At 70.0% G+C, this 45,088-nt stretch carries 37 protein-coding genes and 1 tRNA gene; 27 read left to right on the forward strand and 11 right to left on the reverse strand.

From position 1 onward, the window contains the following. Positions 1–150: 150 nt before the first annotated feature. Both AB0D12_RS07310 and AB0D12_RS07315 read left to right on the forward strand, forming a co-directional pair. Positions 151–990 carry an MBL fold metallo-hydrolase gene (locus AB0D12_RS07310; RefSeq protein WP_362677945.1) on the forward strand — a complete coding sequence of 280 codons (840 nt, stop codon included), beginning with the start codon at positions 151–153 and terminating at the stop codon, positions 988–990. A gap of 161 nt (positions 991–1,151) precedes the next feature. Beyond that, positions 1,152–2,036: a prohibitin family protein gene (locus tag AB0D12_RS07315; RefSeq protein WP_362677947.1), complete on the forward strand. Its 885-nt coding sequence runs from the start codon at positions 1,152–1,154 to the stop codon at positions 2,034–2,036. 117 nt (positions 2,037–2,153) lie between these two features. Here AB0D12_RS07315 and AB0D12_RS07320 read toward each other — a convergent pair whose 3' ends face one another. Beyond that, complete coding sequence (locus tag AB0D12_RS07320) at positions 2,154–2,828, reverse strand: Crp/Fnr family transcriptional regulator (protein WP_326651593.1); 675 nt, start codon at positions 2,826–2,828, stop codon at positions 2,154–2,156. Between the two features lie 293 nt (positions 2,829–3,121). Between AB0D12_RS07320 and nth the strand changes: the two genes are divergently transcribed. The 3 genes from nth to AB0D12_RS07335 all read left to right on the forward strand — a co-directional run bounded on the left by nth (position 3,122) and on the right by AB0D12_RS07335 (position 6,087). Next, the gene (nth, locus tag AB0D12_RS07325; protein WP_362677949.1) at positions 3,122–3,940 is read left to right on the forward strand and encodes an endonuclease III; all 819 of its coding nucleotides are present in this window, start codon (positions 3,122–3,124) and stop codon (positions 3,938–3,940) included. Positions 3,941–4,019: 79 nt separating this feature from the next. Continuing rightward, complete coding sequence (locus tag AB0D12_RS07330; protein ID WP_362677951.1) at positions 4,020–4,826, forward strand: CoA pyrophosphatase; 807 nt, start codon at positions 4,020–4,022, stop codon at positions 4,824–4,826. A 61-nt stretch (positions 4,827–4,887) separates the two neighbouring features. Then, entirely contained in the window at positions 4,888–6,087 is a 1,200-nt protein-coding gene (locus tag AB0D12_RS07335; protein ID WP_362677953.1) for a MarP family serine protease, read from the forward strand. A gap of 39 nt (positions 6,088–6,126) precedes the next feature. On the opposite strand, the gene AB0D12_RS07340 is transcribed toward AB0D12_RS07335, so the two are convergent. The 6 genes from AB0D12_RS07340 to AB0D12_RS07365 all read right to left on the reverse strand — a co-directional run bounded on the left by AB0D12_RS07340 (position 6,127) and on the right by AB0D12_RS07365 (position 14,633). Beyond that, positions 6,127–6,315 carry a hypothetical protein gene (locus AB0D12_RS07340; protein ID WP_362677955.1) on the reverse strand — a complete coding sequence of 63 codons (189 nt, stop codon included), beginning with the start codon at positions 6,313–6,315 and terminating at the stop codon, positions 6,127–6,129. Positions 6,316–6,545: 230 nt separating this feature from the next. Further along, complete coding sequence (locus AB0D12_RS07345; RefSeq protein ID WP_362677957.1) at positions 6,546–7,493, reverse strand: alpha/beta hydrolase; 948 nt, start codon at positions 7,491–7,493, stop codon at positions 6,546–6,548. 125 nt (positions 7,494–7,618) lie between these two features. Next, complete coding sequence (locus AB0D12_RS07350) at positions 7,619–8,068, reverse strand: phage holin family protein (RefSeq protein ID WP_362677959.1); 450 nt, start codon at positions 8,066–8,068, stop codon at positions 7,619–7,621. A 216-nt stretch (positions 8,069–8,284) separates the two neighbouring features. Beyond that, positions 8,285–9,685, reverse strand: coding sequence for a Na+/H+ antiporter NhaA (nhaA, locus tag AB0D12_RS07355; RefSeq protein WP_362677961.1), 1,401 nt, complete (start codon positions 9,683–9,685; stop codon positions 8,285–8,287). A 329-nt stretch (positions 9,686–10,014) separates the two neighbouring features. Next, on the reverse strand, positions 10,015–11,970 hold the full coding sequence (acs, locus tag AB0D12_RS07360; protein ID WP_362677963.1) for an acetate--CoA ligase: 1,956 nt from the start codon (positions 11,968–11,970) through the stop codon (positions 10,015–10,017). Between the two features lie 266 nt (positions 11,971–12,236). Then, the gene (locus tag AB0D12_RS07365) at positions 12,237–14,633 is read right to left on the reverse strand and encodes a SulP family inorganic anion transporter (protein ID WP_362677965.1); all 2,397 of its coding nucleotides are present in this window, start codon (positions 14,631–14,633) and stop codon (positions 12,237–12,239) included. Positions 14,634–14,924: 291 nt separating this feature from the next. Between AB0D12_RS07365 and AB0D12_RS07370 the strand changes: the two genes are divergently transcribed. Continuing rightward, on the forward strand, positions 14,925–16,193 hold the full coding sequence (locus AB0D12_RS07370) for a hypothetical protein (protein ID WP_362677967.1): 1,269 nt from the start codon (positions 14,925–14,927) through the stop codon (positions 16,191–16,193). Positions 16,194–16,241: 48 nt separating this feature from the next. Here AB0D12_RS07370 and AB0D12_RS07375 read toward each other — a convergent pair whose 3' ends face one another. Next, positions 16,242–17,228, reverse strand: coding sequence for an ATP-binding protein (locus tag AB0D12_RS07375; RefSeq protein ID WP_362677968.1), 987 nt, complete (start codon positions 17,226–17,228; stop codon positions 16,242–16,244). Between the two features lie 102 nt (positions 17,229–17,330). Between AB0D12_RS07375 and AB0D12_RS07380 the strand changes: the two genes are divergently transcribed. Then, positions 17,331–18,161, forward strand: a complete 831-nt coding sequence (locus AB0D12_RS07380) for an oxidoreductase (protein ID WP_362677970.1) — start codon at positions 17,331–17,333, stop codon at positions 18,159–18,161. Positions 18,162–18,495: 334 nt separating this feature from the next. Here the strand turns inward: AB0D12_RS07380 and AB0D12_RS07385 are convergent, their stop codons facing one another. Then, positions 18,496–19,347, reverse strand: a complete 852-nt coding sequence (locus AB0D12_RS07385) for an HAD-IB family hydrolase (RefSeq protein WP_362677972.1) — start codon at positions 19,345–19,347, stop codon at positions 18,496–18,498. A gap of 480 nt (positions 19,348–19,827) precedes the next feature. On the opposite strand from AB0D12_RS07385, the gene ssd reads away from it, so the two are divergent. The 7 genes from ssd to AB0D12_RS07420 are packed head-to-tail and all read left to right on the forward strand — an operon-like array spanning position 19,828 to position 24,749. After that, positions 19,828–20,931 carry a septum site-determining protein Ssd gene (gene ssd / locus AB0D12_RS07390; protein ID WP_362677974.1) on the forward strand — a complete coding sequence of 368 codons (1,104 nt, stop codon included), beginning with the start codon at positions 19,828–19,830 and terminating at the stop codon, positions 20,929–20,931. After that, positions 20,928–22,076: a TadA family conjugal transfer-associated ATPase gene (locus AB0D12_RS07395; protein ID WP_362677976.1), complete on the forward strand. Its 1,149-nt coding sequence runs from the start codon at positions 20,928–20,930 to the stop codon at positions 22,074–22,076. The genes ssd and AB0D12_RS07395 overlap by 4 nt, the downstream gene beginning before the upstream one ends. Beyond that, positions 22,076–22,924, forward strand: a complete 849-nt coding sequence (locus AB0D12_RS07400; protein ID WP_362677977.1) for a type II secretion system F family protein — start codon at positions 22,076–22,078, stop codon at positions 22,922–22,924. The genes AB0D12_RS07395 and AB0D12_RS07400 overlap by 1 nt, the downstream gene beginning before the upstream one ends. Then, positions 22,921–23,691, forward strand: a complete 771-nt coding sequence (locus tag AB0D12_RS07405; RefSeq protein WP_362677978.1) for a type II secretion system F family protein — start codon at positions 22,921–22,923, stop codon at positions 23,689–23,691. Before AB0D12_RS07400 ends, AB0D12_RS07405 begins: the two co-directional genes overlap by 4 nt. A gap of 26 nt (positions 23,692–23,717) precedes the next feature. After that, on the forward strand, positions 23,718–23,918 hold the full coding sequence (locus AB0D12_RS07410; protein WP_362677979.1) for a DUF4244 domain-containing protein: 201 nt from the start codon (positions 23,718–23,720) through the stop codon (positions 23,916–23,918). A 46-nt stretch (positions 23,919–23,964) separates the two neighbouring features. Continuing rightward, positions 23,965–24,387 (forward strand): TadE family type IV pilus minor pilin, encoded by a 423-nt coding sequence (locus AB0D12_RS07415; protein ID WP_362678028.1) that lies wholly within the window; start codon positions 23,965–23,967, stop codon positions 24,385–24,387. Beyond that, positions 24,384–24,749, forward strand: a complete 366-nt coding sequence (locus AB0D12_RS07420; protein ID WP_362677980.1) for an Rv3654c family TadE-like protein — start codon at positions 24,384–24,386, stop codon at positions 24,747–24,749. Before AB0D12_RS07415 ends, AB0D12_RS07420 begins: the two co-directional genes overlap by 4 nt. Here AB0D12_RS07420 and AB0D12_RS07425 read toward each other — a convergent pair. Next, a complete protein-coding gene (locus tag AB0D12_RS07425) occupies positions 24,685–27,168 on the reverse strand; it encodes a DEAD/DEAH box helicase (protein ID WP_362677981.1) in 2,484 nt (827 codons plus the stop codon). The two genes, AB0D12_RS07420 and AB0D12_RS07425, sit on opposite strands and share 65 nt — an antisense overlap. A 79-nt stretch (positions 27,169–27,247) precedes the next feature. On the opposite strand from AB0D12_RS07425, the gene AB0D12_RS07430 reads away from it, so the two are divergent. The 13 genes from AB0D12_RS07430 to AB0D12_RS07490 all read left to right on the forward strand — a co-directional run bounded on the left by AB0D12_RS07430 (position 27,248) and on the right by AB0D12_RS07490 (position 44,300). Then, positions 27,248–27,601 (forward strand): STAS domain-containing protein, encoded by a 354-nt coding sequence (locus tag AB0D12_RS07430; protein WP_003967428.1) that lies wholly within the window; start codon positions 27,248–27,250, stop codon positions 27,599–27,601. A gap of 91 nt (positions 27,602–27,692) precedes the next feature. Beyond that, entirely contained in the window at positions 27,693–28,142 is a 450-nt protein-coding gene (locus AB0D12_RS07435) for an ATP-binding protein (protein WP_362677982.1), read from the forward strand. Positions 28,143–28,416: 274 nt separating this feature from the next. Then, positions 28,417–30,822 carry a sodium-translocating pyrophosphatase gene (locus AB0D12_RS07440; protein ID WP_362677983.1) on the forward strand — a complete coding sequence of 802 codons (2,406 nt, stop codon included), beginning with the start codon at positions 28,417–28,419 and terminating at the stop codon, positions 30,820–30,822. Positions 30,823–31,009: 187 nt separating this feature from the next. Next, positions 31,010–31,696 (forward strand): small secreted protein, encoded by a 687-nt coding sequence (locus AB0D12_RS07445; RefSeq protein ID WP_362677984.1) that lies wholly within the window; start codon positions 31,010–31,012, stop codon positions 31,694–31,696. A 137-nt stretch (positions 31,697–31,833) separates the two neighbouring features. After that, a complete protein-coding gene (locus tag AB0D12_RS07450; RefSeq protein ID WP_362677985.1) occupies positions 31,834–33,345 on the forward strand; it encodes a class I SAM-dependent methyltransferase in 1,512 nt (503 codons plus the stop codon). Between the two features lie 308 nt (positions 33,346–33,653). After that, positions 33,654–33,851: a hypothetical protein gene (locus AB0D12_RS07455; protein ID WP_327325194.1), complete on the forward strand. Its 198-nt coding sequence runs from the start codon at positions 33,654–33,656 to the stop codon at positions 33,849–33,851. Positions 33,852–34,063: 212 nt separating this feature from the next. Beyond that, complete coding sequence (gene topA, locus AB0D12_RS07460) at positions 34,064–36,913, forward strand: type I DNA topoisomerase (RefSeq protein WP_362677986.1); 2,850 nt, start codon at positions 34,064–34,066, stop codon at positions 36,911–36,913. Positions 36,914–37,036: 123 nt separating this feature from the next. Continuing rightward, entirely contained in the window at positions 37,037–40,159 is a 3,123-nt protein-coding gene (gene tmk / locus AB0D12_RS07465; RefSeq protein ID WP_362677987.1) for a dTMP kinase, read from the forward strand. A gap of 142 nt (positions 40,160–40,301) precedes the next feature. Then, positions 40,302–41,507: a DNA polymerase III subunit delta' gene (locus tag AB0D12_RS07470; protein WP_362677988.1), complete on the forward strand. Its 1,206-nt coding sequence runs from the start codon at positions 40,302–40,304 to the stop codon at positions 41,505–41,507. A 140-nt stretch (positions 41,508–41,647) separates the two neighbouring features. Beyond that, positions 41,648–43,198: an alpha/beta hydrolase gene (locus AB0D12_RS07475; RefSeq protein ID WP_362677989.1), complete on the forward strand. Its 1,551-nt coding sequence runs from the start codon at positions 41,648–41,650 to the stop codon at positions 43,196–43,198. Positions 43,199–43,312: 114 nt separating this feature from the next. Further along, positions 43,313–43,386 (forward strand) — tRNA-Thr (locus tag AB0D12_RS07480). 170 nt (positions 43,387–43,556) lie between these two features. Beyond that, a complete protein-coding gene (locus AB0D12_RS07485; RefSeq protein WP_362677990.1) occupies positions 43,557–43,748 on the forward strand; it encodes a hypothetical protein in 192 nt (63 codons plus the stop codon). A gap of 48 nt (positions 43,749–43,796) precedes the next feature. Continuing rightward, positions 43,797–44,300 carry a transposase gene (locus AB0D12_RS07490; RefSeq protein WP_362677991.1) on the forward strand — a complete coding sequence of 168 codons (504 nt, stop codon included), beginning with the start codon at positions 43,797–43,799 and terminating at the stop codon, positions 44,298–44,300. A 121-nt stretch (positions 44,301–44,421) separates the two neighbouring features. On the opposite strand, the gene AB0D12_RS07495 is transcribed toward AB0D12_RS07490, so the two are convergent. Then, positions 44,422–44,811, reverse strand: coding sequence for an ATP-binding protein (locus AB0D12_RS07495; RefSeq protein WP_362677992.1), 390 nt, complete (start codon positions 44,809–44,811; stop codon positions 44,422–44,424). Between the last annotated feature and the right edge of the window lie 277 nt (positions 44,812–45,088).

Consider the following 45,088-nt stretch of genomic DNA (forward strand, 5'->3'; position numbering starts at 1 on the left):
TTCGCAGTGCCACGCACCGCGCCGCCCCGCTTCGCAGTGCCACGCACCGCGCCGCCCCGCTTCGCACCGCCACGCACCGCCCCGCCCCGCTTCGCACCGCCCCGCCGCGGAGCCGCTCGCCGTAACCGCCAGCCACTCCGGAGGTGCCCGATGACCGACGCCGCTTCGCTGCCCGGGCAGCCCCGTGGTGGTGTGCTCTCCGGTCCCGCCACCGTCCGTGCCGTCAATGTCCTCGCGCCCAACGCCTCCGCGATGACACTGGACGGCACCAACACCTGGATCGTCTCCGAGCCCGACTCCGAACTCGCCGTCGTCATCGACCCCGGGCCCCTCGACGACATACACCTCCAGGCCGTCATCGCCACCGCCGAGAAAGCGGGCAAGCGGGTCGCCCTGACGCTCCTCACCCACGGCCATCCCGACCACGCCGAGGGCGCCGCGCGCTTCGCCGAGTTGACGCGTACGCACGTCCGCGCCCTCGACCCGGCGCTGCGGCTCGGTGGCGAAGGGCTCGCCGCCGGGGACGTGATCACCACCGGCGGGCTCGAGATGCGGGTCGTCCCCACGCCCGGCCACACCTCCGACTCGCTCTGCTTCCACCTCCCCGCGGACCGGGCGGTGCTGACCGGTGACACGGTCCTCGGGCGCGGCACGACTCTTGTCGCGCACCCGGACGGGAGGCTTGGCGACTACCTCGACTCCCTCCGCCGGCTGCGCTCACTCACGGTCGACGACGGCGTGCATACGGTGCTGCCGGGCCACGGCCCCGTACTCGACGACGCCCAGGGCGCGGTCGAGTTCTATCTGGCGCACCGCGCGCATCGCCTCGCCCAGGTGGAGACGGCCGTCGAGAACGGCCACCTCACCGCGGCCGAGGTGGTCGCGCATGTCTACGCGGACGTGGACAGGTCGCTCTGGCCGGCCGCCGAGCTGTCGGTGCGGGCACAGCTGGAGTATCTGCGCGAGCACGGCCTGATCGAACAGGGCTAGGAGGACGGGGCCAGGAGGACGGGGCTAGGAGAGCAGGACTAGAGCAGCCCGAGCGACCCCTCACGCTCGATGAATTGACCCATGCTTTACGCTCCGCTTACTTCTGGCATCCGCTACTTCCGGGGCCTGCGCTGCCGGGCCCCGTCCCTGGGGGGACCACCGTGTTTGTCCTGTTCATCGTGCTCACCATCGCCGCGGCCGTGATGTATTTCGTCGCCCGTGGCGGCGAGCGCCGCGGCCTCAAGCTGGCTGCCCTCGGCGCGCTGATAGCCGGCCTGTTCGCCGGCGTCTCCAGCTGCGTGCACATCGTCAGCGCCTACGAGGTCGGCGTCCCGGTCACCTTCGGCAGGGTCGGCACGCCCATGACCCCGGGGATGAACTTCACGTCGCCGTTCACCGACGTCACCACGTTCTCCACCCGCCCGGTGGACCTCAACCTCTCCGACAAGGACGTGGTCGAGGTGCGCTCCTCCCAGGGCGGTGTGATGTACGTGGAGATCACCGTGAAGTGGGCGGTGACCCCGGCCAAGGCCATCGAGCTCTACAAGCTCGCCGGCAGCGAGGGCGCCATCCAGCAGCGGCTGGTCTTCCCGGACAGCCGGGAGATCATTCGCAATGTCTTCGCCCGCCACACCAGCGAGGAGGGTTACACCTCAGCCCGCGAGAAGATCAACAGCGAGATCGGCGATCTGATCAAGGAGCGCCTCGCCCCGCGCGGTATCGACGTCACCACCGTCAACCTGCGCAATGTGAAGCCGTCCGACCGGCTGCAGGACCAGATCGACCGCAAGATCCAGCAGCAGCAGGCCACCGAGCGGGCGACCGAGGCGGCGCGCACGGCGAAGGCGGACGCCGAGCGGCGCAGGATCGAGGCCGAGGGCATCGCCAAGGCCAACAAGATCCTGAACGACTCGCTCAGCGACAAGGTCCTGACGAACCAGTGCATCGAGGCGTTCAAGGAGGCGGCCGCGAAGCACCCGGTGTACGCCGTGCCGTGCGGTGGCGGCTCGGGGAACCCGCTGATCGTGGACGGCACCAAGAACTGACATCTCACGTACGTACGAGCGCAGGTACGAGAAGGGCCGCCCCGGAGTCGACCGGGGCGGCCCTTGCCGTATGTCTGGTGACCAGCGCGTGCCTGGTGACCGGCGCGTGTTCAGTGACTAGCGCGAGCGCTTCGCGAGGCGCTCGACGTCCAGCAGGATCACCGCACGCGCCTCCAGCCGCAGCCAGCCGCGCTGCGCGAAGTCCGCGAGCGCCTTGTTCACGGTCTCGCGGGAGGCGCCGACCAGCTGGGCCAGCTCTTCCTGCGTCAGATCGTGCACGACGTGGATGCCCTCTTCCGACTGCACACCGAAGCGGCGCGACAGGTCGAGGAGCGCGCGGGCCACGCGGCCCGGGACGTCGGAGAAGACCAGGTCGGACATCTGGTCGTTGGTCTTGCGCAGTCGGCGGGCGACGGCGCGCAGCAGAGCCGTGGCCACCTCGGGCCTGACGTTCAGCCAGGGCTGCAGATCGCCGTGGCCCAGGCCGAGGAGCTTGACCTCGGTCAGCGCGGTGGCGGTCGCGGTACGCGGACCCGGGTCGAAGAGGGACAGCTCACCGATCAGCTCGCCCGGGCCGAGGACGGCGAGCATGTTCTCGCGGCCATCGGGGGACGTGCGGTGGAGCTTGACCTTGCCTTCGGTGACCACGTAGAGGCGGTCGCCGGGGTCGCCCTCGTGGAAGAGCGCATCGCTACGGGCGAGCGTCACTTCACTCATCGAGGCGCGGAGCTCCGCGGCCTGCTCGTCATCGAGCGCCGCGAAGAGCGGGGCGCGCCGCAGAACGTCGTCCACGAGTTCTCTCCTTGTCGACCTGCTCAGGGACCGTGGCCCCATGATGCCGGACCGCGCGGTGCTAGTCCGGAGGCAACCCCCGGACCCCCGGCAAGTAAATATTCGTGCGATCAATCACAACAAGTTTGACGCACTGCAGTGCCTGTTCGTGCGGCGGGGGCCCGATTGGGTCCTGATTGCTGGTGACCGCGGCGGATGTCAGTGGGGCCCCTTAGGCTGGCCGGGTGTCCAATTCGCCGGTGAGAGTGCAGGCCAAGGGGGCTGGAAGAGTGTCCGGAAAGCAGAATTCCGCTGTGGGCGAACAGTCCTCGCCCAGCCCTGAGAAACCGAACAAAACGCCCAAACCGGAATCAAGATTGGGGATGGTCCGTCGCGCACGCCGGATCAACCGGGAGCTCGCCGAGGTCTATCCGTACGCCCACCCGGAGCTGGACTTCGTCAATCCCTTTCAGCTGCTCGTCGCCACGGTCCTGTCCGCCCAGACGACCGACCTGAGGGTGAACCAGACCACGCCCGCACTCTTCGCGAAGTACCCCACGCCCGAGGACATGGCCGCCGCCGTGCCCGAGGAGCTGGAGGAGAGCATCCGCCCGACGGGCTTCTTCCGGGCCAAGGCGAAAGCTCTCATCGGCCTGTCCGCCGCCCTCCGGGACAACTTCGGCGGCGAGGTTCCGGGCCGGCTGAAGGATCTGGTGACGCTGCCCGGTGTCGGACGCAAGACGGCAAATGTGGTCCTGGGCAATGCGTTCGGTGTACCGGGTCTCACTGTCGACACACACTTCGGCCGCCTGGTGCGCCGCTGGAAGTGGACCGAGCAGGAGGACCCGGAGAAGGTCGAGGCGGAAATCGCCGCGATCTTCCCGAAGTCCGAGTGGACGATGCTCTCGCACCGGATCATCTTCCACGGCCGCCGTATCTGCCACGCCCGCAAGCCGGCCTGCGGCGCCTGTCCCATCGCGCACCTCTGCCCGTCGTACGGGGAGGGCGAGACGGACCCCGAGAAGGCGAAGAAGCTTCTCAAGTACGAGCTGGGTGGCCAGCCGGGCCAGCGGCTGAGCCCGCCCCCGGACTACCCGGGCAAGTCCGCGCCGCCCCTGGGGGCAGCCGGGTGACGCCACGGCCCGAGCCGCACGCCGGACGACTCACGGAACGATCCACGCGCCCCGAGGCGTTGTGCACGAGGGGATGCCGATGACGCGCGCGGGAGAAGAGACGTACGACAAGACGCAGGACAAGACGCAGGACAAGACGCAGAACGAGACGTACGGAAAGACCTACGACGAGAAGTCCGGCAAGACGTACGAGAAGAGCTACGACGGGCGATACGACGGCGATGTCGCCGTCACGACCGAAGGTCTGCCCGAATGGCTCGACCCCGTCGTGCGCGCCGCCCGCACCGTCGAGCCGGAACAGCTCAGCCGCTTTCTCCCGCCCGAGAGTGGCCGGGGCAGGCAGTCCGCCGTCCTGATCCTCCTGGGCGAGGGCTCCAACGGCCCCGAGCTGCTCCTCATGGAGCGCGCGGGCAGCCTCCGCTCGCACCCGGGGCAGCCCTCCTTCCCGGGCGGCGCCCTCGACCCGGAGGACGGCGACCCGGCCACCACGGGCCCGCTGCGCGCCGCGCTCCGCGAGGCCGAGGAGGAGACCGGCCTCGACCCGGCCGGTGTCCAGATCTTCGGCGTCCTGCCCAGGCTCTACATCCCGGTGAGCAGTTTCGTCGTCACGCCCGTATTGGGTTGGTGGCGCATCCCGAGTCCTGTCGGAGCTGTCGATCCCGCGGAGACCGCGAGGGTCTTCACGGTGCCCGTGGCGGATCTCACGGACCCGTCCAACCGCGCGACGGCCGTGCACCCGAGCGGTCACAGCGGGCCGGCGTTTATGGTCGAAGGGGCTCTGGTCTGGGGTTTCACCGCCGGTGTCATCGACCGGATCCTGCATTTCGCCGGATGGGAGAGACCATGGGACCGCGCCAAGCAGGTCCCCTTGGACTGGCGCTCATGAAAGTGTGACCCTCAGCCGCTCCAGCCGGACGGAGCGACGAACGACTGCGAGGCTATTGACGGTGAACGTGCTGGACATCCTGTTGCTGGTCGCCGCCGTGTGGTTCGCGATCGTCGGCTATCGCCAGGGTTTTGTCGTCGGCATCCTGTCGGTGATCGGTTTCCTCGGCGGCGGCCTCGTCGCGGTCTATCTGCTCCCCGTCATCTGGGGCCAGCTGACCAACGATTCCGATGTGTCGACGACGGCCGCGATCGTCGCCGTGGTGGTCGTGATCGTCTGTGCCTCGATAGGCCAGGCCTTCACCACCCACCTCGGCAACAGACTGCGCCGGTTCATCACGTGGTCGCCCGCCCGCGCGCTGGACGCGACCGGTGGCGCGCTGGTCAATGTGGTCGCGATGCTGCTGGTCGCCTGGCTGATCGGCTCCGCGCTGGCCGGCACGTCCCTGCCCACGCTCGGCAAGGAGGTCCGTAACTCCAAGGTGCTGCTCGGCGTCTCCAGGGTGATGCCCAGTCAGGCCAACACCTGGTTCACGGACTTCTCCTCCGTCCTCGCGCAGAACGGCTTCCCGCAGGTCTTCAGCCCGTTCGCCAACGAGCCCATCACCGAGGTCCAGGCCCCGGACCCGGCGCTCGCCGGCAGCCCGGTCGCCGCCCGCGCCCAGCGGTCCATCGTCAAGGTCGTCGGTACGGCTCCGAGCTGCGGCAAGGTCCTCGAAGGCAGCGGCTTTGTCTTCTCCGACCGCCGGGTGATGACCAACGCCCATGTCGTCGGCGGCGTCAACGAGCCGACCGTGCAGATCGGCGGCGAGGGCAAGCTGTACGACGCGAAGGTCGTCCTCTACGACTGGCAGCGCGACATTGCCGTACTGGACGTCCCCGACCTCAGGGCGCAGCCGCTCAGGTTCAGCGAGACGGACGCGCGCAGCGGCAACAGCGCGATCGTCGCGGGCTTCCCGGAGAACGGCTCGTACGACGTCCGCTCGGCCCGTGTCCGCGGCCGGATCAATGCCAACGGCCCCGACATCTACCGCCGCGGCACCGTGCGCCGCGATGTCTACTCGCTCTTCACGACGGTCCGTCAGGGCAACTCCGGCGGCCCGCTGCTCACACCGGACGGCAGGGTGTACGGCGTCATCTTCGCCAGGTCACTGGACGACGCGGACACCGGTTACGCCCTGACGGCCGACGAGATCCGCGACGACATCACACGCGGCCTGACCGCCAACCAGCAGGTCGACAGTCAGGGATGTGCGCTGTAGCGGCGTTGTGCAGCGGCGGCGTGGAGGCGGAACCGGGCGTCAGCCGCGGGTATGCCGCAATCGCGCCGAGACCCAGCGGGCCCGGCGCCTCAGGATGTGGGGAATGCCGATCCCCTGCCCCGGATGCTCATGGCCCGCACCTTGAGAGCCACCCCTCTCGTGGGTGATCGGCCCAGCGGCCGAGCGGCGGTTGCGTGCTGCGTCACCGTAGTCGTGCGTCCAGCCCATGTATCGACGTGTGCCCGTGCGCCATGGTCGGTAACCGCGTCAGGGGCGGCCAATTGGCCTATGCGCCAGGCATTTGGCTGTGCGTAGTACAAGCGTTCCATTGGGTTTATGGGATGTCCCGGTCGGGGCCCAACGGCGGGCCCATCGGCGGGTCCAGCGTTCGAGCCGGGCGTTCGGGCCACCTGCCGGGCCGGGCGTTGGGGTCCGCCGTTCGAGCCCAGGGTTCGGGTCTACCGGTCCGGCTCCGGGTCCTTCAGCCAGTTGATGAGTTCCGTCGAGAACGCCACCGGATCCTCCTCATGGGGGAAGTGGCCCAGGCCGTCGAACAGCCGCCAGCGGTACGGCGCTTCCACGTACTCGCCCGACCCCGCCGCGCTGCGCGTCCGCATCGCCGGGTCCAAGGAGCCGTGCAGATGCAGCGTCGGCACCCGCACCGGACGCTTCATCCGGCGGTTGAACTGGATACCGTCCGGCCGAGCCATCGACCGCACCATCCACCGGTACGGCTCGATCGAGCAGTGCGCCGTCGACGGGATGCTCATCGCCCGCCGGTAGACCCCGACCGCACCCTCGTCCGGCAGCTGCGGCCCGGACCAGTCCTGGATCAGCTTGCCCACCAAGGCCGCGTCGTCCGCGACGAGCTGACGCTCCGGAAGCCACGGCCGCTGGAAGCCCCAGATATACGAACCCGCGCGGCTCTGTGAGAAGTCGGAGAGCATCGCCGAGCGCCACCGCCGCGGATGCGGCATCGAGGAGACCGCGAGCCGGCGCACCAGCTTCGGCCGCATCACCGCCGCGGTCCACGCCAGATACCCACCCAGGTCATGCCCGACCAGCGCCGCGTCCGGCTCGCCCAGCGAGCGCACCACGCCCGTGATGTCGAGCGCGAGGTTCGCGGGGTCGTAGCCCCGCGGCGTACGGTCGCTGCCGCCCACGCCCCGCAGATCCATCGCCACCGCCCGGAACCCCGCGTCGGCGAGCGCGGTCAGCTGATGCCGCCACGTCCACCAGAACTGCGGAAAGCCGTGGAGCAGCAGCACCAGCGGCCCGTCGCCCATCTCGGCGATGTGGAAGCGCGCACCGTTGGCCGCCACGTCGCGGTGGGTCCAGGGACCTTCGATGCGTACGGGGCTGCCAGTGCTGCCGAAGCCGCCGGGGTTGGTATCAGGGGCCGTCATGCAGACGAGCGTGCCACACCTGGACACCCGGCGTTTGCCAGGGCGGCCCGGATACGGAACAAGCCCGGCCCCGGCCGCCGACGCCGCCGGTGCTCACCGACTCCTCGGACCCGCCGGGCGCTGGCTCAGACGGAGACCTTGTTCTGCGCCGCCCGGGGGTGCGGCTTGACGCTCTGCAGTACGGCCGCCGTCTGCTTGGCCGAAGCGATGGACTTCTCCGGCGGCTTGACCTTCTTGAACTTGGTCACGGCGAGCAGCGCCGCCAGCGCCGCCAGCACCAGGAACGCCCCGCCCACGATCAGGAACGACCAGGCGAGGCCAAGACCCAGATTGTGGATCCCGTACGCCGCGGCAAAGCTCAGCACCGGCAGCGAGAAGAGCGCGAACACTCCCGCGACGCTGATGGCCGCTCCGCCGATCGCGCCACGCCTGACGTCCTGTCGCAGTTCCGCCTTGGCCAGGGCGATCTCGTCGTGCACAAGCGCGGACATCTCGGCGGTCGCCGAGGCGACCAACTGGCCGAGACTGCGGTCGGCGCCGACGGCGTTCGCCGCGCTGTTGCCGGGGTCGCTCATCGCTGACTCCCTCTCCATCATCTACGGATCCGATGTCAGATCATGCCGGACTGCCGAGCATTGTGCCCCGCCAGGGGTCTTGTGGGGCTGCCCGCTTCGCACGTGCCGCCGGGAGGCGAACGTTGGTCGTTGCTTCGTCCGCTGATACGCATTCGGGACGCGCGGCCAATCGGGCAGGGCTCGGGCAGGGCTCCGAGGCGGCCCAGGCGAGTCAGATCACGCAGGACTGTCGACTCCGTCGCGCGACGCCCCCGCCAGCTCTGCCTTGCGACGGTGCTCCGCTGCCTTCTCCTCGTAGATCGCCGCCATCCGCAGGTGGTACTCGGGATTGTCCTGCTCGTAGATGTCGGGGATGCCGTCCTGGTCCTCGTCGCGCTCCTCGTCCTCGCACAGCGCCCGGTACTTGCGCACCCGCAGCTTGAGCAGAATCCCGGACAGTACGGCGGCGATCAGCGAGCCCATCAGGACCGCGGCCTTGACCTCGTCGGTCAGCGCCGCGTCGCCGGCGAAGGCGAGTTCGCCGATGAGGAGGGAGACGGTGAAGCCGATGCCGGCGAGTGAGGCGACGGCGAGGACGTCCGGCCAGGCGAGGTCGTCATTGAGCTCGGCCCTGGTGAAGCGTGCCGCCAGCCAGGTGCCGCCGAAGACGCCGACGGTCTTGCCCACCACCAGACCGAGGGCGACGCCAAGGGTCTCGGGTTTGGTGAAGACATCGGTGAGCGAGCTGCCGGAGACTGTGACACCCGCCGCGAAGAGCGCGAACAGCGGTACGGCGAGGCCCGCGGAAACGGGCCGTACGAGGTGCTCGATGTGCTCGCCGGGGGAGTGCTCCTCGCCGTCCCGCTTGGTGCAGCGCAGCATCAGGCCCATCGCGACACCTGCGATGGTGGAGTGGACGCCGCTGTTGTACATCAGCCCCCAGATGACCAGCGCCAGCGGCACGTATATGTACCAGCCGCGCACGCCTTTGCGCAGCAGCAGCCAGAACACGGCGAGCCCGATCACGGCCCCGCCGAGCGCGGCGAAGTTCAGGTCGTCGGTGAAGAAGACCGCGATGATCAGGATCGCGAAGAGGTCGTCGACGACGGCGAGGGTCAGCAGGAACGCGCGCAGCGCTGACGGCAGCGAGGTGCCGATGACCGCGAGTACGGCGAGCGCGAAGGCGATGTCGGTGGCGGTCGGGACGGCCCAGCCGTCGGTGGATCCGCCGCCGATGACGGCGGTGAGGGTGTAGACGAGTGCGGGCACCACCATGCCGCAGATCGCCGCGATCACGGGGAGGGCGGCCGCCTTGGGATCGCGCAGCTCACCGGCGACCAGCTCGCGCTTGAGCTCGATGCCCGCGACGAAGAAGAAGATGGCGAGCAGCCCGTCGGCGGCCCAGTGCTGGACCGAGAGGTCGAGGCCGAGGGCGGCCGGGCCCATATGGAAGCTGCGTACGGATTCGTAGCTGTCGCTCAGCGGGGTGTTCGCCCAGATCAGCGCGGCGATCGTGGCTATCAGGAGGAGTACGCCACCGACGGTCTCGGCGCGCAGCGCGTCCGCCACGTATGTCCGCTCGGGCAGCGAAAGACGTCCGAGGAACTTGCGGTTGGTGGGGGTGGGCGGCGCGGCCACGTCGTGGGACCTCCGGTCGGGTAGGCAGGGCGGAACACATGCCGACCAGACTTCCCGGCGCACCTAGTTTCTTGTCGCGCCATTGACGCGGTCATTAGTTTACCTAAGAGCGCAAGGGTGTATCCGGTGATCCTCACTTTAGGTGCATAAGGGGTGCGTGGCGCGATGCCGCCGGGCCGCCGGGTGCGTGTGCCTGCGGCGCGAACCGCCGCCTCGGGGCGCCGGGTCGAGCTCCAACCCGTGCCGCAACCCATAGGGCGCCAACCCGTCCATGGCGAAGGGGTCCGGCCGCCGCGCGGCGGCCGGACCCCTTCCCCCAACGCCGGGTCTCAGTCCTCGCTGGCCGCGCTCGGCAGCTTCGACTGGATCAGGTCCATCACCGACGAGTCCGTGAGCGTGGTGACATCGCCCAGCTGACGATTCTCGGCAACATCACGCAGCAGCCGGCGCATGATCTTGCCGGAGCGCGTCTTCGGCAGCTCCGCAACCGGCAGCACCCGCTTCGGCTTGGCGATCGGGCCGAGCGTCGCGCCCACGTGGTTGCGCAGGTCGTTCACGAGGTTCTCGTCCTCGCTCGCCGTACCGCGCAGGATCACGAAGGCAACGATCGCCTGACCGGTCGTCTCGTCCGTCGCGCCCACGACCGCCGCCTCGGCGATCTTCGGGTGCGAGACCAGGGCCGACTCCACCTCGGTGGTCGAGATGTTGTGGCCGGACACCAGCATCACGTCGTCGACCCGGCCCAGCAGCCAGATATCGCCGTCGTCGTCCTTCTTGGCGCCGTCGCCCGCGAAGTACTTGCCCTCGAAGCGCGACCAGTACGTGTCGATGAAGCGCTGGTCGTCGCCCCAGATGGTGCGCAGCATCGCCGGCCACGGCTCGGTGAGGACGAGATAGCCGCCGCCACCGTTGGGCACCTCGTTCGCCTCGTCGTCCACGACGGTCGCCGAGATCCCGGGCAGCGCGCGCTGCGCGGATCCGGGCTTGGTCTCGGTGACACCGGGCATCGGCGAGATCATCATCGCGCCGGTCTCGGTCTGCCACCAGGTGTCGACGATCGGGGTCTTGCCGGCGCCGATGTGCTCCCGGTACCACATCCACGCCTCGGGGTTGATGGGCTCACCGACCGACCCGAGGATCCGCAGACTGCTCAGGTCGAACTTGGCGGGGATGTCGTCTCCCCACTTCATGAACGTACGGATCGCGGTCGGCGCCGTGTAGAGGATCGTGACGCCGTACTTCTGAATGATCTCCCAGAAGCGGCCCTGGTGCGGGGTGTCGGGCGTGCCCTCGTACATCACCTGGGTCGCGCCGTTGGCCAGCGGGCCGTACACGATGTACGAGTGGCCGGTCACCCAGCCGATGTCGGCGGTGCACCAGAAGACGTCCGTCTCCGGCTTGAGGTCGAAGACGGCGTGGTGGGTGTAGGCCGCCTGGGTGAGATAGCCGCCGGAGGTGTGCAGGATGCCCTTCGGCTTACCCGTCGTGCCGGAGGTGTAGAGGATGAAGAGCGGGTGCTCCGCGTCGAAGGCCTCCGGGGTGTGCTCGGCGGACTGGCGGGCGACGATGTCGTGCCACCACACGTCGCGGCCCTCGGTGATCGCTGTGTCCTGGCCGGTACGCCGTACCACCAGGACATGCTCGACCTGCGGGCACTTGGCGACGGCCTCGTCGATCGCGGGCTTGAGCGCACTCGGCTTGCCGCGGCGGTAGCCGCCGTCCGCGGTGATGACCAGCTTGGCGTCGGCGTCCTGGATACGGGAGGCGACGGCCTCGGCCGAGAAGCCGCCGAAGACCACCGAGTGGGCGGCGCCGATACGGGCGCAGGCCAGCATCGCCACAACGGCTTCGGGGATCATCGGGAGGTAGACGGCGACCCGGTCGCCCTTGACGACTCCCAACTCGGTGAGGGCGTTCGCGGCGCGCGAGACCTCGTCCTTGAGCTCGGCGTAGGTGATGGCTCGGCTGTCGCCGGGCTCACCCTCGAAGTGGAGGGCGACACGGTCGCCGTTGCCCGCTTCGACATGGCGGTCCACGCAGTTGTACGCGACGTTGAGCTTGCCGTCGGCAAACCACTTCGCGAACGGCGGGTTGGTCCAGTCGAGGGTCTCGGTCGGTTCGGTGGCCCAGGTGAGCCGGCGCGCCTGCTCGGCCCAGAAGCCAAGCCTGTCCGCCTCGGCCTGCTCATACGCCTCCGCCGTCACGTTGGCGTTCGCGGCCAGCTCGGTCGGCGGCGCGAACCGCCGCTCCTCCTTGAGCAGGTTGGCCAGGCTTTCGTTGCTCACGACATCTCCCTTTCCCAGGGCGTCCTATGTGCCTATGTGTCCCAGGCCATAGCTCATCAGCCGACGGGCCGGGACACAAGAGCCTGCCGGAAATTGGTTTAGACCTATAGGTGGCCCCTCCTCCCCGGGCGGCGGGAAAGAGGGGCCATACGTTCTCACGGTCAGGAAGGGTGAGCGGTTCAGGCACGTGGTTTCAGGGCGTGTGGTTTCAGGCGCGTGGTTTCAGGGCGCGTGGCTTTGAGGGCGCCTGGTTTCCGGGAGGCGGTTCAGGCGCGCGACTTCTGGAGGACCGAGGGGGTGGGGGCGACTCGGTCGAAGACCTCGTCGATCTCATGCCCGTCGCTGCTCGCGAGCAGATACGCCTGGGCCTCGCCGACATGGAAGTACATGCCGTGCAGCTCCAGCGTGCCCTCGGCGAGCCGCCTGGCCACCGCCTCATGGGCGCGCAGATGCTCCAACTGCTGGACCACATTGGTCAGACACAGCTGCTCGACAGCGTCGGTCGGCAGTCGCCCGGAGATCCTGGCCCAGGAACGGTGTCGGCTCTTCATCCGCTCCAGACTCGGCAGCCCGTGGCGCAGCCAGCGCCGCAGCGGGGTCTGGGCGCCCCCGGGCGGAGCGTTCAGCAGGGCCTGCATCGCCCCGCACCCGGAGTGCCCGCAGATGGTGATCGAGTCCACCTCCAGCACATCGACGGCGTACTCGATCGCGGCCGCCACCGAGTCGTCGCTGCTCTCCGCGCCGGGGAGGGGCACCAGATTGCCCACATTCCGTACGGTGAACAGATCGCCCGGACCGCTGGCCGTGATCATGCTGGTGACCAGGCGGGAGTCGGCGCAGGTGAGGAAGAGCTGCGAGGGCCGCTGCCCCTCGCGGGCCAGCCGCGCCAGCTCGTCTCGCACCAGTGGAGCGGTGTTGCGCTGGAACGAGCTGAGCCCGTTGGCCAGTTGATGCGGCTTGGCGCGTGGCGGGCGCTCGTCGCAGTGGTGGTTGCGCCAGGGCGTCCAGGGGCGGCAGCAGCCGTGTGTTTCGGAGGCGGGCTCGCTGATCCGGCCCCCCGCCCGGCCGGTGAACTCCACCGTCCCGCCCTGCGCGACATGCGAGATCTGCCAGTCGTGCAGCGCTTCGTACGCGGCATGGTCCATGAACGACCCGTCCAGCTCGATGACGCAGTCGGCCTCCTGGGGGATCTGGCTCAGCATCCGGCTCAGCCGAGGCACGGCGAGGAACGTCAACTGACCGCGCGCCCGCATCCGGTGGACCCCCTCCTGCTCGGCGGAAGTGATCCGGGTCCTGGTCAGTCGGTGCAGCGCGACGGCGACCGCCACCGCGATCCCGATCGCCACGCCTTCCAGTACGCCGGTGACGACGACCGAGGCCAGCGTCACCGTGTACACCAGCATTTCGCGGTTCCGCTTCACGCTGCGCAGATGCGTGATGCTGACCATCTGGACGCCCACGACCATCACCAGCGCGGCGAGGGCCGCCAGCGGGATCAGATCGAGCACGGGCACCAGCAGCAGCGCGGCGACCGCGATCCACATGCCGTGCAGCATGGTGGCGTTACGGCTCACAGCGCCCGCGGACACATTCGCGGCGCTGCGTACGGCGACCCCGGTGACGGGCAGCCCGCCGAGTGCGCCGGAGACGACATTCGCCGCTCCCTGCCCGGCCAGCTCGCGGTCGAGATGAGCGCGCGGAATGCGAACGGCCGGCTCCTTGCGGGCGGCCACCAGCTTGTCGACGGCGACCGCCGAGAGCAGTGACTCCACGCTGCCCACCAAGGTGATGGTGAGCACGGCGGCGAGTATGCCCAGCACCGGACCCTCGGGCAGCTGGGGCAGGGCGTGGCTGCTCCAGGACGGCAGATCGACGCGCGTCAGGTTCAGCCCGGCGAGCGTGGCGAAGACGGTCGCGCCCGCCACCGCGGCGAGCGCGGCCGGGAGCTTTCGTACGATCCGGCCCGTACGCCCCGGAATCCGTGGCCACAGCAGCAGTACGGCGACGGTCAGGATGCTGGCCGAGAGTGCGGCCGGGTGGAGGCCGGCCAACTGGGCGGGAAGAGCACGGATGTTGTCGACCGCCGAGCTCTGCGGGGTGCTGCCGAGAACGATATGGAGTTGGGCGAGGGCGATCGTGACGCCGATGCCGGCCAGCATGCCGTGCACGATCGCCGGGCTGACGGCGAGGGCCGAACGGGTCACCCGCAGGGCGGACAGCCCGAGTTGGGCGAGTCCGGCGAGAACGGTTATGGCGCAGGTGGTGCGCCAGCCGTACCGCTGGATCAGATCGGCGGTGACGACGGTCAGTCCGGCCGCGGGGCCGCTGACTTGCAGCGGTGACCCGCCGAGCCGGCCGACGACGATGCCGCCGACGGCGGCGGCCACCAGCCCGGCCTGGAGTGGTGCGCCGGTGGCGAGTGCGATGCCGAGGGAGAGCGGCAGCGCGATCAGAAAGACGGAGATCGAGGCGGAGAAGTCGGCGCCCGCGATACGGAATCGACGGCCACCGCCATTGCCACCGTCGGGTGACGGCGGACTGTGCGGGCGCTGGAAGCGCGAGGCGAGAAACGTGCGCGACTTCGTACGGGACTTGGTACGGGACTTGTTGTGCTTGGTCTTGGGCGAAGGGTCGTCGGTGCGAGTGGGGACGCAGGAAGGCATGGTTCCCGTCTCCTCCGGGGCAGCGCGGTCGCGGAATGGGGGACGCGGCCGTGGGTCACGGCGTGCAGCGGCGGGATATTCAACTCTCGGTAAATGGATCGTAATGCAGAGTAAAGAGTCTGGCATTAATTTCAGGGCAAATAGGGCAGTCTTTCACCCGATCCAGTGATTAATGATTTGAACGCGGCTCGTCGCGCTTCCCTCTCACCACCGCGATGCGAGTTTGTCGGCGCCGTAAGTAGGTCGTCGTACAGGCATATAGGCATACGGCCCAGGAAAGAGGGTGGGCGGATGAAGGCCGCTACGAAGAGGATCGCTGTCGCCGCAGTCGCAACGGCGCTGGTCGCGGGGCTCGCCGGCTGTTCCGGTACGGAGGCCCCGTCCGCCCGCAAGCAGGGCGCCCCCCGGGCGAACCACGGCGCCCCCGGATCAAAGCACGGCGCTGCGGGCCCCCAGAGTGCGGTACGTCTCATCGGCGACGGCTCGACGGCGTTCACCGGAGCTCAGCCCGGTCTGATGAAGCCACAGCGTCTGAAGCCCGGTCAGGCGCCACCGCAGTTCGTGGTGTTCTCCTGGGACGGGGCCAGCGAGGACAGTCAGAAGCTCTTCTCGCACTTCCGCAAGGTCGGCAGGAAGTACGACGCGACGATGACCTACTTTCTCAGCGGCGTCTATCTGCTCCCCGAGGCGAAGGCGAACCTCTACGACCCGCCCCAGCACTCGGCCGGAAGCTCCGAAATCGGCTTCAATGACATCCAGGGCATCAGGGACACCGTGCGTGAGCTGCGCGGCGCCTGGCAGGAGGGCAATGAGGTGGGTACCCACTTCAACGGCCACTTCTGCGGCAAGGACGGCGGCGTCGGCAACTGGTCCGTCGACGAGTGGAAGAGCGAGATCAGTCAGGCCAAGTCCTTTGTGGAGAACTGGCGGACGAACGCCGGCCTGGAGACCGAGCAGCCGCTGCCCTTCGACTACGAGAAGGAGCTCATCGGCGCCCGCACGCCCTGCCTCGAGGGCCGCCCGAACTTTCTCCGTGCCGCGAGCGAGTTGGGCTTCCGCTATGACACCAGCGGCGTCAATGACCAGATCTGGCCCAAGAAGGAACTGGGCCTGTGGGACCTGTCGATGCAGCTGGTCCCGGTACCGGGCCGCGCCTTCGAGACGCTCTCCATGGACTACAACTTCATGGTCAATCAGTCGGGGACGGTCAATGGCGACCCGGCGGAGCGCGAGTACTGGGGCAACCAGATGCGCGACGGCCTGGTGCAGGCCTTCAACCGCGCGTACAAGGGCAATCGCGCCCCGCTGATCATCGGCAACCACTTCGAACCCTGGAACGGCGGCACGTATATGCGCGCCGTCGAGGAGACGATCGCGACGGTCTGTGTGAAGCGCGATGTGAAGTGCGTGTCCTTCCGGCAGCTCGCCGACTGGCTGGACGCGCAGGACCCGGCGGTCCTCCAGAAGATGCACGGCCTGGAGGTCGGACAGGCCCCGCCGGGCGGCTGGCCGGGCTTCCTCGCCGCCCAGCCCGCGGCGAAGCGGGCTGAGCAGCACTGACATCCGCCACACGCCCGGGGAGTATGCCGGTCCTGGGGTGCGGTTTCCTCAGCTGGGCTGAGGTACTGCCGAATGCTCGCCGAGCACGAAGCCGGGGTCGACCTGCGCCGCCAGGTTGGCGCCGGTCTTCGCGTTCCCCCAGCTCTCCGCGTTCTTCAGGTGGAAGTGCACCATCTGGCGCGTGTAGCGCTCCCAGTCGCGGTTCTCGTACGAGTCCTCCGCGGCGTTCTGCAGGGCCTGCAGCGACATGCGGTTCTCCGCCTCCAGCAGCTCGAAGCGCGGCGGCCGGCCCTTCTCCATCGCCCTGACCCAGTCGGAGTGCCCGACCGTGACGAGCAGGTCGTCGCCCACCTCCTCGCGCAGGAAGTCCATGTCGTCCCGGCCGTGCACCTTGTTGCCGACGACCTTCAGTGCGACGCCGAAGTCCCGTGCGTACTCCTTGTACTGGCGATAGACGGAGACGCCCTTGCGAGTCGGCTCGGCCACCAGGAACGTCATGTCGAAACGCGTGAACATCCCGGAGGCGAAGGAGTCCGAGCCCGCGGTCATGTCGACGACCACATACTCATCCGGGCCGTCGACCAGATGGTTGAGGCAGAGCTCGACCGCTCCGACCTTGGAGTGGTAGCAGGACACCCCCAGATCGGACTCGGTGAAGGGGCCCGTGGCCATCAGCCGGATGTCCCCGTCGTCGAGGCGGACGGTGCGGGCACAGGCCTCGTATACCGGGTTGTCCTCATTGACGCGCAGCAGCCGCGAGCCCTCGCCCGGCGGCGTGGTCTTGATCATCGTCTCGGCGGAGGCGACCCGGGGGTTGGAGCCACGCAGGTAGTCCTTGATGAGCGGCAGATGCGCTCCCATCGCGGGCAGCGCGGCGGTCTCCGCCTCGTCGAGACCGAGCGCGGCCCCCAGGTGCTGGTTGATGTCGGCGTCCACCGCGACGACGGGGGCTTCATTGGCGGCCAGGTGGCGAATGAAGAGCGAGGACAGCGTGGTCTTGCCGCTGCCGCCCTTCCCTACGAAAGCGATCTTCATGTTCACCTAGGGTAGCGGCATGTGCACACGGTGTGGTCGAGGTGCGTGAACAAGACCACTCCAAGGTGGGACGCGCCCCGCGGGCGCGTAGCCTCGCTACCTATGAGTACGAATGCCTCGTCGGTCGACCCTCTCGCCACTCTCGGCTCCCTGCCGGGCGTCGCCGACTCCGTGGACTCCGTACGCAAAGCCGTCGACCGCGTCTACGGGCACCGGGTCATGCGGCGCCGCAGTAATGAGGTCACCTCGGAGGCGGCACTGCGCGGAGCGCGCGGTTCCGCCGCGCTGTCCGGAGCGGACTGGGCCCTGGAGGAAGTACGCAGGCGCACCGACTTCGGCGTCGAGGCCGAGGCGCGTACGGTCGGCGCGGCGCTGCGGTTGACCGCCGAGGCCGGTCAACTGCTCTCGATCTGGCAGCAGTCGCCGCTCCGGGTGCTGGCCCGGCTGCATCTGGTCGCGGCAGGCGGCGCCGGTGACGACGAGACGGTGGGCCGTCCGCGCCTGGCGGGCGAGGCGGTCGACGAGCCGCTGATCGAGGCGCCGCTGCCGGACGCGAGCGAGGTGGCCGGCCGGCTGGACGGCCTGGCGGAGCTCATCATCGTGGGAAGTTCCGCGCCGGCGTTGGTGACGGCCGCCGTGGTGCACGGCGAGCTGCTGGCACTGCGCCCCTTCGGCTCGTACAACGGCCTGGTCGCGCGGGCGGCCGAGCGCATTGTGCTGATCGGCAGCGGACTCGACCCCAAGTCGATCTGTCCGGCGGAGGTCGGCCACGCGGAGCAGGGACGGGCGGCGTACGTCGCGGCCTTCGAGGGCTATCGGTCCGGAACGCCGGAGGGAATGGCTGCCTGGATCGCGCACTGCGGGCGTGCGGTCGAGCTGGGAGTCCGGGAGTCGACGGCGGTGTGCGAGGCGCTGCAGCGCGGCGCTGCCTGAACTGCCTCTGAAAAAGCCCCTGAACAGGGTTGCGGCGGTACCAATGGGTGGTACCGCCGCTGGCACGTCCGCCGAGTTACCATGCGTCCTCGAATATTTGCCCATCAGGTCGGGAACTTCTGCCCGTCACCTGGTGCGGCTGGCCCGTAATCGACGGGTCGACGTCGCGTGGGTGCTCAGTTTTCATGCTTCGGTCCGTGGGCCTTCATGCGTTAAAGGTGATCCTTTCGGATGTCCTTGGTCTCGCGGGCCGTTAAGTCCTTTCTACTCCTGCTCGCGGTGAAGCGGAACCCCTGGCCGCGCATCTTTACTTTTAGGTTCAAATACGGGCGAATTAATATACGGCGGTGGTCTGTGCGGCTGCGGTGCGCCGACGGCTGGCGTACCAGACCAGGCCGGCCGTGGCGGCGGCCGCACCCACCGCGGCCGCCGCGACCAGAGCGGGGCGCGGCGGCATGGAGAACGCGGGCAGCCGCTGCTTCAGTTGCACCGGGCGATTGAAGACGAGAATCGGCCAGCCGCGCGCGGTCGCCTCGCGGCGCAGTGCGCGGTCCGGATTTACGGCGTACGGATGGCCGACAGACGCCAGCATCGGGACATCGGTGGCCGAGTCGCTGTATGCATAACAGCGGGTCAGGTCGTATCCCTCGGACGCGGCCAGCTCCTTGACCGCTTCCGCTTTGGTCGGCCCGTACGCGTAGTACTCCACTTCGCCCGTGAAGCAGCCGTCGTCGCCGACCACCATGCGGGTGGCCACCACCCGGTCTGCGCCGAGGAGCTCGCCGATCGGCTCGACGACCTCCGCGCCGGACGTGGAGACGATGACGACGTCGCGGCCGGCCGTGTGGTGCTCCTCGATGAGCGACGCGGCCTCGTCGTAGATGATCGGGTCGATCAGGTCATGGAGGGTCTCGGCGACGATCTCCTTGACCTGCTGGACGTTCCAGCCCTTGCAGAGCGCGGAGAGGTACTGGCGCATCCGCTCCATCTGGTCGTGATCGGCGCCGCCCGCGAGAAAAACGAACTGGGCATAGGCGGTGCGTAGTACGGCGCGCCGGTTGATCAGCCCGCCTTGGTAGAAGGACTTGCTGAAGGTCAGAGTCGATGACTTCGCAATGACCGTCTTGTCCAGGTCAAAGAAGGCAGCTGCGCGAGGCAAGGAGTGGTTTTCCACGAGCCTGAGCATAGGTGCCCGCCATTCGGCGTACGCTCGGGCGCGTGGGTTTGCCTGAGAAGGCTCTCGGGTACACCATGGAAGTCACGGATCGTTCGCGACCGTGCTAACCCGGTCCGACTCCTCCCCCCCCGAGTCGGCCGGAGAGACGACCCCCGCTCTCCCCCCCGGCGGGGGTCGTCGCATGTCCGGACGCGTTTCGTCCGCCTTCTGCGATCGACTCCGATCATTCCTCCCCTTCGCGGGCCGTGTCCGCTGCCGGGTTCCGCATACCCCGACTCGTCACTGAGCGTAGCGGTTGCGCTGCTCTCCGAGAGTCACCGGTATGGGCTACGGGGATATTCACAAGTGGCTAGTTGTCCACAGTTTTTCAGCAAGATCCACACGATTTTCCGGTGCGCTGCACGGTGATTCCACCCGCGTAGTTCGCGGACCGAAGGAATCGCAGATCTCGCCTTCACGTGAGATCGAAGTAAGAGGGGCGTGGAGATCGTGGCTGGATCTATCACATCGCAACGGCCGCCGGTGGCCGAAGGGCGCCGGGACGGGCCGCTGATCGTCACTGAAGACCTGGAACTGCTCGACGATCTGCTGCGGCTGTGCGCCGCGGCCGGGGCCGAGCCTGACGTCCACCATTCGGTGCCGGAGCGACGGGGAAGCTGGGAGGGAGCGCCGCTGGTCCTGGTCGGCGACGACGCGGCCGCGCGCTGCCGTGGAGCGACCCGCAGACGCGGTGTGCTGCTCGTCGGGCACGACCAGGACGACCCGGACGTCTGGCGGCGGGCGGTCGAGATCGGGGCGGACTGCGTGCTGCGGCTGCCCGATGCGGAGAGCTGGCTCGTCGACCGGATCGCCGATGTGGTCGAAGGGGTCGGGCGGCAGGCGCTGACCGTCGGAGTGATCGGCGGACGGGGCGGCGCCGGTGCATCGACGCTGGCCTGCGCGCTCGCGGTGACCGCGGCCCGGGACGGCCGTCGCACCATGCTCGTCGACGGCGACCCGCTGGGCGGAGGGCTCGACGTGCTGCTCGGCGGAGAGCAAGCGGACGGCAGACGATGGCCGGATTTCGCCGCTTCCAAGGGACGGGTCGCCGGCGGGGCACTCGAGGAGTCGCTGCCCGAGCTGCACGCGCTGCGGGTGCTCAGCTGGGACCGCGGCGATTCGGTGGTGATTCCGCCGGAGGCGATGCGGTCGGTCCTGGCCGCGGCGCGCAGGCGCGGTGGGGTGGTGGTCGTGGATCTGCCGCGGCGGGTCGACGAAGGCGTGGCGGAGGCCCTGGCCCAGCTGGATCTCGGACTGCTGGTGGTGCCGGGCGAGCTACGAGCCGTCGCCGCGGCGAACCGGGTGGCGTCGACAGTGGGCATGGTGCTCCAGGACCTGCGGGCGGTCGTGCGCGGGCCGTACGCCGCCGGGCTGGACGAGCAGTGGGTGGCGGACGCCCTCGGGCTGCCGCTGGCGGGTGAACTGCCCGTGGAGGCAGGACTGTTGGCGGCGCAGGACGGGGGCGCTCCGCCGGGAGGCAGTGGGCGCGGGCCGCTGGCGAGGTTTTGTACGGCCTTCTGGGAGCGGGCGCTGGCCGGGGGCGGGGTCTCATGAGCGCCGGGCTGCTGGACGCGGTACGACAGCGGCTCGCGGAGAGCGGGGCCGAGCCGACGCCGGCCAGGGTGGCGGCCGCCCTGCGGGCACAGGGGCGGCTGCTGGGGGACGCCGAAGTGCTGGGCGGCACCCAGGAGTTGCGATGCGAGCTGGTGGGGACGGGGCCGCTGGAGCCGCTGCTGGCCGATCCGTCGGTGACGGACGTGCTGGTGTCCGCGCCCGACCGGGTGTGGGTGGACCGGGGCCGCGGGCTCGAGCTCACCGAGGTGACGTTCGCGGATGCGGCGTCGGTGCGCAGGCTGGCACAGCGGCTTGCGGCGGTTGCCGAGCGGCGACTGGATGACGCCAGGCCGTGGGTGGACGCCAGGCTGCCGGACGGCACACGGATGCATGCCGTGATCCCGCCGGTGGCGGTCGGCTCGACGTGTCTCTCGCTGCGGGTGGTGCGGCTCAGGGCGTTTTCGGTGGGCGAGCTGGTTACGGCGGGGACGGTGCCGCCGGGCGGGGACCGGGTGCTTCGGGCGCTGATCGAGGCCCGACTGTCCTTCCTCATCAGCGGTGGCACGGGATCAGGCAAGACAACCTTGCTCTCGAGCCTGCTGGGGCTGGTGGGGGAGCGCGAGCGGATCGTGCTGGCCGAGGACTCGGCGGAGCTCAGGCCGGACCACCCGCATGTGGTGCGGCTGGAGTCGCGTACGGCGAACCAGGAGGGCGCCGGCCGGGTGACGCTGCGGGATCTGGTGCGGCAGGCGTTGCGAATGCGGCCCGACCGGCTGGTGGTGGGGGAGGTGCGAGGAGCCGAGGTGACTGAGCTCCTGGCCGCTTTGAACACCGGTCACGAGGGCGGCTGCGGGACTGTGCACGCCAATGCGGCGGCGGATGTGCCGGCGCGGCTGGAGGCGCTGGGGACGGCCGCGGGGCTCGACCGGGCGGCGCTGCACAGCCAGTTGGCCGCGGCCCTCTCGGTGGTGGTCCATCTCGTACGGGACAGGGGCGGGCAGCGGCGGATCGCTGAGGTGCATGTGCTGGAGCGGGACCCGGCGGGGCTGGTGGTGACGGTGCCCGCGCTGCGGTGGGGCGCGGAGGCGTTCGCGTACGAGCGGGGCTGGGAGCGGCTGCGGTCCCTGATCGGGGGTTCGCTGTGATGGCGGGTGACCCGGTGTACGCGGCCACGGTGTGTGCTGGTGCGGCGGCGTGGCTGACGGTCGGCAGGGAGCAGGGGCCGCGGCGGGCGCGGCTGCTCCTCGCGGGCGGCGGGCCGGTGGAGTTGCCGCCGAGGTGGTCCTGGCAGCGGCTGCTGCCGGTGGTCCGGCTGCGGCGGGAGTGGCTGTGCCTGCCGGCGGCGCTGGTCATCGCGGTGCTGGGGAAGTCGGTGCTGCCGTTGGTCGCGGGAGCGGTGGCTGTGCCGCTCGTGAGGAGGCGGTTGCGGGCCCGGGAGCGGAGGCGGGAGCGGGAGCGGCGGGCTGAGGGCGTCATCGCGTTGTGCGGTGCGGTCGCGGGCGAGCTGCGGGCGGGGTTGCAGCCGGGGCAGGCGCTGCTGTTCGCCGCCAGATCCACCGGGGTGTTGGGCGCAGCGGAGGCCGCGGTGCTGGCGGCGGCGCGGTTCGGGGGCGATGTGCCTCAGGCGCTTCGGGAGGCGGCCAGGCAGCCGGGAGCGGACGGTCTTGCCGGGGTCGCGGCCTGCTGGCGGGTGGCCGTGGACAGCGGGGCGGGTCTGGCCGCTGGGCTCGACCGGCTGGAGGCGGCTCTGCGGGCCGAATGGGACCAGCGGCAGGAGCTGCGGGCCCAGTTGGCGGGTGCGTGGTCGACCGCCGTCCTGCTGGCGGTGCTTCCGTTGGTCGGCCTGGCGATGGGCTGGGCACTGGGCGCCGATCCCCTCGGGGTGCTGCTGCGCACCGCAGCGGGCCTGGTGTGCCTGGTGGTCGGCGGGCTGCTGGAGGCGGCCGGGTTCTGCTGGGCCATGCGGATCGTACGGGGCAGGGAGGAGACATGACCGGGGACGCCGTCCACAGGCTGGGGGCAGCGGTGTGGGTTCTGGCCGCAGCGGCCTGCCTGGGCTTGGTGGTCGCGGGACGACGGCGCGAGCGCAGAGTGCGCAGGCGGATCGAGGCGCTGCTGGCGGTGGAGTACGAACGACGGCGGTGGCGGCCCGACCGCGGCCTCTGGGCGAGGCGCTGGGTGGCTCCGCTGGGCGCAGTTATCACCGGCTATGTCCTGGTCGGCGGGGTGATCGGCGCCGTTGTCGGGCTCGCCGGGGCGTATGGCGTGTGGCGTTGGCAGCGGAGCCGTAAGCCTGCTGCGGACGCCGGGGACCGTGTGTCGGTTCGTCAACTACCGCTCGCCGCCGATCTGCTGGCGGCCTGCATCTCCGCAGGGGCTGGTCCGCGCGAGGCGGCGGAGGCGGTCGGGGAGTCGCTCGGCGGGCCGGTCGGCGAACGGCTGGCGCGGGCGGCCGCCGAACTGCGGCTCGGCGGGGAGCCGGCACAGGCGTGGGGTTGGTTCGGACAGATACCGGGCGCGGCGGCGCTGGCCCGCTGTCTGGAGCGGGCCGACTCGACCGGGGCACCGGCGGCGGAGCCCGTGTCCCGACTGGCCGAGCGCTTCCGGGCGGACCAGGCGCGGGCGGCCGCGGCGCAGGGCCGGAAGGCGCAGGTCCTGATCACCGCTCCGGTGGGGCTCTGCTTCCTGCCCGCCTTCCTGGCGGTCGGGGTGGCCCCGGTGGTGATCGGCCTGGCGGACGGATTGTTGAACGGCAACTGAACGAAATCTCTTGGGGGTTGGTTGGTATGTGGAATTCGTTGCGGGGCTGGCTGCGCGGGTTGACGCGCAGGATGCGCAGGGACGAGGGGATGACCACGTCCGAGTACGCAATGGGGACGATCGCCGCGTGTGCCTTCGCGGCCGTCCTGTACAAGGTCGTGACCAGCGGGGCTGTCTCGGCGGCGCTGCAGTCGGTGATCGGGAAGGCTCTCAATGCGCAGTTCTGAGGCGCCCGGTTTTGAGGCGCCCGGTTTTGAAGTGCCCAGTTCTGAGATGCGCGGCCAGGTGCGCGACAGGGGGTCCGTGACGGCGGAGGCGGCCGTCGCGGTGCCCGCTCTGGTGGTCTTCGCCATGGCGTTGGTCTGGGCGCTGATGGCTGCCTCAGCGCAGATCCAGTGCGTCGACGCGGCACGGGCCGGTGCCCGGGCCGCGGCCAGGTCGGAGCCACGGGCGGCCGCGCTGGCCGCCGCCCGCTCGGCGGCCCCGGGTGGTGCCCGGGTCACGCTGGGGCGGTCAGGGGCCCTGTGGCGGGTGCGGGTCGAGGCGAAAGCTCCAGGGCCGAGCGGGCTGGCGCTGACGCTGAGCGCGGACGCCGCGGCCCTCGCCGAGGACACGGTGGGCCAGGACACCGCCCAGGGCCCGGGAGTCGGCCGAGCAGCCGCAGGCCCAGGAGGCACCGCAGAGGCGGCCCAGTGAACCGCGAGCGCGGGTCGGCGACCGTCTGGGTCGCCATGGCCACGACCGTGCTGTGTGCGGTCTTCGCGGCCGTCCTGGCCATGGGCCAGGCCGTGGTCGCCCGACACCGGGCGGGCTCCGCCGCGGACTTGGCGGCACTCGCCGCGGCGGACCACGCCCTGAGCGGCACCGCTGCAGCCTGTGCGAAGGCGGCCGATGTGGCCCGGGCGCAGGGCGCAACGGTGGTGCACTGCGCCGTACGGGGCGAGATCGCCGATGTGACGGCGCAGGCCCGCTTCGGCCCGTACGCCCCGACGGTCAGGTCGCGGGCGGGACCGCCGGGACCTCCTGGCCCGACGGGGCTACCCGGAGCAGTTCCGTGAGGAGGCGGACCGCGCCGCGCTTGTGCAGCGGATCGTTGCCGTTGCCGCATTTGGGGGACTGGATGCAGGACGGGCAGCCCGCCTCGCACTCGCAGGAGGCGATCGCCTCACGGGTCGCGGTGAGCCACTCGCGGGCGGTGTGGAAGGCCCGCTCGGCGAAGCCCGCGCCACCCGGATGGCCGTCGTACACGAAGACCGTCGGCAGCAGCGTGTCCGGGTGGAGCGGCACGGAGACCCCGCCGATGTCCCAGCGGTCGCAGGTGGCGAAGAGCGGCAGCATCCCGATCGAGGCGTGCTCGGCGGCGTGCAGGGCCCCGCCCAGCTGCTCCGGGTTGACCCGGGCGGTGTCCAGCTGGTCCTCGGTGACCGTCCACCACACGGCCCGGGTGCGCAGGGTGCGGGGCGGCAGATCGAGTTTGGTCTCGCCGAGCACCTCACCGGTGATGAGTTTGCGGCGCAGGAAGGAGACGACCTGGTTGGTGACCTCGACGGAGCCGTAGCAGAGGCGACCGTCGCCCCACGGGATCTCGGTGTCGGTTTCGAGTACGGAGATGGAGGTGGTGTCGCGGGCGGTGGTGGAGTACGGCGGGTTGGCCTCCTCGACGAGGGCTGCGGAGTCCTCCAGGTCCAGATGCTTCACCAGGTACGTACGGCCCTGGTGGAGGTGGACGGCACCGTCGTGGACCGCAGTGTGGGCGGCCGACTCGTCGACTGTGCCCAGCAGCCGGCCGGTCGCGGCCTCGACGATCTGGACGGGGCGGCCGCCCTCGCCCCGGATGTCGGTGAGGTCGGCGGCCCGCTCGCGGCGCGTCCAGTGCCAGGCGGTGGCCCGGCGGCGGAGCAGCTTGGCGGCTTCCAGCTGGGGCATGAGCTCTGCGGTCGCCGGGCCGAAGAGCTCAAGATCGTCTTCCGTGAGCGGGAGCTCGGCGGCGGCAGCGCACAGATGGGGGGCGAGGACGTACGGGTTGTCCGGGTCGAGGACGGTGGACTCCACCGGCTGCTGGAACAGCGCCTCGGGGTGGTGGACGAGGAAGGTGTCCAGCGGGTCGTCGCGGGCGACGAGGATGGCCAGGGCGCCCTGGCCGGAGCGGCCCGCGCGGCCCGCCTGCTGCCACAGCGACGCCCGTGTCCCGGGGTAGCCGGCGATGACGACGGCATCGAGGCCCGAGACGTCGACGCCGAGTTCCAGGGCGGTGGTGGCGGCGAGGCCGAGGAGCTCGCCGGAGTGCAGCGCCCGCTCCAGGGCGCGGCGCTCCTCGGGGAGGTAGCCGCCGCGGTAGGCGGCAACCCGCGGCGGCAGGGAGCGGTCGATCTCCGCGAGGCGTTCCTTGGCGATGACGGAGATGAGCTCGGCCCCGCGACGCGAGCGTACGAAGGCGACCGTACGGACTCCCTGGACGGTCAGATCGGTGAGGAGGTCGGCGGTCTCGGCGGTGGCGGTGCGGCGCACCGGAGCGCCTTTCTCGCCGTGGAGCTCGGTGAGCGGAGGCTCCCAGAGGGCGAACACAAGTTCGCCGCGCGGTGAGGCGTCGTCGGCGACCTCCTGCACGGGCAGGCCGGTGAGCCGGCCGGCGGCCAGGGCAGGTTCCGCGGCGGTGGCGGAGGCGAGGAGGAAGACGGGGTTCGCACCGTAGCGGGCGCATACACGGCGAAGACGGCGCAGCACCTGGGCGACGTGCGAGCCGAAGACGCCGCGGTAGGTGTGGCACTCGTCGATCACCACGTAGCACAGTGAGCGCAGGAAGGAGGACCAGCGGGGATGTGAGGGAAGTATCCCGCGGTGCAGCATGTCGGGGTTGGTGAGGACGTAATTGGCGTACTGCCTCACCCATTCGCGTTCCTCGACGGGCGTGTCGCCGTCGTAGACCGCGGGGCGGATGCGGTTGCCGAGCGGCGCGCCGAGCTCCTTCACCGCGCGGCGCTGGTCGGCGGCCAGGGCCTTGGTGGGGGCCAGGTAGAGGGCGGTCGTACCGCGACCGTTGGCGGCCTCGGAGCCGTCGAGCAGGGCGGTGAGTACGGGCGCGAGGTAAGCCAGGGACTTGCCCGACGCGGTACCGGTGGCGATGACGACGGATTCGCCGTCCAGGGCGTGCTCGGCGGCGGCCGCCTGGTGGGTCCAGGGGTGCTCGATGCCGGCCTGCTGAATGGCGTTGATCACTTCCGGGCGGATGCGGTCGGGCCAGACGGCATGGCGGCCGGGCCTGGGGGGCAAGTGCTCCGTATGAGTGATGCGCGCAGCTCGGCTCGCCCCTGCGGTGAGCCGGTCGAGGACCGTACCGGGGGAGGGGCGGGTTTCCCTGCTCTCGGGAGGTCGTCTGGGACGGTGATTCTTGGCCATCGGCACCGAGTGTGTCACCGGAGTGACGGACAATGGTCCCAAGGCGTCGTGCATGGCTGCTGGTAAGTGATTGAATGCCATCGCGGCTGGCGACCGTCCTCCGGCTCCGCCGGGGAGACCTCATGGGGCGGCCGCTCGATAGCAAGGTGCTGGAGGATCCGTGGACCTGTCCCTGTCGACTCGCAATGTGTCCGGCCCTGGTGGCGACCGTACGGTCGTCGAGGTCGGTGGCGAGATTGATGTGTATACCGCGCCCAAGCTGCGCGAGCAGTTGGTCGAGTTGGTGAACGACGGCAGCTACCACCTGGTTGTCGATATGGAGGGCGTGGACTTCCTCGATTCCACCGGCCTCGGCGTACTCGTGGGCGGCCTGAAGCGTGTGCGTGCGCATGAAGGCTCGCTACGCCTGGTCTGCAACCAGGAACGCATTCTCAAGATCTTCCGGATCACAGGTCTGACCAAGGTGTTCCCCATCCACACCACGGTCGACGAAGCTGTCGCGGCGACCGACTGACGGTCGGCGAGGACTGCCGGAAGTAGGAAGGGGCACCGGGCATCCAGCCCGGGCCCCTGAGATGCACGCCCGTACGTCTGAGGGGGAATGCATGGCGACCGTTGAACTCCGCTTCAGCGCCCAGCCCGAGCATGTCAGGACCGCCCGTCTGGTGGCCGCTGCCGTGGCTCGCCGGGCCGGGGTCGACGAGGCCGTGCTGGACGAGGTCCGGCTCGCGGTCGGCGAGGCATGCAGCCGTGCCGTCGGGCTGCACCGCAGCCATGGCATCACGGCCCCCGTTCGGGTGGCGCTGTCCGAGGAGGAGAAAGCCTTCTCCATCGAGGTGGCGGACGAGGTCCCGGCTGCGGGCGGCGGTGGGTCCCATGCGGCCCCAGGCGCCCGCGAGGCCGCGGACGAGGACCCGGACTCCGACGGCGAGGACGAGATGATGGGCCTCGCGGTCATCAGCGGCCTCGTCGACGACGTGGAGGTCACCTCCACCGAGGACGGCGGCGTGATCCGGATGAGCTGGCCCACGACGCCGGCCACCATAGCGCCCTGATCGTGCGGCCCGACCGTGCGGACAGTGTGCTGATCGTTTTGTAGTTCCGGGAAGTGAAGAGGCCCTGCTTGAGCAGGGCCTTTTTCCTTTTCCGTAGATCATCGACCAAGCGTCAATGCCTTTGCCCCATTACCTCTTTCGGGGGCACTTTGGGAACGCGATCATTTGCTGAGTAGCAAGTGAAGGTCAATTACATTTGTCGCGCCCTGTTTTGATCTGCTTCCGCTCCCTACAATCCGTCCACATCTTGAGCTCTGAGCGTCAAGGAGGACGAATGGCGGGGCTCGTCAACTCAGAACTGTCCGATCAACCCACTTCTCTCGCAGCCGCGGTACTCACCGACAACAACCGGCTGATCGTGATCGTCATCGCGGCAGTCGCCCTGGCGGCACTGGTCGTCGCCCAGCTGCTGGTGCGCCAGGTGCTGGCCGCCGGCGAGGGCACCGATTCCATGAAGAAGATCGCGGCAGCCGTTCAGGAAGGCGCGAATGCCTATCTGACACGGCAGTTGCGCACCCTCGGCGTCTTCGCCGTCGTTGTGTTCTTCCTACTGCTGCTGTTGCCGGCCGACGACTGGTCACAGCGAGCCGGACGTTCGGTGTTCTTCCTGGTGGGGGCGATCTTCTCGGCGGCCACCGGATACATCGGCATGCGTCTTGCCGTACGAGCAAATGTGCGCGTGGCCGCGGCCGCGCGTGAAGCGACACCGGCGGAGGGCGAGCCGGAAAAGGATCTGACGGCCGTCTCGCACAAGGCCATGAAGATCGCTTTCCGCACGGGAGGCGTGGTCGGCATGTTCACGGTGGGCCTCGGCCTGCTCGGTGCCTCCTGCGTGGTTCTCGTCTACGCGGCCGACGCCCCCAAGGTGCTCGAGGGCTTCGGCCTCGGCGCCGCGCTGATCGCCATGTTCATGCGTGTCGGCGGCGGCATCTTCACCAAGGCCGCCGACGTCGGCGCCGACCTCGTCGGCAAGGTCGAGCAGGGCATCCCGGAGGATGACCCGCGCAACGCCGCCACCATCGCCGACAACGTGGGCGACAACGTCGGTGACTGCGCGGGTATGGCGGCCGACCTCTTCGAGTCGTACGCCGTCACGCTCGTTGCGGCACTCATCCTCGGCAAGGCGGCATTCGGCGACGCCGGACTCGCCTTTCCGCTGATCGTCCCGGCGATCGGCGTGGTCACCGCGATGATCGGCATCTTCGCGGTCGCCCCGCGGCGCGCCGACCGCAGCGGGATGACTGCCATCAACCGCGGATTCTTCATCTCCGCACTGATCTCGCTGGCCCTGGTGGCCGGGGCGGTCTTCGTCTATCTGCCCTCTTCGTACGCCAAGTTGGACGGCGTCACCGAGGCAGCCATCAAGACGCACAGCGGAGACCCGCGGGTTCTGGCGGTCGTCGCCGTGGCCATCGGCATCGTGCTGGCGGCCCTGATCCAGCAGCTGACGGGGTACTTCACCGAGACCACCCGGCGTCCCGTCAGGGACATCGGCAAGTCCTCGCTGACCGGGCCCGCGACGGTGGTGCTGGCCGGTATCTCCATCGGTCTGGAATCCGCCGTGTACACCGCCCTGTTGATCGGTCTGGCCGTGTACGGGGCGTTCCTGCTCGGCGGTACGTCGATCATGCTCGCGCTCTTCGCGGTGGCACTGGCCGGCACCGGCCTGCTCACCACCGTCGGCGTCATCGTCGCCATGGACACCTTCGGTCCCGTCTCCGACAACGCCCAGGGCATCGCCGAGATGTCCGGGGACGTCACGGGTGCGGGTGCGCAGGTCCTCACCGACCTCGACGCAGTCGGCAACACCACCAAGGCCATCACCAAGGGCATCGCCATCGCCACGGCTGTACTGGCGGCGGCCGCGCTCTTCGGCTCGTACCGCGAAGCCATCGCGAACGCCGCACGGGACGTCGGCGAGAAGGTCGGCGACGGCGCCCCGATGAACCTGGTCATGGACATCTCGCAGCCCAACAACCTGGTGGGCCTCATCCTCGGCGCCGCGGTCGTCTTCCTCTTCTCGGGGCTTGCGATCAACGCGGTGTCCCGGTCGGCGGGCGCGGTGGTCTACGAGGTGCGGCGGCAGTTCCGCGAGCACCCCGGGATCATGGACTACACCGAGACGCCGGAGTATGGGCGCGTCGTCGACATCTGCACCAAGGACGCGCTGCGCGAGCTGGCCACACCAGGTCTGCTCGCCGTACTGACCCCGATCGCGGTCGGCTTCTCGCTCGGCGTCGGAGCCCTCGGCTCCTTCCTCGCGGGCGCTATCGGCACCGGCACCTTGATGGCCGTCTTCCTGGCCAACTCCGGTGGCGCGTGGGACAACGCCAAGAAGCTCGTCGAGGACGGCCATCACGGCGGCAAGGGCAGCGAGGCCCACGCCGCGACCGTCATCGGCGACACCGTCGGCGACCCGTTCAAGGACACCGCCGGGCCCGCCATCAACCCGCTGCTGAAGGTGATGAACCTGGTGGCACTGCTCATCGCGCCCGCGGTGGTGCAGTTCAGCTACGGGGACGACTCCAACGCCGGAGTGCGGGCGCTGGTGGCGGTCCTCGCCATCCTCGTCATCGCCGGCGCGGTGTACGTCTCCAAGCGGCGAGGCATCGCTGTCGGTGACGAAGGCAACTCCGCGGAGCGGAGCTCGAAGTCACCAGATCCAGCGGTGGTTTCGTAGCACCAGCTCAAAAGGCGGGCGGACGGCGCACTTTGACGCGTCGTCCGCCCGTTTGCATGCACGGGTGAGCCTTGTCTCCCTTGGTGCAAATGGCTGCAATAGGTTATGGATCGGGTGTACGACACGCGGTTGTCGCCCACATGGCGTGTATGTTCCGGGGCCGAGAGCCTTGGAAGGGACCAATCCGGTGAACAAGAAGCTTGCGGCCGCACTGTCCGGCGGTGCGGTACTGGTACTGGCGCTGTCGGGCTGCAGCAACGACAGCGGTGACAGCAAGGTGAATGCCTGGGCCAAGAAGGTCTGCGACCAGGCACAGCCGCAGATCCAGCAGAGGGCCAACGCCCAGCAGACCATCATCTCGACCGCAGCCGACGGCAAGCCGGCCGACATCCAGGCCGCGGACTCGAAGGCCTTCCAGGACATCGCCGCCGCGGACAGTGCGCTCGCCGCCGCCGTGAAGGCGGCCGGCACGCCGCCCGTCGACAACGGCGAGAAGCTTCAGACGGACGCGGTCAACGAACTCAACGCCACGGCCAAGGCGTATCTCGACCTGAAGAAGCAGGTCGACGCTCTCAACGCGAAGGACCAGCAGAAGTTCGCGGACGGTCTGCAGGGCGTCGCCGACGGGCTGAAGAAGATCGAGAACATGGACCAGGCCGCGCTGAAGAAGCTGCAGTCCGGTGAACTGGGTACGGCGATGGCGAAGCAGCCCGGCTGCCAGGCGAAGAAGACGTCGAGCCCCGCGCCCGCTCCCGACGCCCCGTCCGAACCGGCAGTCTCATCCTCCTCGGCGCCCGCGAAGACCGGAGCGACCCCCTCGAGCCCCGCGAAGACCGGAGCGACCCCCTCGAGCAAGGCCTCCAGCAAGGCATAACGCTCCCCTGCCCGCCTCCGCCCGCGCGCCCGGCTCAGCCCCGCTGTACGGCTCGGCACGCGTGCACGGCCCGGTCCCCCGCACCACGGGGGCCGGGCCGTGCGGCGTTTGTCAGTGGCGGCGGCCACAATGGGCGGGTGAGTACGACCAGCCTTGCCGCAGGCCTTCCTTCGCCCGACCACTCGACCCGGCTGCGTGAAGCCCTCCTCGCCGCCGCTTTCACCGCCGACGGGCTGCTTGACCTGCTCGGTGCGCCCGCGTATGCCGCGCTCGCCCGCAGCGAGACCGTGCCCGCCCTGCGGGCCACCCGCGGCGACGGCGTCCTGGACACGCTCGTACGGCTGTTCCTGCTCCAGCGTCCCGTCGCGTACGAGCGGGCGCGAGCCGCACTGCCCCTTGAGGAGTGCCTGGCCGACGGCTGGCTGTTGCGCGACGGCGGGGAGGTCCGGGCCACGGTGGATGTGCGGCCGTACGGCGGACCCGAGGGACAGGACTGGTTCATCGTCTCCGACCTGGGATGCGCGGTCGGCGGTGCGGGCGGCGCGAGCGGCCATGGCGAGGAGGTGGTGCTCGGCGTCGGCGGGGCGTCCACCACGCTCGCGGGGATCACCGTCCGTACGCCGGTCTCCTCCGCGCTCGATCTGGGTACCGGTTCCGGTATCCAGGCGCTGCATGCCGCACAGCACGCGACGCGGGTCACGGCCACCGATCTGAACCCGCGCGCCCTGCACTTCGCACGTCTGACCCTCGCGCTCTCCGAGGCGCCGGAGGCCGATCTGCGCGAGGGCTCGCTCTTCGAGCCGGTCGGGCAGGACACATACGACCTGATCGTGTCGAACCCGCCGTTCGTGATCTCACCCGGCGCCCGGCTGACCTACCGGGACGGCGGGATGGGCGGGGACGATCTGTGCCGCACGCTCGTTCAGCAGGCGGGAGCCAGACTGAACGACGGGGGATACGCGCAGTTCCTCGCCAACTGGCAGCACGTGGAGGGGCAGGAGTGGCAGGAGCGGCTGCGTTCCTGGGTGCCACGCGGCTGCGACGCCTGGATCGTGCAGCGCGAGGTGCAGGACGTGACGCAGTACGCCGAGCTGTGGCTGCGCGACAGCGGAGACCATCGCAGCGACCCGGCCGAGTACGCGGCGCGGTACGACGCATGGCTGGACGAGTTCGAGGCGCGTCAGACCAAGGCGGTCGGCTTTGGCTGGATCACGCTGAGGAAGTCCGGTTCCGAGCGCCCGTCGATCGTCGCCGAGGAGTGGCCGCACCCCGTCGAGCAGCCGCTCGGCGAGAGCGTGCTGGCGCATTTCGCGCGGCAGGACTATCTGCGTACGCACGACGACGCGGCCCTGCTCGCCGGTCACTTCAGGCTGGCGGCGGAGGTCGTGCAGGAGCAGGTCGGGCTGCCGGGCGCGGAGGACCCCGAGCATGTGGTGCTCCGTCAGCACCGCGGTATGCGTCGCGCCACCAAGGTGGACACGGTCGGCGCGGGCTTCGCCGGGGTGTGCGACGGGACGCTGAGCGCCGGGCGGATCCTGGACGCGATCGCGCAGCTCATCGACGAGGACCCGGTGGTGCTCCGTGACCGTACGCCGCAGGCCGTACGGCTGCTGGTCGAGGAGGGCTTCCTGGAACCGGTCCGTCCATGAGGTGAAATCGGCCAACATCCGCAAGCAGTACAGCAAGCAGAACCGCAGGAGCAGGAAGAACAAGAGGAACTAGAGGAACAAGAGGAAGAGGAGCTGCCGCCTCCGCTGCGCCCTCCTCGACGTTCCCGGCCCGCCCTTCGCCCCGCCCCGCCCCGCCCCGCACGCCGGACTCCGCCCGGCTCTCGATCTGTCACCGCGACCGGGCGGGTGAACCCACGCGGCACCAGGAATTCGTGCCCCTGACGCCCCGAGCTGTCAGCCTCGGGCCGCCGGGAAGTCCGGACATCAGGGAAGAACGGGGTACGGGCATGGAGAGCGGGCCAGCGATCTTCGCCGGGACGGCGTTCGCGCTGTTCGGAGCCGGGCTGCTGCTGTGGACAGGAGCACGCGTGCTGCACCGTGCCCCCGTCGCGCACGGAGTGAGCCCCGCCACGGCCGTCGCCCTCTCGACACTCTTCGGCGCGGCGTCTCTGGCCCTCGGGGTGTGGTGCTTCGGCCGCGTCTGATCTGGGGCCGGAGCCGCCGACCTGCCGGTCCGGGCGGCAGGAATAGCCGGACTCGGGTTACCGTTCGAGTGGCCGTTGCGGGCTTTTGCCGTTTGACACGAGGGCGGGTTGTACCGTCACACTCCGCAGCGACAGCAGCGGCAGAACCGTGTAACCACGCGGTCGTACTGCCGTTTGTGCCCATCGAGCGTCGACCGGAGAGAAGAGCGAAGTTGTCCCCGACCAGCGAGACCGCAAAGGGCGGCCGCCGACTCGTGATCGTCGAGTCTCCTGCCAAGGCTAAGACGATCAAGGGCTATCTCGGCCCTGGATACGTCGTCGAGGCGAGCGTCGGGCACATCCGCGACCTCCCGAACGGCGCCGCCGAGGTGCCCGAGAAGTACACCGGCGAGGTCCGTCGCCTCGGCGTCGACGTCGAAAATGACTTCCAGCCCATCTATGTCGTCAACGCCGACAAGAAGGCGCAGGTCAGGAAGCTCAAGGAGCAGCTCGCCGAATCCGACGAGCTCTACCTCGCCACCGATGAGGACCGCGAGGGCGAGGCCATCGCCTGGCACCTCCTCGAGGTCCTCAAGCCCAAGGTCCCCGTCCACCGGATGGTCTTCCACGAGATCACCAAGGAAGCGATCCGCGACGCCGTCGCCAACCCGCGCGAGCTCAACAAGCGCATGGTCGACGCCCAGGAAACCCGCCGAATCCTCGACCGTCTCTACGGCTACGAGGTCTCGCCGGTCCTGTGGAAGAAGGTCATGCCGCGGCTGTCCGCCGGCCGTGTCCAGTCCGTCGCCACCCGCCTCGTCGTCGAGCGTGAGCGCGAGCGCATCGCCTTCCGCTCCGCCGAGTACTGGGATCTGACCGGCACCTTCTCCACCGGCCGTGCCGGGGACGCCTCCGACCCCTCCACCCTCACGGCCCGCCTGAACACCGTCGACGGACGGCGCGTCGCCCAGGGCCGTGACTTCGGCTCGGACGGGCAGCTCAAGTCCGCCCAGGTTCTCCACCTGGACGAGGCGAATGCCCGCGCGCTCGCCGCTGCGCTCCAGGACGCCTCGTTCGCCGTCCGCGCGGTCGAGTCGAAGCCGTACCGCCGTTCTCCGTACGCACCTTTCCGTACGACGACGCTGCAGCAGGAGGCCTCCCGCAAGCTGGGCTTCGGGGCCAAGGCCACCATGCAGGTCGCGCAGAAGCTGTACGAGAACGGCTTCATCACCTATATGCGTACGGACTCCACCACGCTCTCCGACACTGCCGTCTCTGCGGCGCGGGCGCAGGTCACGCAGCTGTACGGAGCCAACTATCTGCCGGAGAAGCCGCGCGTCTACGCCGGCAAGGTCAAGAACGCGCAGGAGGCGCACGAGGCGATTCGTCCTTCGGGTGATCGTTTCCGAACTCCGGCCGAGACGGGTCTGAGTGGCGACCAGTTCCGGCTCTACGAGCTGATCTGGAAGCGGACCGTCGCCTCCCAGATGAAGGACGCGGTCGGCAACAGCGTCACCGTCAGGATCGGCGGCCGGGCGAGCGACGGCCGGGACGCTGAGTTCACCGCGTCCGGCAAGACGATCACCTTCCACGGCTTCATGAAGGCGTACGTGGAGGGGGCCGACGACCCGAACGCCGAGCTCGACGACCGTGAGCGGCGTCTGCCGCAGGTCGCCGAGGGCGACGCGCTCTCCTCCGAGGAGATCTCGGTCGACGGCCACGCGACCAAGCCGCCTGCCCGCTACACCGAGGCCTCGCTGGTCAAGGAGCTGGAAGAGCGCGAGATCGGCCGCCCGTCGACGTACGCCTCGATCATCGGCACCATCCTCGACCGCGGGTATGTGTTCAAGAAGGGGACGGCGCTCGTGCCGTCGTTCTTGAGCTTCGCCGTGGTCAACCTGCTCGAGAAGCACTTCGGCCGGCTGGTCGACTACGACTTCACTGCACGCATGGAGGACGACCTCGACCGCATCGCGCGGGGCGAGGCCCAGGCCGTGCCGTGGCTGAAGCGGTTCTACTTCGGCGAGGGCGACGCGGATGCCGGTGTGGCCTCCGCGGCGGGCAACGGCGACGGCGACCACCTCGGCGGTCTGAAGGAGCTGGTGACCGACCTCGGCGCGATCGACGCCCGGGAGATCTCCAGCTTCCCGGTCGGCGAGGGGATCGTGCTGCGCGTCGGCCGGTACGGCCCGTACATCGAGCGCGGTGAGAAGGACGCGGAGGGCCACCAGCGCGCCGACGTTCCCGAGGACCTTGCGCCGGACGAGCTGACCGTGGAGTACGCGGAGGAGCTGCTGGCCAAGCCGAGCGGTGACTTCGAACTGGGCACCGACCCTGCCACCGGGCACCAGATCATCGCGCGGGACGGCCGTTACGGCCCGTACGTCACGGAGGTGCTGCCCGAGGGCACGCCGAAGACCGGCAAGAACGCGGTCAAGCCGCGTACCGCCTCGCTCTTCAAGTCGATGTCGCTCGACACGGTCACGCTCGAGGACGCGCTGAAGCTGATGTCGCTGCCGCGGGTGGTCGGCGTCGACGCGGAAGGCGTCGAGATCACCGCGCAGAACGGCCGGTACGGCCCGTATCTGAAGAAGGGCACGGACTCGCGTTCGCTCGAGACCGAGGACCAGCTCTTCAACATCACGCTCGACGAGGCCCTGGCGATCTACGCGCAGCCGAAGCAGCGGGGCCGGGCAGCTGCCAAGCCGCCGCTGAAGGAGCTGGGCACGGACCCGGTGAGCGAGCGTCCGGTGGTCGTCAAGGACGGCCGCTTCGGCCCGTACGTCACGGACGGCGAGACGAACGCGACCCTCCGCACGGGCGACAGTGTCGAGGACATCACGCCGGAGCGCGGCTACGAGCTGCTCGCCGAGAAGCGCGCCAAGAGCCCCGCCAAGAAGACGGCGAAGAAGGCTGCGGCCAAGAAGGCGCCGGCGAAGAAGACCGCGGCCAAGAAGACGGCAGCCAAGAAGACGACGGCCAAGAAGACCGTCGCGAAGAAGACGACGGCTGCGGCCAAGACGACGACGGCGGCCGCGGCGAAGAAGACGGCCGCGTCGGCGAAGGCGTCGACGGACGAGTAGCGAGATCATCACGGGCGCTTTGTGCCAAGAGTTTGTTCGGGGAGTTTTCCCACCCTCCGTACAAAGCGCCCGTATGTTCGGTCAGGTCTCCGGGGAGCGGCGCGCTCCGGATAGGCTGGGCGGATGACGCGAGCCGAGCAGCCAGCCGAGCAGCAGGCGGTCGTGAGCACCGCCTCAGAGACTGCCTCAGACTCCGACGCATCCGAAGCGCTTGCCGCGGACTCACGCGAGCGCGCGGTGCGGGCCCTGCTGCGCTTCCCGCCGCTCAAGCGGCTGTGGAGCGCCCAGGCCGTCGGAGGCGTCGGGGATGCCGTCGCCGTCCTTGTGCTTCTGCTGCTGACACTGCAGGCGGCGGTACTGGAGGGCTCATTCGGGGCCGGCTATCGCGGGGCGGCCTTCGCCGTCGCCACGGTGCTCGGCACCCGCGTCCTGGCCACGCTGCTCTTCGGCGCCGTACTACTCGGCCCGCTGACGACGCTCACCTCGCCGAACGGCCCGCTGGACCGCCGCTGGACGATGATCGGCGCCGATGTGCTGCGTCTTGCGCTGCTGATCGTGGCGCCGCTGTGGATCGACTGGACCCCCGGCAACGCGCCGGCGCTCCTGCTGATCACCGTCTTCGTCACCGGCGTCGCCGAGCGCTTCTGGACTGTCGCCCGCGACGGCGCCGCACCCGCACTGCTGCCGGCCCCGCCGCTGGAAGGCGCGGCGGTCCGTCCGCTGCCGGACCACCTCGACGCACTGCGCAGGCTCTGGCTGCGTACGAGCTTCGCCGCCATCCCCGCGGCAGCCGCGGTGCTGCTCCTCGGCACGCTGATCGGAATTCTGCTCGGCTCGGGCATCGAGTGGTTCTCGCTGCACCAGGCGGCCCTCGGTTCGTACCTCGCGGCCGGTCTCTTCGCCGCGTCCGTATCGACGTTGTACTTCCTGGAGCTGCCCGGCTCGCTGACCCCGAGGCCGCGCTCGCCGCTGGAGGGCCTGCGCCGTCCGTCCACCGGCAATGGCCTGGACAGGGGGCGTACGGGCGCCATACCGCTGTTCGTTGTCGGCTGCGCGGCGGTCGCGGGCGCGATCTCGTCCGCCGTCGCCGTCTCCGTACTGCACGCCTTCGACCTCGGCGGCGGGCCCGTGGCCTTCGCGCTGCTGGTGCTCGCGCTGACCGGAGGAGCCGGGCTCGGTATCCGCGGTGCCGGCGCCGTACTGCCCACGCTCTCCCGCCGCCGGCTGCTCGCCCTCGCGCTCGCGGTCACCGGTGTCGCACTGCTCGCCATGGGGCTGGTGCCGGACACGGCGACCGTGCTGTTCATCGCGTTGCTCGCCGGACTCGCGGCCGGTGTCGCCGCGAGCACCGGGCACGCGCTCATCGACCAGGAGGCCGAGGAGTTCCGCCGGGCCCGGATCACCGAGCACCTGCAGGCGGTCGTACGGGTCGCGATCGCCCTCGGCGCGATCGCTGCCCCGCTGCTCGCCGCCGCGATCGGGCCGCACCGGCTCGCGAGCGGCGACTTCGTCTTCGCGCACGGTGGCGCGGCGTTCACGCTGATGCTGGTCGGCGCGCTGCTGCTGCCCGTCGCGGCCATCGTCCTCGCCAAGACGGACGACCGTTCCGGCGTACCGCTGCGCCGCGATCTCGGCGACGCGCTGCGCCGCGGGGCCGATCCGGCGCAGGCGCCGGCGACGAACGGTTTCTTCATCGCCATCGAGGGCGGCGACGGGGCCGGGAAGTCCACGCAGGTCGAGGCGCTCGCGGAGTGGATCCGGGCGAAGGGCCACGAGGTTGTGGTGACGCGTGAGCCGGGTGCGACGCCGATCGGCAAGCGGCTGCGTTCGATCCTGCTGGATGTGTCGTCGGACGGGCTCTCGAACCGGGCGGAGGCGCTGTTGTACGCCGCGGACCGGGCCGAGCACGTCGATTCGGTCGTACGGCCCGCACTGGAGCGCGGCGCGATCGTCATCTCCGACCGCTATATCGACTCTTCGGTCGCCTATCAGGGTGCCGGGCGGGATCTGTCGCCGACCGAGATCGCCCGTATCTCGCGGTGGGCGACGGACGGACTCGTACCGCATCTCACGGTGCTGCTCGACGTGTCGCCGGAGGCCGCGCGCGAACGCTTCACGGAGGCGCCGGACCGGCTGGAGTCGGAGCCGGCGGAGTTCCACCAGCGGGTGCGTTCCGGTTTCCTGACGCTGGCCGCGGCGGACCCGGGCCGGTATCTGGTCGTGGACGCGGGCCAGGACCCGGGGTCGGTCACCACAGTCGTACGGCACCGGCTCGACCAGCTGCTTCCGCTCTCCGATGCCGAGGTGAAGGCGCAGGAGGAGGCGCGGAAGGCGGCCGAGGAGGAAGCCCGTCGGCGCGCGGAGACGGAAGCCGCGCGCAAGGCGGAGGAGGAGCGGGTCGAGCGCGAGCGGCAGGAACAGCTGGCCAAGCTCCGCGCCGAGGAGGAGGAGCGCAAGGCCCGCGAGCTTGCGGAGGCGCGCCAGCGCGAGGCCGAGCGGCAGGCGGATGAGGCCCGGCTGCGGGCCGAGGACGCGCGGCGGCGGGCGGACGAGGAGCGTGCGCGGCGGCTCGCCGAGGAGAGGGCGGCCGCGGCGGAGCAGGAACGGCTCCGCAAGCAGGCCGAGGAGGAGGCGCGGCTCCGGGCGGAGGCGGAGGAGCGACGCCTGGAGAAGCAGCGCAAGGCGGAGGAGGCGCTGCTGCGGGCGGAGGAGGCGCGACGGGTGGCGGAGGCGGCGGCTGCTGCTTCTGCGGCGTCGGCCTCAGCCGCGGCCTCGACTGCAGCTCCGACCTCGGCTCATGAGGTGACCGTGCCGACGCCGGTGGTCACACCGGACGAGGTGACGCAGGAGGTGCCTGCGGTTCCGGATGTGGCCGAGACGACGGTGCTTCCGAAGGTGCCGGCGGACGTGGACGAGACGACGGTGCTTCCGCCGGTGTCGGGGGACGCGGCCGAGACGACGGTGCTTCCGCCGGTACGGGAGTCCGCACGCAAGCCGGTACGCGAGCCGGTACGGGATACGGATCCGGCTGACCGGGTCCCGCCGGGCATCTTCCGCGACGAGGCCGGGAGTGAGGGTACGAACGAGCGCACCCGCGAACTCCCGCAGGTCGACCCGGACTCGGGCCGTCCCCGCCGCCGCTCGGACTGGGCGGAGGAGACCCCCTTGGACGACCTCCCGACGCTGGCGGACGAGCTGCTCGGCCCGCACGACGAGGACGAGAACGGGCGGCGGGGCGGGCGCTGACGGTTCGGCGCTTCGGCGCCCGTTTGCGGTGCAGGGGTTCGTCCTGGTGCCGGTTCGGGGTGGCGAGTCCCTGCCACCCCGTCCGCGCTGTCAGACCCCTGCCCCACAATGGAATCCCCAGCACGAAAGGCGGTGACGGCCCATGACCGTATGGGACGACGTGGTCGGCCAGGAGCGCGTCCAGGCACAGCTCTCCGCCGCCGCCCGGGACGCCGACACTCGCGTCACCGCCCAGGCCCACGGCGCCCCCGCCCCCGACGCGTCCAAGATGACGCACGCCTGGCTGTTCACCGGCCCGCCCGGCTCCGGACGGTCCACCGCCGCCCGGGCCTTCGCCGCCGCGCTGCAGTGCACCAGCCCCGACCGCGCCCTAGGCGGTGAGCCCGGCTGCGGATTCTGCGACGGCTGTCACACCACCCTCGTCGGTACGCACGCCGACGTCGAGGTGATCCGTACGGACCTGCTCTCCATCGGCGTCAAGGAGACCCGCGAGCTCGTCCGCCGCGCCCAGCTCTCCCCGGCCGGCGGCCGCTGGCAGGTGATCATCCTGGAAGACGCCGACCGGCTCACCGAAGGCGCGGGCAATGTCCTGCTGAAGGCCGTCGAGGAGCCCGCCTCCCGCACCGTATGGCTGCTCTGCGCGCCCTCCCTCGAGGACGTACTCCCCACCATCCGCTCCCGCTGCCGCCACCTCACCCTCCGTACGCCGCCGGTCGCCGCCGTCGCCGACGTCCTGATCCGGCGGGACGGCATCGAACCCGAGGTCGCCGTCAACGCCGCCCGTGCCACCCAGGGCCACATCGGCCGTGCGCGCCGGCTGGCCACTGACGAGCGTGCCCGTGCCCGCCGGGCCACGGTGCTCAAGCTGCCGCTGCGCGTGGCGGACATCGGCGGCTGCCTCAAGGCCGCCCAGGAGCTGGTCGACGCTGCGGCCGAGGACGCCAAGCAGGTTGCCGAGGAGATCGACGTCAAAGAGACCGAAGACCTCAAGGCGGCCCTCGGCGCGTCCGCCGGCGGCCGGATGCCGCGGGGCACGGCAGGGGCGATGAAGGAGCTCGAGGACAAGCAGAAGCGCCGCAAGACCCGTAGCCAGCGCGACAGCCTCGACCTGGCGCTCACCGATCTGACGGGCTTCTACCGCGATGTGCTGGCCCTCCAGATGGGCTCGGAGGTCGCGCTCGCCAATCACGACGTCCGGGACTCCCTCGACCGGATCGCTCATGGTTCGACCCCGGAGGGCACCCTGCGCCGGATAGAGGCAGTGGTCGCCTGCCGCCAGGCACTGGACCGCAATGTCGCGCCCCTGCTGGCCGTGGAGGCGATGGCGGTCGCTCTCCGCGCCGGCTGACGTCCGGCCTGCCTCCTGGCCATCCCCTGGCCATCGAGTTTGCACCGCCAGGCCGTCAGGTCTGCCGCCGATCGGTTGACCGGCTCACCCGTAAGAGCGCGGAAAGGCGGCAGCGGTCAACCTGCGATTACGCTCCATGAATGGACACCAGGCGCCTGCTCCGTACTTCCGCACTCGTGCTGGCCACAGCCGGCCTGCTCATCTCCGGCTGCACCGGCGGGAGTTCGTCACCCAGCGCCTCCGAGTCCGCCTCCTCCGGCGGGGGCGGAGGAGCCGCCCCGACCGCCGCCCTCAAGCCGTACTACGCACAGCAGCTGAAGTGGCGTCCCTGCGGCGTCCCCGGTTTCGACTGCGCCACGATGAAGGCTCCGCTCGACTACGCCAAGCCCGACGGCGATTCGGTCAAGCTGGCCGTCGCCCGCAAGAAGGCCACCGGCCCCGGCAAGCGACTCGGCTCCCTGGTCGTCAATCCGGGCGGCCCGGGAGGCTCGGGCGTCAGCTATCTCCAGGGGTACGCGGGCATCGGCTACCCCGAGCCCGTCCGTGCCCGCTACGACATGGTGTCCGTCGACCCGCGCGGCGTCGCCCGCAGCGAGCCCGTCGAATGCCTCAGCGGCAAGGAGATGGACGCGTACACCCAGGTCGACCAGACCCCCGACGACGCAGCCGAGACGACCCGGCTCGCCACGTCCCTCAAGGGCTTCGCGGTGGGCTGCGAGAAGCGCTCCGGCACGATCCTGCCCCATGTCTCCACCGTCGAGGCGGCCCGTGACATGGACATCCTGCGCGCCGTGCTGGGCGACGAGAAGCTGACGTACGTCGGAGCTTCGTACGGCACCTTCCTCGGCGCAACGTACGCCGAGCTCTTCCCCGACCGCGTCGGCCGCCTCGTCCTCGACGGCGCGATGGACCCGTCGCTGGCGTCCCAGCAGATGAACCGTGACCAGACCGCTGGCTTCGAAACCGCGTTCCAGTCCTTCGCCGCCGACTGCGTCAAGGAGAAGGACTGCCCGCTCGGCACGGAGTCGGCCGCCGACGCCTCCAACCGCCTCAAGGCCTTCTTCGCCACGCTCGACGCCAAGCCCGTCCCCACCGGCGAGAGCCGCGAACTCGGCGAGTCCCTGGCCACCACCGCAGTGATCGCCGCGATGTACGACGAGTCCGCCTGGCCACAGCTCCGCAAGGCCCTGGCTCAAGCCATGAACGGTGACGGCGCGCCGCTGCTCTCGCTGGCCGACAGCTACTACGAGCGCGAGGGCGACGGCTCGTACGCGAACCTGATGTACGCCAATGCGGCCGTGAACTGCCTGGACCTGCCGCCCGCGTTCACCGACCCCAAGGGCGTGCAGTCGGCCCTGCCCGAGTTCGAGAAAGCCTCCCCGGTCTTCGGCAAGGGCTTCGCCTGGGCCTCCCTGAACTGCGCGTACTGGCCCACCCCCGCCACCGGCGCGCCGCACCGCATCGAGGCGAAGGGCGCCGCCCCGATCGTGGTCGTCGGCACCACCCGGGACCCGGCCACGCCCTACAAGTGGGCGCAGGGGCTGGCCGGGCAGCTCTCCTCCGGGCGCCTGCTCACGTACGACGGCGACGGCCACACGGCGTACGGGCGCGGCAGCGACTGCATCGATACGGCGATCAACACGTACCTGCTGGAAGGCACGGCCCCGGCGGACAACAAGCGCTGCCGCTGAGGGCGGGCTGTGGGGTGCCCCGGACCTGGTTCGGGGCACCCAAAACAACCCTGTAGACTTGGCGCCGCTGCTGATGCGAACGTGTCCTCGCGAGGACGGGTATTTCCGCAGCTTGCCGCCTTAGCTCAGTTGGCCAGAGCAACGCACTCGTAATGCGTAGGTCTCGGGTTCGAATCCCGAAGGCGGCTCAAGAAAGCCCAGGTCAGAGCCTTGAAAGCCCCCCACGAAGATCGTGGGGGGCTTTTTCCGCGCCCAGATGGGAACATCCCGGGAACGGCGATTCTTCGATAAGTCTTCTATGTCTGGATTTTTGCTAGTCGAAGACGGGCCGAGGGTAGCCTGATGCCGACTGGAGGCGTTGACCGCCGAGCACCTGATTCACTCGCGTCGCCGCGGCGAACGCGAGGCGCTGCGGGTCCTGCTGGCCACCCGTCAGGGCGCCGTCACCTCGTGCGCGGCGGCGATCAATCACCTCAAGGCGCCGATCGTGTCCGCGCCCGAGGACCTGCGGGCCGAGCTGCGCGGCAAGGGCCGCAAGGCGGCGATATAGCACTGCGCCAAGCTCCGGGAGCGGCCGATCCAGACCATCGAGCACCGGATGACCGCGCGTGCACTGCGGTCCACCGCCGTTCGGGTCCAGGCGTTGCGAGCGGAGGCGGAGGAGCTGGAGGCCGAGATCGTCGTGCTGGTCGAGGCGATGGCGCCCGAGCTGCTGCGGCTGCCCGGCGTGGGTCCGATCAGCGCGGGTCGGATCCTGGTGAGCTGGTCCCACCCGGGCCGCCTCCGGTCCGAGCCGCGTTTGCGGCGTTCGCCGGCACGCCGCCGAATCCCCGCGTCCTCCGGCCTGACGAACCGCCACCGGCTGAACCGGAGGGGCGACCGGCAACTCAACCGGGCGCTGCACACCATCGTGCTGATCCGCATGCGCATCGACCCAGCAACCAAGGTCTACATTCAGCGGCGCACCACCGAGGGCAAGTCGCCTCGGGAGGCCCGGCGCTGCTTGAAGCGGGCCATCGCCCGCCAGGTCGTTAAACTGCTCGAACGGGGGCCGGCCGAGGAGAGCTTGACGGCCGCCAACAACCTCGCGATGGCCGCTTGACGGATATAGCAGCCTCGGAAACCGGCGCTGCAGGCAGCCGTCACGGCTGTCGGTACAGCGGTTATCGGTGAGATTGACCTTGGGGAGGCCGCCGGTCACGCCGGGCGGCGGCGCCTTGGCGCTACCGGGCGAGGAGGGCGCTTACGGTCTTGCCGCCGGCCGTGTGGCGGGTCACGGCGGTGGCGCGGGCGAGGCGGTTGACCATGGGCCAGCCGAAGCCTCCGGTGCCGCCGTTCAGGTCGGGGGTGCGCATGCGCGGGGCCTGAAGGCTGCGGTCGTGCACGGCCACCTCGATGCTGTCCGGGTGCGCGGTCAGGTCCAGGGTGCAGGTGCCGCCGCCGTGGCGCAGGGCGTTGGTGACGAGCTCCGAGACGACCAGGACCACGGTGTCGGCAGCCTCGGCTGCGATTGGTTGTACGAGACCTTCGAGGAAATCCCGGGCGCTCTCTCGTGCGCCGGCGACGGATGTTGCGGAGCGGACGGTTGCGACGCTGACGCTCATCGTGTCCATCAGGTCACCCTGGTCTCTGTCGTCAATGCCCGGTCCAGTCTGCCCGGGCTTCTGCCCCGGCCTGCGGCCCGTTAACCCGTCGGCGGTGACGGCCTTGCGCCCGCTCTTGTCGCTGTTCGAGGTCGATTACCTCACCGTCGAACTCGCGGAAATCTATGTCGGCCGGAGTAGACATTGGGCAGTGGTGTGGTTATGGTTTCTCTCGTAGCCCAGAGAGACAGCAGGGCCTGGCAGAGACGAACTGCCGGGCAGCAGTACCCGCAGTTGCAGTTCGCAG

Origin of the sequence: Streptomyces sp. NPDC048479 (assembly GCF_040651435.1) — a bacterium.
Lineage (GTDB): Bacteria > Actinomycetota > Actinomycetes > Streptomycetales > Streptomycetaceae > Streptomyces.

Excerpts from the sequence above, each read along its gene's own strand:
- AB0D12_RS07415 (WP_362678028.1), top strand. The coding sequence starts at position 23,965 with ATGCGCGGCCAGGTGCGCGACAGGGGGTCCGTGACGGCGGAGGCGGCC.
- AB0D12_RS07340 (WP_362677955.1), bottom strand. The coding sequence starts at position 6,315 with ATGGGCTGGACGCACGACTACGGTGACGCAGCACGCAACCGCCGCTCG.
- AB0D12_RS07350 (WP_362677959.1), bottom strand. The coding sequence starts at position 8,068 with ATGAGCGACCCCGGCAACAGCGCGGCGAACGCCGTCGGCGCCGACCGC.
- AB0D12_RS07425 (WP_362677981.1), bottom strand. The coding sequence starts at position 27,168 with ATGGCATTCAATCACTTACCAGCAGCCATGCACGACGCCTTGGGACCA.
- AB0D12_RS07400 (WP_362677977.1), top strand. The coding sequence starts at position 22,076 with ATGGCGGGTGACCCGGTGTACGCGGCCACGGTGTGTGCTGGTGCGGCG.
- AB0D12_RS07375 (WP_362677968.1), bottom strand. The coding sequence starts at position 17,228 with ATGAAGATCGCTTTCGTAGGGAAGGGCGGCAGCGGCAAGACCACGCTG.
- AB0D12_RS07435 (WP_362677982.1), top strand. The coding sequence starts at position 27,693 with ATGGCGACCGTTGAACTCCGCTTCAGCGCCCAGCCCGAGCATGTCAGG.
- AB0D12_RS07345 (WP_362677957.1), bottom strand. The coding sequence starts at position 7,493 with ATGACGGCCCCTGATACCAACCCCGGCGGCTTCGGCAGCACTGGCAGC.
- AB0D12_RS07410 (WP_362677979.1), top strand. The coding sequence starts at position 23,718 with ATGTGGAATTCGTTGCGGGGCTGGCTGCGCGGGTTGACGCGCAGGATG.
- AB0D12_RS07495 (WP_362677992.1), bottom strand. The coding sequence starts at position 44,811 with ATGGACACGATGAGCGTCAGCGTCGCAACCGTCCGCTCCGCAACATCC.
- AB0D12_RS07395 (WP_362677976.1), top strand. The coding sequence starts at position 20,928 with ATGAGCGCCGGGCTGCTGGACGCGGTACGACAGCGGCTCGCGGAGAGC.
- AB0D12_RS07310 (WP_362677945.1), top strand. The coding sequence starts at position 151 with ATGACCGACGCCGCTTCGCTGCCCGGGCAGCCCCGTGGTGGTGTGCTC.
- AB0D12_RS07380 (WP_362677970.1), top strand. The coding sequence starts at position 17,331 with ATGAGTACGAATGCCTCGTCGGTCGACCCTCTCGCCACTCTCGGCTCC.
- AB0D12_RS07490 (WP_362677991.1), top strand. The coding sequence starts at position 43,797 with ATGACCGCGCGTGCACTGCGGTCCACCGCCGTTCGGGTCCAGGCGTTG.
- AB0D12_RS07405 (WP_362677978.1), top strand. The coding sequence starts at position 22,921 with ATGACCGGGGACGCCGTCCACAGGCTGGGGGCAGCGGTGTGGGTTCTG.
- AB0D12_RS07455 (WP_327325194.1), top strand. The coding sequence starts at position 33,654 with ATGGAGAGCGGGCCAGCGATCTTCGCCGGGACGGCGTTCGCGCTGTTC.
- AB0D12_RS07330 (WP_362677951.1), top strand. The coding sequence starts at position 4,020 with ATGACGCGCGCGGGAGAAGAGACGTACGACAAGACGCAGGACAAGACG.
- tmk (WP_362677987.1), top strand. The coding sequence starts at position 37,037 with ATGACGCGAGCCGAGCAGCCAGCCGAGCAGCAGGCGGTCGTGAGCACC.
- AB0D12_RS07475 (WP_362677989.1), top strand. The coding sequence starts at position 41,648 with ATGGACACCAGGCGCCTGCTCCGTACTTCCGCACTCGTGCTGGCCACA.
- AB0D12_RS07440 (WP_362677983.1), top strand. The coding sequence starts at position 28,417 with ATGGCGGGGCTCGTCAACTCAGAACTGTCCGATCAACCCACTTCTCTC.
- AB0D12_RS07365 (WP_362677965.1), bottom strand. The coding sequence starts at position 14,633 with ATGCCTTCCTGCGTCCCCACTCGCACCGACGACCCTTCGCCCAAGACC.
- AB0D12_RS07470 (WP_362677988.1), top strand. The coding sequence starts at position 40,302 with ATGACCGTATGGGACGACGTGGTCGGCCAGGAGCGCGTCCAGGCACAG.
- AB0D12_RS07370 (WP_362677967.1), top strand. The coding sequence starts at position 14,925 with ATGAAGGCCGCTACGAAGAGGATCGCTGTCGCCGCAGTCGCAACGGCG.
- AB0D12_RS07385 (WP_362677972.1), bottom strand. The coding sequence starts at position 19,347 with ATGCTCAGGCTCGTGGAAAACCACTCCTTGCCTCGCGCAGCTGCCTTC.